Source organism: Pseudomonas sp. NY15181, from assembly GCF_048068055.1.
In the GTDB taxonomy this organism is placed as follows: Bacteria; Pseudomonadota; Gammaproteobacteria; order Pseudomonadales; family Pseudomonadaceae; genus Pseudomonas.
This window is the reverse complement of record NZ_JBLUPT010000001.1, coordinates 1-57,351: the sequence shown is the minus strand read 5'-3', so window position 1 is coordinate 57,351 and position 57,351 is coordinate 1. Positions and strand designations below refer to the sequence as shown.

45 protein-coding genes, 3 tRNA genes, 1 rRNA gene and 1 pseudogene are annotated in these 57,351 nt (G+C 66.2%); 26 read left to right on the top strand and 24 right to left on the bottom strand.

The features are described from left to right. Positions 1-273 precede the first annotated feature (273 nt). The 9 genes from sodB (at position 274) to ACNFBT_RS00210 (ending at position 15,017) form a co-directional block, all read left to right on the top strand. Positions 274-855: a superoxide dismutase [Fe] gene (gene sodB / locus ACNFBT_RS00250; RefSeq protein WP_152225940.1), complete on the top strand. Its 582-nt coding sequence runs from the start codon at positions 274-276 to the stop codon at positions 853-855. Positions 856-1,047: 192 nt separating this feature from the next. Continuing rightward, a complete protein-coding gene (locus ACNFBT_RS00245) occupies positions 1,048-3,129 on the top strand; it encodes a putative bifunctional diguanylate cyclase/phosphodiesterase (protein WP_416745378.1) in 2,082 nt (693 codons plus the stop codon). Between the two features lie 292 nt (positions 3,130-3,421). Then, positions 3,422-4,765 (top strand): imelysin family protein, encoded by a 1,344-nt coding sequence (locus ACNFBT_RS00240; RefSeq protein WP_416745376.1) that lies wholly within the window; start codon positions 3,422-3,424, stop codon positions 4,763-4,765. Between the two features lie 187 nt (positions 4,766-4,952). Beyond that, a complete protein-coding gene (locus ACNFBT_RS00235) occupies positions 4,953-6,374 on the top strand; it encodes a di-heme oxidoredictase family protein (protein WP_416745374.1) in 1,422 nt (473 codons plus the stop codon). 15 nt (positions 6,375-6,389) lie between these two features. Continuing rightward, on the top strand, positions 6,390-7,451 hold the full coding sequence (locus ACNFBT_RS00230) for an imelysin family protein (protein ID WP_416745372.1): 1,062 nt from the start codon (positions 6,390-6,392) through the stop codon (positions 7,449-7,451). Positions 7,452-7,531: 80 nt separating this feature from the next. Then, positions 7,532-8,626, top strand: a complete 1,095-nt coding sequence (locus ACNFBT_RS00225; RefSeq protein ID WP_416745371.1) for a DUF1513 domain-containing protein — start codon at positions 7,532-7,534, stop codon at positions 8,624-8,626. A gap of 120 nt (positions 8,627-8,746) precedes the next feature. After that, a complete protein-coding gene (locus tag ACNFBT_RS00220; RefSeq protein WP_416745369.1) occupies positions 8,747-10,372 on the top strand; it encodes a methyl-accepting chemotaxis protein in 1,626 nt (541 codons plus the stop codon). A gap of 289 nt (positions 10,373-10,661) precedes the next feature. Next, entirely contained in the window at positions 10,662-11,774 is a 1,113-nt protein-coding gene (locus tag ACNFBT_RS00215) for an efflux RND transporter periplasmic adaptor subunit (protein ID WP_416745367.1), read from the top strand. 183 nt (positions 11,775-11,957) lie between these two features. After that, positions 11,958-15,017, top strand: coding sequence for a multidrug efflux RND transporter permease subunit (locus tag ACNFBT_RS00210; RefSeq protein ID WP_416745365.1), 3,060 nt, complete (start codon positions 11,958-11,960; stop codon positions 15,015-15,017). Positions 15,018-15,242: 225 nt separating this feature from the next. Here the strand turns inward: ACNFBT_RS00210 and ACNFBT_RS00205 are convergent, their stop codons facing one another. The 3 genes from ACNFBT_RS00205 to ACNFBT_RS00195 all read right to left on the bottom strand — a co-directional run bounded on the left by ACNFBT_RS00205 (position 15,243) and on the right by ACNFBT_RS00195 (position 19,012). Then, a complete protein-coding gene (locus tag ACNFBT_RS00205) occupies positions 15,243-16,607 on the bottom strand; it encodes a spinster family MFS transporter (RefSeq protein ID WP_416745363.1) in 1,365 nt (454 codons plus the stop codon). Between the two features lie 362 nt (positions 16,608-16,969). After that, positions 16,970-17,992 carry a ferrochelatase gene (gene hemH / locus ACNFBT_RS00200; protein ID WP_416745361.1) on the bottom strand — a complete coding sequence of 341 codons (1,023 nt, stop codon included), beginning with the start codon at positions 17,990-17,992 and terminating at the stop codon, positions 16,970-16,972. Between the two features lie 114 nt (positions 17,993-18,106). Then, entirely contained in the window at positions 18,107-19,012 is a 906-nt protein-coding gene (locus tag ACNFBT_RS00195) for a TIGR01777 family oxidoreductase (protein WP_416745359.1), read from the bottom strand. A gap of 272 nt (positions 19,013-19,284) precedes the next feature. Between ACNFBT_RS00195 and ACNFBT_RS00190 the strand changes: the two genes are divergently transcribed. The 4 genes from ACNFBT_RS00190 (at position 19,285) to phrB (ending at position 23,774) form a co-directional block, all read left to right on the top strand. Then, positions 19,285-20,268 carry an NAD(P)/FAD-dependent oxidoreductase gene (locus ACNFBT_RS00190; RefSeq protein WP_416745357.1) on the top strand — a complete coding sequence of 328 codons (984 nt, stop codon included), beginning with the start codon at positions 19,285-19,287 and terminating at the stop codon, positions 20,266-20,268. 152 nt (positions 20,269-20,420) lie between these two features. Further along, positions 20,421-21,380 carry a YbgA family protein gene (locus ACNFBT_RS00185; protein WP_416745356.1) on the top strand — a complete coding sequence of 320 codons (960 nt, stop codon included), beginning with the start codon at positions 20,421-20,423 and terminating at the stop codon, positions 21,378-21,380. A 25-nt stretch (positions 21,381-21,405) separates the two neighbouring features. Further along, positions 21,406-22,347, top strand: a complete 942-nt coding sequence (locus ACNFBT_RS00180) for a MerR family transcriptional regulator (RefSeq protein ID WP_416745354.1) — start codon at positions 21,406-21,408, stop codon at positions 22,345-22,347. After that, on the top strand, positions 22,344-23,774 hold the full coding sequence (gene phrB / locus ACNFBT_RS00175; RefSeq protein ID WP_416745352.1) for a deoxyribodipyrimidine photo-lyase: 1,431 nt from the start codon (positions 22,344-22,346) through the stop codon (positions 23,772-23,774). Before ACNFBT_RS00180 ends, phrB begins: the two co-directional genes overlap by 4 nt. Positions 23,775-24,057: 283 nt before the next feature. Here phrB and ACNFBT_RS00170 read toward each other — a convergent pair whose 3' ends face one another. The 6 genes from ACNFBT_RS00170 to hemA all read right to left on the bottom strand — a co-directional run bounded on the left by ACNFBT_RS00170 (position 24,058) and on the right by hemA (position 29,439). After that, entirely contained in the window at positions 24,058-24,579 is a 522-nt protein-coding gene (locus ACNFBT_RS00170) for an acyloxyacyl hydrolase (protein ID WP_416745350.1), read from the bottom strand. A 115-nt stretch (positions 24,580-24,694) separates the two neighbouring features. After that, a complete protein-coding gene (murI, locus tag ACNFBT_RS00165; RefSeq protein WP_416745348.1) occupies positions 24,695-25,489 on the bottom strand; it encodes a glutamate racemase in 795 nt (264 codons plus the stop codon). Beyond that, positions 25,482-26,237 carry a molybdopterin-synthase adenylyltransferase MoeB gene (locus tag ACNFBT_RS00160; protein ID WP_416745346.1) on the bottom strand — a complete coding sequence of 252 codons (756 nt, stop codon included), beginning with the start codon at positions 26,235-26,237 and terminating at the stop codon, positions 25,482-25,484. Before ACNFBT_RS00160 ends, murI begins: the two co-directional genes overlap by 8 nt. After that, positions 26,231-27,061, bottom strand: coding sequence for a peptide chain release factor N(5)-glutamine methyltransferase (prmC, locus tag ACNFBT_RS00155; RefSeq protein ID WP_416745344.1), 831 nt, complete (start codon positions 27,059-27,061; stop codon positions 26,231-26,233). Before prmC ends, ACNFBT_RS00160 begins: the two co-directional genes overlap by 7 nt. Positions 27,062-27,091: 30 nt before the next feature. Further along, positions 27,092-28,174: a peptide chain release factor 1 gene (gene prfA / locus ACNFBT_RS00150; RefSeq protein ID WP_416745343.1), complete on the bottom strand. Its 1,083-nt coding sequence runs from the start codon at positions 28,172-28,174 to the stop codon at positions 27,092-27,094. Next, a complete protein-coding gene (gene hemA, locus ACNFBT_RS00145; protein WP_416745341.1) occupies positions 28,171-29,439 on the bottom strand; it encodes a glutamyl-tRNA reductase in 1,269 nt (422 codons plus the stop codon). Before hemA ends, prfA begins: the two co-directional genes overlap by 4 nt. Before the next feature lie 145 nt (positions 29,440-29,584). Between hemA and ACNFBT_RS00140 the strand changes: the two are divergent. The 10 genes and pseudogenes from ACNFBT_RS00140 to ACNFBT_RS00095 all read left to right on the top strand — a co-directional run bounded on the left by ACNFBT_RS00140 (position 29,585) and on the right by ACNFBT_RS00095 (position 36,869). After that, positions 29,585-31,352: pseudogene (locus tag ACNFBT_RS00140) on the top strand (tetratricopeptide repeat protein). 3 nt (positions 31,353-31,355) lie between these two features. Continuing rightward, positions 31,356-31,973, top strand: coding sequence for a lipoprotein insertase outer membrane protein LolB (lolB, locus tag ACNFBT_RS00135; RefSeq protein WP_416745339.1), 618 nt, complete (start codon positions 31,356-31,358; stop codon positions 31,971-31,973). 1 nt (position 31,974) lies between these two features. Further along, positions 31,975-32,823 (top strand): 4-(cytidine 5'-diphospho)-2-C-methyl-D-erythritol kinase, encoded by an 849-nt coding sequence (gene ispE / locus ACNFBT_RS00130; RefSeq protein WP_416745337.1) that lies wholly within the window; start codon positions 31,975-31,977, stop codon positions 32,821-32,823. A 31-nt stretch (positions 32,824-32,854) separates the two neighbouring features. Next, positions 32,855-32,929: transfer RNA gene (locus tag ACNFBT_RS00125), tRNA-Gln, on the top strand. A 62-nt stretch (positions 32,930-32,991) separates the two neighbouring features. After that, a tRNA-Gln gene (locus ACNFBT_RS00120) sits at positions 32,992-33,066 on the top strand. Positions 33,067-33,118: 52 nt separating this feature from the next. Further along, complete coding sequence (locus tag ACNFBT_RS00115; RefSeq protein ID WP_015478849.1) at positions 33,119-34,060, top strand: ribose-phosphate pyrophosphokinase; 942 nt, start codon at positions 33,119-33,121, stop codon at positions 34,058-34,060. A 112-nt stretch (positions 34,061-34,172) separates the two neighbouring features. Then, positions 34,173-34,781 (top strand): 50S ribosomal protein L25/general stress protein Ctc, encoded by a 609-nt coding sequence (locus ACNFBT_RS00110; RefSeq protein WP_416745334.1) that lies wholly within the window; start codon positions 34,173-34,175, stop codon positions 34,779-34,781. Positions 34,782-34,819: 38 nt separating this feature from the next. After that, positions 34,820-35,404 carry an aminoacyl-tRNA hydrolase gene (gene pth / locus ACNFBT_RS00105; protein WP_416745332.1) on the top strand — a complete coding sequence of 195 codons (585 nt, stop codon included), beginning with the start codon at positions 34,820-34,822 and terminating at the stop codon, positions 35,402-35,404. Positions 35,405-35,444: 40 nt separating this feature from the next. Next, positions 35,445-36,545, top strand: a complete 1,101-nt coding sequence (gene ychF / locus ACNFBT_RS00100; RefSeq protein WP_416745330.1) for a redox-regulated ATPase YchF — start codon at positions 35,445-35,447, stop codon at positions 36,543-36,545. A gap of 247 nt (positions 36,546-36,792) precedes the next feature. Then, positions 36,793-36,869: transfer RNA gene (locus ACNFBT_RS00095), tRNA-Met, on the top strand. 45 nt (positions 36,870-36,914) lie between these two features. Here the strand turns inward: ACNFBT_RS00095 and ACNFBT_RS00090 are convergent. The 11 genes from ACNFBT_RS00090 to ACNFBT_RS00040 form a co-directional block, all read right to left on the bottom strand. Further along, positions 36,915-37,619, bottom strand: coding sequence for an SOS response-associated peptidase (locus tag ACNFBT_RS00090; RefSeq protein ID WP_416745328.1), 705 nt, complete (start codon positions 37,617-37,619; stop codon positions 36,915-36,917). An 86-nt stretch (positions 37,620-37,705) separates the two neighbouring features. Then, on the bottom strand, positions 37,706-38,704 hold the full coding sequence (locus tag ACNFBT_RS00085; protein WP_416745326.1) for an isocitrate/isopropylmalate dehydrogenase family protein: 999 nt from the start codon (positions 38,702-38,704) through the stop codon (positions 37,706-37,708). A 77-nt stretch (positions 38,705-38,781) separates the two neighbouring features. After that, positions 38,782-39,426 carry a carbonate dehydratase gene (can, locus tag ACNFBT_RS00080; protein ID WP_416745324.1) on the bottom strand — a complete coding sequence of 215 codons (645 nt, stop codon included), beginning with the start codon at positions 39,424-39,426 and terminating at the stop codon, positions 38,782-38,784. 63 nt (positions 39,427-39,489) lie between these two features. Then, positions 39,490-40,734 (bottom strand): C69 family dipeptidase, encoded by a 1,245-nt coding sequence (locus ACNFBT_RS00075; protein WP_416745322.1) that lies wholly within the window; start codon positions 40,732-40,734, stop codon positions 39,490-39,492. Continuing rightward, positions 40,709-42,100, bottom strand: a complete 1,392-nt coding sequence (locus tag ACNFBT_RS00070) for a flavin monoamine oxidase family protein (RefSeq protein WP_416745320.1) — start codon at positions 42,098-42,100, stop codon at positions 40,709-40,711. Before ACNFBT_RS00070 ends, ACNFBT_RS00075 begins: the two co-directional genes overlap by 26 nt. A 490-nt stretch (positions 42,101-42,590) precedes the next feature. Further along, entirely contained in the window at positions 42,591-43,043 is a 453-nt protein-coding gene (rimI, locus tag ACNFBT_RS00065) for a ribosomal protein S18-alanine N-acetyltransferase (RefSeq protein ID WP_416745318.1), read from the bottom strand. Further along, positions 43,040-43,867: an energy transducer TonB gene (locus ACNFBT_RS00060; protein WP_416745317.1), complete on the bottom strand. Its 828-nt coding sequence runs from the start codon at positions 43,865-43,867 to the stop codon at positions 43,040-43,042. Before ACNFBT_RS00060 ends, rimI begins: the two co-directional genes overlap by 4 nt. Before the next feature lie 97 nt (positions 43,868-43,964). Then, entirely contained in the window at positions 43,965-44,489 is a 525-nt protein-coding gene (locus ACNFBT_RS00055; RefSeq protein ID WP_416745315.1) for a DUF6160 family protein, read from the bottom strand. Position 44,490: 1 nt separating this feature from the next. Further along, the gene (locus tag ACNFBT_RS00050; RefSeq protein ID WP_416745313.1) at positions 44,491-46,074 is read right to left on the bottom strand and encodes a hypothetical protein; all 1,584 of its coding nucleotides are present in this window, start codon (positions 46,072-46,074) and stop codon (positions 44,491-44,493) included. Position 46,075: 1 nt separating this feature from the next. Next, positions 46,076-47,158: a hypothetical protein gene (locus ACNFBT_RS00045; protein WP_416745311.1), complete on the bottom strand. Its 1,083-nt coding sequence runs from the start codon at positions 47,156-47,158 to the stop codon at positions 46,076-46,078. Positions 47,159-47,399: 241 nt separating this feature from the next. Continuing rightward, on the bottom strand, positions 47,400-48,005 hold the full coding sequence (locus tag ACNFBT_RS00040; protein WP_416745309.1) for a hypothetical protein: 606 nt from the start codon (positions 48,003-48,005) through the stop codon (positions 47,400-47,402). Between the two features lie 205 nt (positions 48,006-48,210). Here ACNFBT_RS00040 and mksB point away from each other — a divergent pair, with 205 nt between their 5' ends. From mksB to mksF, 3 genes are read left to right on the top strand one after another with little or no spacing between them, the layout of a single operon-like run. Beyond that, positions 48,211-49,488 (top strand): Mks condensin complex protein MksB, encoded by a 1,278-nt coding sequence (gene mksB / locus ACNFBT_RS00035; RefSeq protein WP_416745307.1) that lies wholly within the window; start codon positions 48,211-48,213, stop codon positions 49,486-49,488. Beyond that, complete coding sequence (mksE, locus tag ACNFBT_RS00030) at positions 49,478-50,230, top strand: Mks condensin complex protein MksE (protein WP_416745306.1); 753 nt, start codon at positions 49,478-49,480, stop codon at positions 50,228-50,230. The genes mksB and mksE overlap by 11 nt, the downstream gene beginning before the upstream one ends. Beyond that, positions 50,227-53,061, top strand: a complete 2,835-nt coding sequence (gene mksF / locus ACNFBT_RS00025) for an Mks condensin complex protein MksF (RefSeq protein ID WP_416745304.1) — start codon at positions 50,227-50,229, stop codon at positions 53,059-53,061. Before mksE ends, mksF begins: the two co-directional genes overlap by 4 nt. Before the next feature lie 212 nt (positions 53,062-53,273). Here the strand turns inward: mksF and ACNFBT_RS00020 are convergent, their stop codons facing one another. The 4 genes from ACNFBT_RS00020 to rrf all read right to left on the bottom strand — a co-directional run. After that, positions 53,274-55,574: an MlaD family protein gene (locus ACNFBT_RS00020; RefSeq protein ID WP_416745302.1), complete on the bottom strand. Its 2,301-nt coding sequence runs from the start codon at positions 55,572-55,574 to the stop codon at positions 53,274-53,276. After that, positions 55,567-56,187 (bottom strand): paraquat-inducible protein A, encoded by a 621-nt coding sequence (locus tag ACNFBT_RS00015; RefSeq protein ID WP_416745300.1) that lies wholly within the window; start codon positions 56,185-56,187, stop codon positions 55,567-55,569. Before ACNFBT_RS00015 ends, ACNFBT_RS00020 begins: the two co-directional genes overlap by 8 nt. Further along, positions 56,174-56,830 (bottom strand): paraquat-inducible protein A, encoded by a 657-nt coding sequence (locus ACNFBT_RS00010; protein WP_416745298.1) that lies wholly within the window; start codon positions 56,828-56,830, stop codon positions 56,174-56,176. Before ACNFBT_RS00010 ends, ACNFBT_RS00015 begins: the two co-directional genes overlap by 14 nt. Positions 56,831-57,240: 410 nt before the next feature. Then, positions 57,241-57,351 (bottom strand): 5S ribosomal RNA (rrf, locus tag ACNFBT_RS00005); the annotation flags it as partial.

Here is a 57,351-nt window from a genome sequence, read left to right as displayed (position 1 = left end):
GGAGCATAGTGAGGGGCGCGCGCAGGCGTAGCCCCTGCCGCACGGCCTTTGACCCTACAGATGCTGCGTGGATATGCCCAGGGTCGGGTGCTATGATCCGACCTTCGCGGCGCCGGAAGCCACGGCTTCCGGACGCAACTGGCGCGCTGCCCTGGTCCCTTGCGGACGCATTGCAGCTACGCCCGGATGCCGCGACAAATACTTCAACCGGCCCCGTGTACCGGTCGCGCGTTCGCCGCGCTAGCCCAGACTGAGTGAGATAGGAGAGAGAACATGGCTTTCGAATTGCCGCCGCTGCCTTACGCGAAGAATGCCCTTGAGCCGCACATTTCCGCGGAAACCCTGGAATACCACCACGACAAGCACCACAACACCTACGTCGTGAACCTGAACAACCTGGTTCCGGGCACCGAGTTCGAAGGCAAGAGCCTGGAAGACATCGTCAAGACCTCTTCCGGCGGCATCTTCAACAACGCCGCCCAGGTGTGGAACCACACCTTCTACTGGAACTGCCTGAGCCCCAACGGCGGTGGCCAGCCCACCGGCGCCCTGGCTGACGCCATCAACGCTGCCTTCGGTTCCTTCGACAAGTTCAAGGAAGAGTTCAGCAAGACCTCCATCGGCACCTTCGGCTCCGGCTGGGGCTGGCTGGTGAAGAAGGCCGACGGCTCCCTGGCCCTGGCCAGCACCATCGGCGCCGGCTGCCCGCTGACCAGCGGCGACACCCCGCTGCTGACCTGCGACGTCTGGGAACACGCCTACTACATCGACTACCGCAACCTGCGTCCGAAGTATGTAGAAGCGTTCTGGAACCTGGTGAACTGGGACTTCGTAGCGAAGAACTTCGCTGCCTGATTCCCCCCAGCGTGACCTTGGAAACCCGGCCTTGTGCCGGGTTTCTTCGTTCTGTACGCGCAAGAACCAGGGGTCGGCTAACCTGAAAGGCCTAGGCTGTCAAAAATGCAACGATGGCCCTTTGACGCCATAGCGCCAATTGCCAATACTCAGACCAGTCTTTCGCCCCCGGCGATGAACAAGGAAAGTCCCTTGAAACTGGACCCCCGGCACAGCCTCTCCCTCAAGCTGCTGCGAATGGTATTACTCGCGGCCCTCGTGGTCGGAGTGGTGCTCAGCTGTGCCCAGATCGTCTTCGACGCGCACAAGGCCCGGCAAGCCGTACACAGCGACGCCCAGCGCATCCTGGCGATGGTCCGCGACCCGTCCACCCAGGCGGTCTACAGCCTGGACCGCGACATGGCGATGCAGGTCCTCGAAGGGCTGTTCCAGCATGAAGCCGTGCGCTACGCAGCCATCGGCCATCCCGACGAACCCATGCTGGCGGAGAAATCCCGCCCGCTGCTGGAGTCCCCCACCCGTTGGCTGACCGACCCGATCCTCGGCGCCGAGCAGAACTACGCGATCCGCCTGGCCGGCCGCAACGGCTCCAACGAATACTACGGCGACCTGAAGATCACCCTGGACACCGCGCCCTACGGCGAGGACTTCGTCACCACCTCGGGGATCATCTTCCTCTCCGGCCTGCTCCGCGCCCTGGCCATGGGCCTGGTGCTGTTCATGGTCTACCACTGGATGCTGACCAAGCCGCTGTCGAAGATCATCGAGCACCTCGCCGCGATCAACCCCGACCGCCCCAGCCAGCACAAGCTGCCGATGCCCCAGGGCCACGAGAAGGACGAGCTGGGCCTGTGGGTCACCACGGCCAACCAGCTGCTCGCCTCCATCGAACGCAACGGCCACCTGCGCCGCGAGGCCGAAGACAGCCTGCTGCGCATCTCCCAGTACGACTTCCTCACAGGCCTGCCCAACCGCAAGCTGCTGCAGCAGCGCCTGGACCAGATCCTCGAAGGCGCGTCGCGCCAGCAGCGCCGCGTCGCCGTGCTGTGCCTGGGGCTGGATGACTTCAAGGGCATCAACGAGCAATACAGCTACCAGTTCGGCGACCAGTTGCTGATCGCCCTCTCCGACCGCCTGCGTACCCGCAGCGCGCACCTGGGCGCCCTGGCACGGCTGGGCGGCGACCAGTTCGCCCTGGTCCAGGCCGACATCGAGCAGCCCTACGAGGCCGCCGAACTGGCCCAGCAGATCCTCGACGACCTGGAAGCCCCCTTCGAGCTGGACCAGCACCTGGTGCACCTGCGCGCCACCATCGGCATCACCCTGTTCCCCGAGGACGGCGAGACCACCGAGAAGCTGCTGCAGAAAGCCGAGCAGACCATGACCCTGGCCAAGAGCCGCTCGCGCAATCGCTACCAGTTCTACATCGCCAGCGTCGACAGCGAGATGCGCCGCCGCCGCGAGCTGGAGAAGGACCTGCGCGAAGCCCTGGCGCGCAACGAGCTGCATCTCGTTTATCAACCGCAAGTGGATTACCGCGACCACCGTGTGGTCGGCGTCGAGGCGCTGCTGCGCTGGCAGCACCCGACCCAGGGCTGGGTAGCACCGGATCTGTTCATCCCGCTGGCGGAACAGAACGGCAGCATCTTCAGCATCGGCGAATGGGTGCTCGACCAATCCTGCCGCCAACTGCGCGAATGGCACGACCAGGGTTTCGACGACCTGCGCCTGGCGGTCAACCTCTCCACCGTGCAGCTGCGCCACAACGCCCTGCCGCGGGTGGTCAGCAACCTGTTGCAGATGCATCGCCTGCCGCCGCGCTCGCTGGAACTGGAAGTCACCGAGACCGGCCTGATGGAGGACATCTCCACCGCCGCCCAGCACCTGCTCAGCCTGCGTCGCGCCGGCGCCCTGATCGCCATCGACGACTTCGGCACCGGCTACTCGTCGCTGAGCTACCTGAAGAGCCTGCCGCTGGACAAGATCAAGATCGACAAGAGCTTCGTCCAGGACCTGCTGCTGGACGACGACGACGCCACCATCGTTCGCGCCATCATCCAACTGGGCAAGAGCCTGGGGATGCTGGTGATCGCCGAGGGCGTGGAGACGGTCGAGCAGGAGACCTACATCATCGCCCAGGGGTGCCACGAGGGGCAGGGCTACCTGTACAGCAAGCCGCTGCCGGCGCGCGAACTGACCCTCTACCTCAAGCAGGCCCGGCGCCTGGCCGAAGTGGCCGGCGGGGGTTCGAACGGGTCGGTCGAACGCCACTGACATGCCGTAGGGCGTACAACCTTCGCGGTTGTACGCCGTTGCACCTCATCCCACCGGCCAGCTACCGGGCCGAGTTCGGAGCGCACGGGAATAAAGGCCAAACGGCGTATAACGTCGAACGTTATACGCCCTACGTCATCAGTGCACGCCCGCCTACTGGCGACCTGCTGGCCACTCGCCGAGAACGCACGCTCGAACACCCTTTTCAAAAATGCAAATCTTTCGCATTATGTTGCCGTTTTTCTTGCGCAATTCGATCTCGTGCGCCTCCTACCTCTCAAAGGAACCCGTCATGACACGTATGCCCTGGGCCACTGCCAGCCTGCTCGCCATCGCCATTTCCCTCGCCGGCTGCGGCGATGACAAGAAAGCCGAAGCCCCGGCGAACCAGGCCGCCGCCCCGGCAGCCAGCGCCCAGAGCAACGCCCCGGCGGCAGCCAAGGTCGACGAGGCCGCGGTCAAGGCCGTGGTGAAGAACTACGCCGACATCGCCGAAGCCACCTTCGGCGACGCCCTGACCACCGCCAAGGCCCTGCAGGCCGCCGTCGACGCGCTGCTCGCCAAACCCAGCGAAGCAACCCTGAAGGCCGCCCGCGAAGCCTGGCTGGCCGCGCGCAAACCCTACTCGCAGAGCGAAGGCTTCCGCTTCGGCAACGCCGTGGTCGACGACTGGGAAGGCGCGGTCAACGCCTGGCCGCTGGACGAAGGCCTGATCGACTACGTCGCCAAGGACTACCAGCACGCCGAAGGCAACGCCGGCGCCACCGCCAACATCATCGCCAACACCGAGATCCAGGTCGGCGAAGACAAGATCGACGTGAAGGAAATCACCGGCGAGAAGCTGCTGAGCCTGAACGAACTGGGCGGTTCCGAAGCCAACGTCGCCACCGGCTACCACGCCATCGAATTCCTGCTCTGGGGCCAGGACCTGAACGGCACCAAGCCGGGCGCGGGCGACCGCAAGTACACCGACTATGCCCAGGGCAAGGACTGCAGCAACGGCCACTGCGACCGTCGCGCCGCCTACCTGAAGGCCGTCACCGACCTGCTGGTCGCCCAGATGGAAGAGATGGCCGGCAACTGGAAAGCTGGCGTGGCCGACAACTACCGCGCCAAGCTGGAAGCCGACAGCGCCGACAACAACCTGCGCAAGATGTTCTTCGGCCTGGGCAGCCTGTCCCTGGGCGAGTTGGCCGGCGAGCGCATGAAGGTCGCCCTGGAAGCCAACTCCACCGAAGACGAACACGACTGCTTCAGCGACGACACCCACCACACCCTGTTCTTCGACGCCAAGGGCATCCGCAACATCTACACCGGCGAGTACAAGCGTGTGGACGGCAGCATGGTGAAAGGCCCGAGCCTCTCCGACCTGGTGGCCAAGGCCAACGCCCAGGCCGACAGCGACCTGAAGGCCGACCTGGAAGCCACCGAAGCCAAGATGCAGGCCATCGTCGACCGTGCCGAGAAGGACGGTGTGCACTTCGACCAGATGATCGCCCCGGACGCCAAGGACGATCAGCAGAAGATCCGCGACGCCATCGCCTCGCTGGTGAAGCAGACCGGCGCCATCGAGAAGGCCGCCGCTGCGGTCGGCGTGCAGGACCTGAAGCCGGATACCGCCGATCACCAGTTCTGATCCAGCCAGCCCAGCGCTGCGGCTCCACGCCGCAGCGCCGGTCCGGCCCTGACAAAGCCCCGCCCCGCGGGGCTTTGTCTTTTTCACGGCTGGGCAAGGTCGATTCTTAAATACAAATTTTTCAGATTTGCATTTGGCTCCCCTGATAAGATGGCGCGCTGCTTTTCACGCCCTGGAACTGAAGTCAATGCTCCACCGCCGCGCCGCTCTGCTCGTACCGCTGCTCTCCGTCCTCGCCCTTGCCGCGTGCAAGCCGGAGACCTCCCGGCATGCCGTGACCGAGCCGGGCGAAGCGCTTTCCGGCGGCGCCGCCACGGTCGGCCAGAGCGACCGCAACGCCTACTCCATGCCCTCGGCCAACCTCACGCCGAGCCGCCGCCTGGACTTCAGCGTCGGCAACAGCTTCTTCCGCAATCCCTGGGTGATCGCCCCGTCCACCACCACCGCGCGTGACGGCCTGGGCCCGCTGTTCAACACCAACGCCTGCCAGAACTGCCACATCAAGGACGGCCGCGGCCACCCGCCGGAGCCCAATGACGTCAATGCCGTCTCCATGCTGGTGCGCCTGTCGATTCCGGCCGGCCCGGAAGACGCGCGCACGCTCAAGCGCCTGGGCGTGGTGCCCGAGCCGGTGTATGGCGGCCAGCTGCAGGACTCGGCCATCCCCGGCGTGACGCCCGAAGGCAAGGTGCGGGTGGACTACGAGCCGGTGCCGGTGACCTTCAAGGACGGCACCGTGGTCGAGCTGCGCAAGCCGACCCTGCGCATCAGCAACCTCGGCTACGGCCCGATGCAGGCCAACACCCTGTTCTCCGCACGCATCGCCCCGCCGATGATCGGTCTGGGCCTGCTGGAGTCCATCCGCGAGGAAGACATCCTCGCCAACGCCGATCCGGACGACCGCAACGGCGACGGCATCCGTGGCCGCGCCAACCAGGTCTGGGACGACGCGCGCCACGAGACCGCGCTCGGCCGCTTCGGCTGGAAGGCCGGGCAACCCGACGTCGCCCAGCAGAACGCCCACGCCTTCTCCGGCGACATGGGCCTGACCAGCGACCTGCTGCCCAGCGATGACTGCACGCAGGCCCAGGTCGACTGCCGCAACGCCATCGACGGCGGCAAGCCGGAAGTCAGCCAGCACATCTTCGACCAGGTCGCCTTCTACGCGCGCAACCTCGCGGTGCCGGCGCGGCGCAAGGTCGACGACCCGCAGGTGCTGACCGGCAAGGGCCTGTTCTTCGACAGCGGCTGCGCCAGCTGCCACAGCCCGAAATTCACCACCGGCCCCAATGCCGCCGAGCCGGAGCTGGCCAACCAGGTCATCCGCCCCTACAGCGACCTGCTGCTGCATGACATGGGCGACGGTCTCGCGGACAATCGCCCGGAATTTCTCGCCAGCGGCCGCGACTGGCGCACGCCGCCGCTGTGGGGCATCGGCCTGACCGAAACGGTCAACGGCCACACACAGTTCCTCCATGACGGACGCGCCCGCAACCTGCTCGAAGCGGTGCTCTGGCACGGCGGCGAAGCCGAAGCGGCCAAGCAGCGCGTACTGACTTTCGACGCCGAGCAGCGCAGTGCCCTGCTGGCGTTCCTGAATTCACTCTAAGGAGCCGAGCCGAACATGTTCCGCCCCCGCCTACTGATCACCAGCCTCGCCATCGCCCTGGGCGCCTGCTCGCCTACCGACCCGCAGGCCACCACCAGTGCCACGCTGGCTCAACAGGTGATCCTGCCGACCTACAGCCGCTGGGTGGACGCCGACCGCGCCCTGGCCGCCAGCGCCCTGGCCTACTGCCAGGGCAAGGAAGACCTGGCCAAGGCCCGCGCCGACTACATGGCCGCGCAGCAGGCCTGGGCCGAGCTGCAGCCGCTGCTGGTCGGCCCCCTGGCCGAGGGCAACCGCGCCTGGCAAGTGCAGTTCTGGCCGGACAAGAAGAACCTGGTTGCCCGTCAGGTCGAGCAACTGCTGGGCAGCGGCAACCCCATCACCCCGGCGACCCTGGATAAATCCAGCGTCGTGGTCCAGGGGCTGACCGCCTACGAATACGTCCTCTACGACGCCAGGATCGACCTGGCCAACGCCGAGACCAAGGCGCGCTACTGCCCGCTGCTGGAGGCCATCGGCGCGCACCAGCAGGCCCTGGCGGAAGGCATCCTGGCGCAGTGGAAGCAGGACGGCGGCATGCTCGCCCAGCTCTCCAAATTCCCCAACGACCGCTACGCCGATGCCCACGAGGCCATCGCCGAACTGCTGCGCGTGCAGGTCACCGCACTGGACATGCTGAAGAAGAAGCTCGGCACCCCGCTGGGCCGCCAGAGCAAGGGCATCCCGCAGCCGTTCCAGGCCGAAGGCTGGCGCAGCGACGCCTCCCTGGCGAGCCTGGACGCCAGCCTGACCGGCGCCCAGGCGCTGTGGAACGGCACCGACAACAAGGGCCTGCGCGCCCTGCTGCCGGCCGAACAGAAGGAGCTGGCGAGCAAGATCGACGCCGCCTACGCCGACACCCACGGCAAGCTGAAGGCGATCGACAAGCCTCTCAGCGACCTGCTCAAGGACGAAGCCGGCATCCAGCAGCTGAACGCGCTGTACGACAGCCTCAATGCCGTCCACCGTCTCCACGAGAGCGACCTGGCGAAAGCACTCGGGGTACAGCTCGGCTTCAACGCCAACGACGGCGATTGATCGGCTGCGCGTCGGCCATGCGTCGTTGGAGAGCCTGGCGCTAGCTCGCCAGATCAAGGTGAATGAAAGAGGTGAACGCCATGTTGCGACGTCACGTACTCGGCCTGGGCAGCCTGCTGCTCGGCGCCCTGACCTTCGGCGGCTGGACGCTGTCGCGCAAGGGCAAGGAGCCCCTGCTGCTGTCCGCCCGTGACGACGCGGATGGCAAACACTACGCGGTGGGCTATCGCCTGGATGGCAGCCGCGCCTTCGCCACCGAAGTGGGCCTGCGCTGCCACGACGTGGTGCAGCATCCCAGCCTGCCGCTGGCGCTGTTCGTCGCCCGCCGCCCGGGCCGGCAGAGCTACCTGATCCACCTGGACGACGGCCGCCTGCTGCAGACCCTCGATTCGCAAGCCGACCGCCACTTCTACGGCCACGGCGTGTGGCACAAGGACGGCGAGTGGCTCTACGCCACCGAGAACGACACCACCGATCCGGGGCGCGGCATGCTCGGCGTGTACCGCTTCGACGGCGACAAGCTCAGCCACACGGGCGAGATTTCCACCCACGGCCTCGGCCCGCACCAGGTGTCCTGGATGCCCGACGGCGAAACCCTGGTGGTGGCCAACGGCGGCATCCGCACCGAGGCCGAAAGCCGCGTGGAGATGAACCTCGACGCCATGGAGCCGAGCCTGGTGCTGATGCGCCGCGACGGCTCGCTGATCTCCAAGGAAACCCTGGCGCAGCAGATGAACAGCGTGCGTCACCTGGCCATCGCCGCCGACGGCACCATAGTCGCCGGCCAGCAGTACATGGGCGATGCCCACGACCGCGCCGACCTGCTCGCCATCAAGCGCCCCGGCGAGGCCTTCCAGCCCTTCCCCCTGGCTGACCAGCAGCGCCTGGCGATGACCCAGTACACCGCCAGCGTCGCCATCCACAGCGACCTGCGCCTGGTGGCGCTGACCGCCCCGCGCGGTAACCGCTTCTTCATCTGGGACCTGGATACTGGCGAAGTGCGACTGGATGCGCCGCTGCCGGATTGCGCCGGCGTCGGCGCCGTGAAGGGCGGTTTCGTCGTTACCTCCGGGCAGGGCCGCTGCCGCCTCTACGACTGTCGCGGCGAACGCATCGCCGGCACCCCACTGGAGTTGCCGCCAGCCTTCTGGGACAACCACCTGCACCTGGCCTGAACGCCCGTTCCAGAGCGCCTGCGACACCACCACTCGTCTGCCCGCACTAAGGAAGATGCGGGTGCGGCCGATGCAAGGGACTGACCGATTCCCACCCTGCGTCTTAGAGGCGTAACCACGATGTCCCCCAACACTTCCTTGCGTACCCAGATTCTTTCGCTGCTGGGCGGCAGCCTGCTGCTCGTCCTGCTGATCGCCCTCGCCTGCTTCCACTTCCTCTCCGGCAGCGTCAGCGCCTACCAGCGCCTGCTCGACGGGCCGCTGCAATCCTCGCAACTGGTCGACCAGGCCAACGTCGCCTTCAAGGTCCAGGTGCAGGAATGGAAGAACGTCCTGCTACGCGGGCAGCAACCGGCCGACCTGAACAAATACTGGGGCCAGTTCGAGGACCAGGAGCGCGCCGTGCAGGACATCCTGCAACGCCTGGAACAAAATGCTGCCGACGAACCCCAGCTCAAGACCCAGGTGAGTCGTCTGCGCGACGAACACCGCCAGCTCGGCCAGGCCTATCGCAAGGGGCGCGACGCCTACCTGGCTGCCGGCAGCGACCCGCGTGCCGGCGACGCCGCGGTGAAGGGCATCGACCGCGCCGCCAGCGAGCAGATGGCCGCCCTGGTGGACAGCCTGCACCGTGAAGCCCAGGAGCAGTCCAAGGCGATTTCCGACAGCGCCAGCAGCACGGTGGTCGGCGGCAGCCTGATCCTGCTGATCTCGGGCATCGTCCTGGGCCTGCTCAGCCTGTGGCTGGTCAACCGCAACCTGATCGGGCCCATCGCCCGGCTGATCGAACACATCGCCCAGCTCAGCGAAGGCAACTTCGAGGAGCGTGTCGACGCCAGCCGCCGCGACGAACTCGGCCGCCTGGCCCGCGCCGCCAACACCCTGCGCGACTTCCTCGCCGACACCTTCAACCGCCTCAAGCACAGCACCAGCGCACTGGACACCGCCAGCGGCGAGCTGAACGCCATCGCCACCCTGATGGCCGAAGGCACCCGCGAACAGTTCTCGCGCACCGACCAGGTGGCCACGGCGATGCACGAGATGTCCGCCACCGCCCAGGAAGTCGCCCGCCACGCCTCCGATGCCGCGCGCGCCGCCGACGATGCCGACCAGCACGCCCAGCAAGGCGGTGAAGTCATGCAGAGCACCATCGTCACCATCACCGAAATGAGCAGCGAAATCGCCAACACCGCCGAGGTCATCCGCCGCCTGGAAAGCGACAGCGGGCGCATCGGCAAGGTGCTGGAAGTGATCCGCGGCATCGCCGACCAGACCAACCTGCTGGCGCTCAACGCCGCCATCGAGGCCGCCCGCGCCGGCGAGGCCGGTCGTGGTTTCGCCGTGGTCGCCGACGAAGTGCGCACCCTGGCCCAGCGCACCGCCGAGTCAACCGCCGAGATCCACCAGATCATCGACACCGTGCAGACTGGCTCGGTGAACGCCCTGCGCGCCATCGAGAACGGCCAGGTCCGCAGCGAGCAGGGCGTGGAGCGCGTCACCCAGGCCGGCGAAGTGCTGCGCAGCATCACCCTGGCAGTGGAAGCGATCCGCGACATGAACCGCCAGATCGCCACCGCCGCCGAGGAGCAGACCTCGGTCGCCGAAGACATCTCGCGCAACCTCACCGAGATCACCGCCATCGGCGCCACCAACGAGGAAAACGTGGTGCGCACCCAGAGCGCCAGCCGCCACCTGCACGGCCTCTCCGGCGAGCTCGCCGAAGTGACCCACAAGCTCAGCGCCTGACCCGCTTCAGCCACAGGGACGTGGCACCCTCCCCCTGGCACCCCGCCGCACCGATTCGGCGCTATTTGCCCACGATCACATCATCTTCTTCGCGAAACGCCTTGTAATCGCAGGCCTTTGACTCGCCACGCGATCAGGCATAAGGTGCGCAATTCCGCCCCGCAATGGGGCGACCCCGTATCGGCTTCAAAGCCTGATCGACACCCCCGCGAACGGAAGGCCGTCCGGTAGTTTCCGAACGAGCGAATCGCGGCGGATTGCTGCCAGGCACGTACCAAGGAACAGGAAGATGTTGCGCCGCATGCTGCTCATGCTGGGCGTGGTCGCCGTTATCATTGCGGCGCTCGCCGGCTCGAAATACCTCTCCATCCAGAAACAGATCGCCATGTTCTCGGCGCCGCGTCCGCCGGTCAGCGTCACCGCCACCGACGCCGTGCAGCGAGACTGGCAAAGCCGCCTGCCGGCCATCGGCACCCTGCGCGCCGTGCAGGGCGTGACCGTGACCGCGGAAGTCTCGGGCATCGTGCGCAGCATCCTGTTCGTCTCCGGCGACAAGGTGAAGCAGAACCAGCCCATCCTGCAGATGGAAAACGACGTCGAGGAAGCCACCCTGCGCAGCGCCGAGGCGGACCTCGGCCTGGCCCAGGTGGAATTCGCGCGCGGCCGCAACCTGGTGGACCGCCAGGCCATCTCCAAGAGCGATTACGACCGCCTCGCCGCCCAGTTGAACCGTTCCACCGCCACCGTGGCGCAGCTGCGCGCGGCACTGGCGAAGAAGCGCATCCTCGCGCCCTTCGACGGCACCGTCGGCATCCGCCGGGTGGACGTGGGCGACTACGTCTCGCCGGGCACCGAAATCGTCACTCTGCAGGACCTCTCCACCCTGCTGGTCGACTTCTTCCTGCCGGAACAGGACTTCCCCCTGCTCAAGGCCGGCCAGGCCGTCAGCGTGCGGGTCGCGGCCTATCCCGGGCAGAGCTTCGCGGCCCGCATCGAGGCGATCAGCCCACGGGTGGACAACGAGACGCGCAACCTGCTGGTCCGCGCCAGCATGGCCAACCCCGACGGCAAGCTGCTGCCGGGCATGTTCGCCAACCTGGAAGTGCAATTGCCCGACAGCGCGCCGCGCATCGTGGTCCCGGAGACCGCCGTGGCCTTCACCCTCTACGGCAACTCGGTGTACGTGGTCGGCCCGCAGAAGGACAAGGACGGCAAGGCCATGACCGACGACAAGGGCCAGCCCGTCCTCGCCGTGGAGCGCCGCTTCGTCAAGACCGGCGAACGCCGCGAAGGCAGCGTGGTGATCGTCGAAGGCCTGAAGGCCGGCGAACAGGTCGTCACCTCCGGCCAGCTCAAGCTCGACAGCGGCACGTCGGTGGCGATCGTCCCGGACGCACAGTAAGAGACAGCAGTGTCCTCGCCCTCTGGCGGGGACAACGAGAGTCAACGGATTTCCCGAGCGAGAGAGCCAGGCAAGGCGGAGGGAACGGCGAAAGCGGAGTTGGCGTGAGCCAGAGCATTTCGACGTTTCCCTACGATACGGCATGGCCGAGCGGAGCAAATCCGAACACAAAGGATTGAGCTTATGGGCTTCACCGATCCCTTCATCCGTCGCCCGGTGCTGGCGACCGTGGTCAGCCTGCTGATCGTCCTGCTCGGCATGCAGGCCTTCAGCCGGCTGGTGATCCGCGAATATCCGCAGATGGAAAACGCGCTGATCACCGTCACCACCTTCTATGCCGGCGCCAACGCCGAAACCATCCAGGGCTACATCACCCAGCCGCTGCAGCAGAGCCTGGCCAGCGCCGAAGGCATCGACTACATGACCTCGGTGAGCCGGCAGAACTACTCGGTGATCTCGATCTACGCGCACATCGGCGCCAACACCGACCGTCTGGTAACGGAGCTGCTGTCGAAGATCGGCGAGGTGAAGACCCAGCTGCCGCCGGACGCCGAAGACCCGGTGCTGGACAAGGAAGCCGCTGACGCCTCGGCGCTGATGTACATCAGCTTCTTCAGCGAGCAGATGAGCAACCCGCAGATCACCGACTACCTCTCGAGGGTGATCCAGCCCAAGCTCGCCACCCTGCCGGGCATCTCCGAGGCCGAAATCCTCGGCAACCAGGTGTTCGCCATGCGCCTGTGGCTGGACCCGGTGAAGATGGCCGCCTACGGCATCACCGCAGGCGACATCGACAGCGCGGTGCGCCAGTACAACTTCCTCTCCGCCGCCGGCGAGGTGAAGGGCGAGATGGTGGTCACTTCGGTGAACGCCTCCACCGACCTGAAGTCCCCGGAGGCCTTCGCCGCCATCCCGCTGAAGACCGCCGGCGATCGCCGCGTGCTGATGGGCGATGTGGCGCGCATCGAACTGGGCGCGGCGAGCTACGACGCGGTCAGCTCGTTCAACGGCATCCCCTCGGTGTACATCGGCATCAAGGGCACGCCCAGCTCCAACCCGCTGGACGTGATCAGGGAAGTCCGCGCCAAGATGCCGGAGCTGGAGGAACAGCTGCCGCCAAGCCTCAAGGTGACCATCGCCTACGACGCCACGCGCTTCATCCAGGCCTCCATCGACGAGGTGGTGAAGACCCTGGGCGAGGCGATCCTGATCGTCATCGTGGTGGTGTTCCTGTTCCTCGGCGCGCTGCGCTCGGTGATCATCCCGGTGGTGACCATCCCGCTGTCGATGATCGGCGTGCTGTTCTTCATGCAGGTGATGGGCTACTCGATCAACCTGCTGACCCTGCTCGCCATGGTGCTCGCCATCGGCCTGGTGGTGGACGACGCCATCGTGGTGGTGGAGAACATCCACCGTCACATCGAAGAGGGCAAGACGCCCTTCCAGGGCGCCATCGAAGGCGCGCGGGAAATCGCCGTGCCGGTGGTGACCATGACCATCACCCTGGCCGCCGTGTACGCCCCCATCGGCTTCCTCAGCGGCCTGACCGGCGCGCTGTTCAAGGAGTTCGCCTTCACCCTGGCGGGCGCGGTGATCATCTCCGGCATCGTCGCCCTGACCCTGTCGCCGATGATGTGCTCGCGCCTGTTGCGTCACGACGAGAACCCCACGGGCCTCGCCCATCGCCTGGACCTGATCTTCGAGGCGCTCAAGCAGCGCTACCAGCGCACCCTGCACGGCACGCTGAACAGCCGGCCGGTGGTGCTGGTGTTCGCCGCGCTGGTGCTGGCGATCATCCCGCTGCTGATGATGTTCACCCACAAGGAACTGGCGCCGGAGGAAGACCAGGGCATCGTCTTCCTCATGTCCAGCGCGCCGCAGACCGCGAACCTGGACTACCTGTCCAAGTACACGGCCCAGTTCGAAAGCATCTTCCGCACCTTCCCCGAGTACTACTCCGCGTTCCAGATCAACGGCTACAACGGCGTGCAGACGGGCATCGGCGGCATGCTGCTCAAGCCCTGGGACGAGCGCAAGCGCAGCCAGATGGAACTGCTCCATGCGGTGCAGGGCGAGCTGGACAAGATCCCCGGCCTGCAGATCTTCGGCTTCAACCTGCCGTCGTTGCCGGGCACCGGCGAGGGCCTACCGTTCCAGTTCGTGATCAACACCGCCAGCGACTACCAATCGCTGCTGCAGGTGGCCGAGCGGGTGAAGAAGCGTGCGGAAGAGTCGGGCAAATTCGCCTTCCTCGACCTCGACCTGGCCTTCGACAAGCCCGAGCTTGCGGTCGACATCGACCGCGCCAAGGCCGCGCAGATGGGCGTCACCATGCAGGACCTGGGCGTCGCCCTGGGCGCGCTGCTGGGCGAGGGCGAGATCAACCGCTTCACCATCGACGGGCGCAGCTACAAGGTGATCGCCCAGGTCGAGCGCGCCTACCGCGACAACCCGGGCTGGCTGAGCAACTACTACGTGAAGAGCCAGAGCGGCCAGCTGATCTCGCTGTCGACCCTGGTGACCTTCCACGAGCGCGCGCGGCCGCGCCAGCTCAACCAGTTCCAGCAGCTCAACTCGGCGATCATCTCCGGCGTGCCGATGGTCAGCATGGGCGAAGCCATCGACACCGTGCGCGGCATCGCCGAGGAAGAGTCGCCGCGCGGCTTCTCCTTCGACTACGCCGGCGCCTCGCGGCAGTTCGTGCAGGAAGGCAGCGCGTTGATGGTGACCTTCGCCCTGGCGCTGGCGGTGATCTTCCTGGTGCTGGCGGCGCAGTTCGAGAGCTTCCGCGACCCGCTGGTGATCATGGTCACGGTGCCACTGTCGATCTGCGGTGCGCTGGTGCCGCTGTTCCTCGGCCTGTCGAGCCTGAACATCTACACCCAGGTGGGCCTGGTGACGCTGATCGGGCTGATCAGCAAGCACGGCATCCTCATCGTCGAGTTCGCCAACCAACTGCGCCACGAACGCGGGCTGTCGGTGCGCGAGGCGGTGGAGGAAGCCGCGGCGATCCGCCTGCGCCCGGTGCTGATGACCACCGCCGCGATGGTACTGGGCGTGATTCCGCTGCTGCTCGCCACCGGCGCCGGCGCGGTGAGCCGCTTCGACATCGGCGTGGTGATCGCCACCGGCATGAGCGTGGGCACCCTGTTCACCCTGTTCGTGCTGCCGTGCGTGTACACGCTGCTGGCCAAGCCGGACCCGGAGCCCGTCGGCGACGGCGCTACGGCGTCGGCGCACTGAACGAAAAAGCCCCGCATCAGCGGGACTTTTTTCTGGGGCACGTCGTAGGGCGTATAACGCTCCGCGTTATACGCCGATTAGCCTTGGTCTCAGGGCGCTCCGAGCATGCCTTGGCGTTGCCGATACACCACGGTGCCCCACCTGTAGGAGCGAGCTTGCTCGCGAACCGCTTGATGCCCTGGGTATCAGGCGGGGTTCGCGAGCAAGCTCGCTCCTACCAAGAGCTCAGGCCGGCTGCCGCTGCATCGCGCCCGCCTCGATCTCGCTTTTCAGGCTCCAGCTCTTGAGATGCTCAAGGCTCGCACGGTAGGGCTTGAGCCCCCGTGCCAGCAGGAAGGCGCCCGCCGTCAGCGCCAGCAGGCTGACGATCAGCAGCGAATAGCGTAGCGCCATGTCGTCGGCGAACACATAGTCGGTCACCAGGGCGATGGCGGTCGGGCCGACGCCCAGGCCGAGCAGCGTCACCACGAACAGGTAGATGGCCGACGCCTGGCCGCGCATCGAGTTGGGCATGATCTCCTGGATCGCCGCCGGTGCGACGCCGAACGGCATGCCGAGGAAGAACACGATGGGCGCCATCAGCACCGCCGCGGCGTTGCCGCTGTCCAGCAGCGGGTAGGCAAGGGTGAAGGGGATCGCCAGGACGGCGGCCAGCAGGCCCACGCGCATGTTCGCGTCGGTGCGCCCGCGCTTGGCCCAGTAGTCCGCCAGACGCCCGCCGCAGACGATGCCCAGGCAGCCGAACACCGCAACGATGCTGCCGTACACCACGCCCACGTGGCCGGCGTCCCAGCCGTAGGTGCGAACGAAGAAAGTCGGTATCCAGGCGCCGCTGCCGTAGCTGGCGAAGGAGATGCAGGCGAAGCCGAAGTTGTGGCAGAGCACCGTCTTGCGGTTGGCGCGCAGGTAGGCGCCCACCTCGCTCATCGGCACCACCACGCCGGCGCCCACGCCGCGCCGGGTCGGTTCCTTCACCGCCAGCATCAGCAGGGTAAAGAGCACGCCGGCAGCGCCGAGCAGCAGGAAGATCAGTTGCCACGGGCGCACTTCGCCGAGGATCGGCAGGTGCAGGTCGCCCTGGGCCGAGGCGAACTTGATCACCAGGCCGCCGAGCAGGAAGGCCAGGCCAGAGCCCAGGTAGATCCCCATGGAATACACGCTGATGGCCGTGGCGCGGCGGTGGGACGGGAAGCTGTCGGCGATCAGCGAATAGGCCGCTGGCGACAACGCCGCCTCGCCCACACCCACGCCGACGCGGAACAGCAGGAAGTGCCAGTACTGCCGGGCCAGGCCGCAGGCGGCGGTCATGGCGCTCCAGATCAACACGCCGACGGTGATCAGGCCGCGCCGGCTGCGGCTGTCGGCCATGCGCCCGAGCGGGATGCCGCAGAGGGTGTAGAACAGCGCGAAGGACAGGCCCATCAGCAGGCTCATCTGCGTGTCGCTGATCGCCAGGTCGCGGCGGATGGGGCCGACCAGCAGGTTGAGGATCTGCCGGTCGATGAAGGACAGCACGTAGGCGACCATGAGGATCGCGACCGTGGACCATGCCACGAGGCTGGAAGGGTAGCCGTTATTGTTGTTGTGCATGCGGGCTCCTGAACGCCGCCAACGCGGCGATGGCGATGGGGAGAACCCGCAGCGTAGGCACTGTGGACGCCCGGTGCGCCCACTATCAGGTCTCTGAATGCGTGCGGCGGCCGTTGGCTGATGGATGGGGGGGCAGGGTTTGGACGGAAGGTTTCGCGAGCTGGCTATTGGAGCTGGCTGCGCGCGAGGGTGTCAGCCTGACGTATCGGCGGCCCTCACCCTAACCCTCTCCCAGAGGGAGAGGGGACCGTTCGGCGCAGGATGGAACCATGGCGCCAGACGGCACGATCGACTCCCTCTCCCTCAGGAGCGGGGCGCGCAGCCAGGGCTGGGGTGAGGGAAGCCCACGCGCCAATACCCGCTCAGAGCGCCGTCGGCATCCGCTCGCACAGCTTCGCCAGCGCCGTGGCCCAGAGCTCCTGATCGTTCAGGCAGGGCACCAGCACCAGCTCTTCCCCACCCGCCGCGCGGAACTGCTCGCTGCCACGCTGGCCGATTTCCTCCAGCGTCTCGATGCAGTCGGCGACGAAGGCCGGGCACATCACCAGCAGACGCTTCACGCCCTGCTTGCCGAGCAGGTCCAGTTGCGCCTCGGTGTAGGGCTCGATCCACTTGTTGCGGCCCAGGCGCGACTGGAAGGACACCGACCAGCGCCCCTCCTCCAGCCCCGCCCCCGCGGCGAAATCCTCCGCCGTGCGCAGGCACTGGCTGCGGTAACAGACCGCCATCACCTCATCGCGCACGCCTCGGCTGGAGCTGGCGGCGAGGTCGTGGCTCTTGTCCTTCACCAGCTTGCGGATGTGCGACTCGGGCAGGCCGTGGAAGCTCAGCAGCAAGTGGTCGTAGGGTTGCGAAAGGTACGGTTTCACGCTGTCCACCAGCGCCTGGCGGTACTCCGCCTCGGCGTAGAACGGCGGCAGCACCTTCAATTCGAATTTCAGGCCGCGCTCGCGCATGACCCGGCGCGCTTCCTCGATGGCGGTCGTGGTGGTGCTGTCGGCGAACTGCGGGTAGAGCGGCGCGAAGGTCACCTGGGTGACGCCCTGCCCGCTCAGGCGCAGCAGGGCCGACTCGATGGACGGCTCGCCATAGCGCATGCCCAGCTCCACCGGCCCATGCGGCCAGTAGGGGCGGATCGCCTCCTGCAGGCGGCGGCTGAGCACGATCAGCGGCGAGCCCTCGTCCCACCAGATCGACGCATAGGCATGGGCCGACTCCTCGGGGCGTTTGCGCAGGACCAGCGAAACCAGCAGGCGACGGATCGGCCAGGGCAGGTCGATCACGTAGGGGTCCATGAGGAACTGATCGAGGTAGCGGCGCACGTCCTCGACCTGGGTGGAAGCCGGCGAACCCAGGTTGACCAGCAGGAGGGCGTTTTGGGTCATGCAATGTCCTTGGAATCGGTTCACGATCTCGCCGGGCAGGCCCGGCGGGGCTGCGCAGTTTACACGCAGCGAATAGACGCACGGCCTGTCGGCATTGCCGCAGGGCGCGATGGTTCAGCCTTGTCCGCGCAGCACGTCCGCGAGGGCGTCCTGCAACTCGGGGAAGCGGAAGGTGAAATCCGCATCGAGCAAACGGCGTGGCACCACCCGCTGTCCGCCCAGCAGCAGCACCGCCATCTCGCCGAGCATCAGGCGCAGGGCGAAACCGGGCACCCTCAGCACGGTCGGCCGGTGCAGCGCGCGCCCCAGCTCGCGGGTGAAGTCGCGGTTGCGCACCGGCTGCGGCGCGCAGGCATTATATGGACCCTCGGCATCGGCCCGCTGCAAAAGAAAATCGATGAGGGCGATCTGGTCTTCGATATGAATCCAGGACATCCACTGTCGACCGTCTCCCAGCTGGCCGCCCAGTCCCATGCGGAATGGCGGCAGCATGCGCTTGAGGAAGCCCCCCTCGGGCGCCAGTACCAGCCCGGTGCGCACCAGCACCACGCGAATGCCCAGCGCCTTGGCCTCCCTTGCGATCTGCTCCCAGGCCAGGCACAGCTCGCTGGCGAAATCCTCGCCAGCCGCCGCGCTGTTCTCCTCCAGCGGCCGCTCGCCGGCATCGCCGTACCAGCCCACCGCCGAACCGTTGATCAGCACACTGGGGCGCTGGCTGCGCGTCTCCAGCCAGGCCAGCAGACGCTCGGTCAGACCTACCCGGCTGTCCCACAGCAACGCCTTGCGTTTCGCGCTCCAGGGCTTGTCGGCGATGGGCTCGCCGGCCAGATTGACCACTGCGTCCAGCGGCGCGTCGCCGTACTCCTGGAAATCGGCGATCCCGCGCACCTGCTCACCGCACAACGCGGCGACCCGCTGCGGCTGGCGGCTGAGCACCGTCAGGCGATGCCCGGCGGCGCTCCACTGGCGGCAAAGCCGGCGACCAATCAATCCGGTACCACCGGTCAACAAAATATGCATGGCGAACTCCTTGTCAGTGTGTCCCACCTACCCTCAGTCTGGACGAGACGGCGGCGCTTGCACCTGCCCCTGACAGCGCGGAAGGTCTACGCTTTATTTGCCGGAACCGACCGCGCTCATTCATGAAGGAACCGATGACGCGCAGAAGGTTCCGATGATCGGACTCTTGCCGATCACGGGTGCGCTGGCAGCCGAACCATTGTACAGATCAAACCATTTGTACAAGCCTACCGCGCTCGTTACTCTGAAATAGACAACCAACGAGGCACGTCATGAGCGCCCCCATTGCCATCATTGGCACCGGTATCGCCGGACTCTCGGCCGCCCACGCCCTGCGGGACGCCGGACAGGAAGTCCAGCTCTTCGACAAGGGTCACGGCAGCGGCGGCCGCATGGCCAGCAAGCGCACCGAAGCCGGTGCCCTCGATCTCGGCGCGCAGTACTTCACCGCCCGCGATCGACGCTTCCTCGACGCCATCCAGAAATGGCGCGAACAGGGCTGGGTAGCCGAATGGGATCCGGCCCTGTACCAGTACCGCGACGGCGAACTGAGCCCGTCGCCGGACGAACAACCCCGCTGGGTCGGCACCCCGCGCATGAGCGCGATCACCCGCGCCCTGCTGCAGGACCAGACCGTCACCTTCTCCTGCCGCATCACCGAGGTCTATCGCGGTGAGGAGCACTGGCACCTGCAGGACGCCGAGGGTCAGACCCACGGCCCCTACAGCCGCGTGCTGATCGCCACTCCGGCGCCCCAGGCCGCCGCGCTGCTGGCCAGCGCGCCGAAGCTGGCGGCGGCGGCGGCGAGCATCCCTATGGAGCCGACCTGGGCCGTGGCCCTGGGCTTCGCCGAGCCTCTACAGACCCCGGTACAGGGCTGCTTCGTGCACGAAGGCCCGCTCTCCTGGCTGGCCTGCAACCGCTCCAAGCCCGGCCGCGACGGGCAGCTCGACACCTGGGTGCTGCATGCCAGCAGCAGCTGGAGCAAGCAGAACATCGACCTGCCCAAGGAGAGCGTGATCGAGCACCTGCGCGGCGCCTTCGCCGAGCTGATCGGCTGTGCCGTGCACGCCCCCGACTTCGCCCTCGCCCACCGCTGGCTCTACGCCCGGCCGATGGAGGCCCACCAGTTCGGTGCGCTGGCCGACGCCGACCTGGGGATCTACGCCTGCGGCGACTGGTGTCTCTCCGGGCGCGTCGAAGGTGCCTGGCTGAGCGGTCTGGAAGCGGCCCGCCGTCTTCTCGAGCATCTCTGAGCCCGCCACGGTCTTCTCTTGAGAGAAGGCCGTGGAATCCCCTCGCCCGCCCGGCAACCTTGTACAAGGTCTTTGCACCTGTACAAGACAGGGCCTATCCTTACCGATAGTTGTACAAAAAATCAAACCTGTACAAGAAATCGGTCGCCCTCATGCCCAACACCACGCCACGTCCCCAGCTCGGAATCAGCGCCTGCCTGCTGGGCGAGCCGGTGCGCTACAACGGCGGACACAAGGCCTCGCGCCTGTGCCTGGATGTGCTCAGCCGCCACTTCGATTTCGTCCCGGTATGCCCGGAGGTCGCCATCGGCCTCGGCGTGCCACGACCGACCCTGCGCCTGGTCGGTGACCACGACTCTCCGAGGGCGGTGATCCAGCGCGAAGGCGACCGCGACGTCAGCGAAGCCCTGCGCGACTTCGGCCGCGAGCAGGCCGGTCGGCTGGAGGACATCTGCGGCTACATCTTCATGCAGCAATCGCCCTCCTGCGGGCTGCAGCGGGTGAAGCTCTATCGTTCCGACGGCCATGCGTGTCCGCCGGGGGTTCGCGGGCTCTACGCGGAGGCCTTCTGCGCGGCGCGCCCGGAGTTGCCGGTGGAGGAGGAAGGCCGCTTGAACGACCCGGTGATCCGCGAGAACTTCCTCACCCGCGTGTTCGCCTACGCCGCCTGGCAGAAGCTCTGCACGCAGGGCCTGACTCGCCACGCGCTGATCGGCTTCCACTCGCGCTACAAGTACCAGCTGATGGCCCACAACCCTCGCCAGTACAGCGTCCTTGGCCAGCGTCTGGCGATGATCGGCAACCAGCCGCTGGACGATTTCGCCCCGGCCTACTTCCGCGACTTCATGCGCGCGCTGGGTACCTGCGCCACGCGCGGCACGCACAGCAACGTGCTACAGCACCTGGCCGGCTACCTCAAGCATGACCTGCCTCCTGCGGAGAAAGCCGAGATGCAGCGGCTGATCGGCCAGTACCGCGACGGGGTGATCCCGCTGGTGGTTCCGCTGACGCTGCTCAAGCACCACTTCCGCCGGCATCCACATCCCTACATCGATGCCCAGGCCTACCTTCAACCGCATCCCGAAGACCTGAGCCTGCGCAATGCCATCTGACACGCAGCGCCCCGGTAGGAACGCCATGAATCCCGACCACCTACACCGCGAAGCGGACAACGATTACCGCCAGGCCCTGGCCGAAGGCTGGCTGCCCATCCGCGAGGTCGCGCGGCGCACCGGGGTCAACCCGGTCACCCTGCGCGCCTGGGAACGGCGCTACGGGCTGGTGCTGCCCCAGCGCACGCCGAAAGGGCATCGCCTCTACTCCGAGGCGCAGATCACGCGCATCCAGGCCATCCTCACCTGGCTGGGGCGTGGCGTGGCGGTGAGCAAGGTTCGCGCGCTGCTGGACAACCCCGCCCCGCCCACCGCCGAGCCGGACGCCTCCCCCTGGGACGACCTGCTGCAACACTGCATCGATGCCATCGGCCGGATCAGTGAGCGCCAGCTCGACGAACTGTTCAACGGCGCGCTGGCGATCTACCCCGCGCACAACCTCTGCGAACACCTGATGCTGCCCCTGCTGGAACAGCTGGAGCGGCGCTGGCAGGGCCAGTTCGGCGCGCAACTGGAGCGGGTGTTCTTCCACGGCTGGCTGCGCAGCAAGTTCGGCACCCGCCTCTACCACCACAACCGCCAGCAGCGCGGCGCCCCTCTGCTGCTGGTAAACCACTCCGAACTGCCGCTGGAGCCGGGACTCTGGCTCAGCGCCTGGCTGGCCAGCAGCGCCGGCTGTCCGCTGGAGGTCTTCGACTGGCCGCTGCCGCCCGGCGAACTGGCCCTGGCGGTGGAACGCCTGAAGCCGCGCGCAGTGCTGCTCTACTCCAGCCAGACACTCAACCTCGCCCTGCTGCCGCGCCTGCTGGCCGGCGTCGAGTGCCCCCGGCTGCTGGCCGGAGCCGCCGCGCGCATACACCAGGAGCAACTGGCCGAGGTCGCGGCGCCGCTGCACCTGGCGCATGACCCGCTCGGCGCCCTGCACTGCCTGCGCGAACTCGGCCTGCTCAATGGGGAGCCGGCATGAGGCGGCAACTCGTCTGGCTGCGCACCGACCTGCGCCTGCGCGACAACACCGCCCTGGCAGCGGCGGCCGAACGTGGCCCGGTCATCGCCCTGTTCCTGCTCAGCCCCGGCCAATGGCGCGAGCACGACGATGCCGCCTGCAAGGTGGACTTCTGGCTGCGCAACCTGCGTGAGCTGCGCGCCGGGCTTGCCGAGCTGAACATCCCGCTGCTGGTGCGCACGGCCGATCGCTGGAGCGATGCGCCCCGAGTGCTCGCCGAGCTGTGTCGCCGCCACGAGATCGAGGCGGTACACGTCAACGAGGAATACGGACTGCATGAGGCCAGCCGGGACGCCGCCGTGAAGCGCGAGCTGGCCAGCCAGGGCGTCGACCTGCGCAGCTACCTCGACCAACTGCTCTTCGCCCCCGGCACCCTGCTCACCAAGGGCGGTAGCTACTTCCAGGTCTACAGCCAGTTCCGCAAGCTCTGCTACGAGCGTCTGAACCTGGGCGTTCCCACGTTGCAACCGGCACCGCGCGCTCAAGCGCCGCTGGAGCTGGCCAGCGATCCACTGCCTGAACGCATCGACGGCTTCGAATCGCCCACTGAGGATTTGCGCAGTCACTGGCCAGCCGGCGAAGCCGAAGCCCACGAACGCCTGGACGCCTTCGCCGACGAACGCCTGCGGGGCTACCAGGAGCGCCGCGACTTTCCCGCCGTCGATGGCACCAGCCAGCTCTCGCCCTATCTTGCTGCCGGTGCGCTCTCCCCACGCCAATGCCTGCACTCGGCACTGGCCAATAACCACGGTGAGTTCGAAACCGGCAACAGCGGCGCGGTCAGCTGGATCAACGAACTGCTCTGGCGTGAGTTCTACAAGCACATCCTGGTGGGCTTCCCGCGCGTGAGCCGGCACCGCGCGTTCCGCGAGGACACCGAGAAGCTGGACTGGCGCCACGACCGCCAGGATCTGGAAGCCTGGCAGCAGGGCCGCACCGGCTTCCCGCTCATCGACGCGGCGATGCGCCAGCTCCTCGCCAGCGGCTGGATGCACAACCGCCTGCGCATGGTGGTGGCGATGTTCCTCACCAAGAACCTGCTGATCGACTGGCGCGAAGGGGAGCGCTGGTTCATGCGCCACCTGATCGACGGCGACCTCGCGGCGAACAATGGCGGCTGGCAGTGGAGCGCCTCCACCGGCACCGATGCGGTGCCCTACTTCCGTCTCTTCAACCCGATCTCGCAATCCGAGCGGTTCGACCCGGACGGCCGCTTCATCCGCCGCTGGCTGCCGGAACTGGCCGGGCTGGAGGGTCGGGCGGTGCACGATCCGTCGAAACTGGGGCTGTTCGGCGTGGGCAGTTATCCACAACCGATGGTCGATCTCTCCGCCACGCGGGCGCGGGCGCTGGAGGCGTTCCGTAATCTGTCGGCCAAGTCCCCGTAGGAGCGGATTTATCCGCGATGTGTCCCGGGCTGGGATATCGCGGACGAAGTCCGCTCCTACAAGAGCCCCTCACCCTAACCCTCTCCCAGGGGGAGAGGGGACCGTTCGGAGCAGGAGGAAACCACAATTCCAGCCGGCACGGATTGCCCCCTCTCCCTGAGGGAGAGGGCTGGGGTGAGGGCAATGGGTTGGCACGGCCTTCCTGGGAGAAAGCATTGGTTTCTACGAAAGACACGCACAAAAAAGCCGGACCCAAGGTCCGGCTTTTTTCGTCAGCGCTCTGTTACAGAGGCTGCGTGAAATAGAGGCTGTAGGACTCGATGCCCTCGTTGGGCTGGCCGAGACCGGCGTTGGAGTAATGGATCGCCCGTACGCCGACAACATGGCCACTGTTGAACTTCACGCCGGTGCCGATGCGGTCCTCGAAGGTCACCGCGCCGCCCAGGTCCTGGTCGCCCACTTCGGAACCGGTGAAGGCGGCGATGCCGATACCCGCCTCGAGGAAGGGTTTGGCCGACTCACCGGAGAACTCGTAACGGAACACCGGGGAGAAAGACAGCGAGTGGCGGCCGCCGGCACGCTCACCGGCCGACCAGTAGGTGTAGCCGGCATCCCAGTAGCCGGTCAGATGCCCCGCGGAGGTTTCCCACCAGCTCTTGTCCCAATCGAAGCTCATGCCCAGGCGATAGGTCATGTCGCTCTGACCGGTCACACCGACGGCGCCGGTAACGCTGGCAGCCTGCGCACTCACAACTTGCCCCAGGGACAGCGCGGCCAAAACGGCCAGCGAAAGTAATTTCTTCATTGAAACATCCTTAATGAGAAAGCCGAATGAAAAATCCCCGCGAATAGCCAAGTATTATAAGACCACTTATCGAACTTGGCCGACAGAGCATGGTCGCTGGCAGGTAATTTTTCTGTCATCCACTGAACGAATTGACCGGTTCGTCACTACCCCACAGCACCGGCATGACCTTCTCCAGCCCCTCGACCGGGCCGCTGGTCCAGAACTCCGTCCGCACCGCCGGCCCCTCCCCCAGCAGCCCGCGTGCCTGCAGCAAACGCTCCAGCTGACGCGCCACCGCCGCGCCGGTATCGATCAGCGAGATATCCTCGGGGATCAGCTCACGCAGCAACGGGCGAAGGAACGGGTAGTGGGTGCAGCCGAGGATCAGCGTGTCGCAGCCTTCGGCCAGCAACGGCTCGACATAGCGCCCCAGCAGCGCGCGCGTCTGCGGGCCGTTCAGGTCGCCGGCCTCGATGCGCTCCACCAGCCCCGGACAGGGCTGGGTGATCACCCGCACATCACCGGCGAAGCGATCGAGCAATGCGGCGAAGCGCGCGCTCTTGAGCGTCCCGGTCGTCGCCAGGACACCGACCACCCCGCTGCGGGTCGCCTCGGCGGCCGGCTTCACCGCCGGCTCCATGGCCACGATCGGCACCTGCGGGTACAGCTCGCGCAGGTCGGCGGCAGCGGCGGCGGTGGCGGTGTTGCAGGCCAGCACCAGCGCCTTGGCGCCACGGACCAGGAGGAAGTCCGCGATGGCGCGGCAGCGCTCGCGGATGTAGTCGGGGGTCTTTTCGCCGTAGGGGATGTGGCCGCAGTCGGCGAGGTAGATCAGCGACTCGTTGGGCAGCTGGGCGCGAATCTCGCGAAGGACACTGAGCCCGCCGACGCCGGAGTCGAAGACACCGATGGGCGCTACATCAGCCATGCGCCACTCCGCACACGGCGCACTGCGGGTCACGCTTGACGCGCAGCTCGCGGAAGCGCGTGCCCAGCGCATCGATCAGCAGCAGGCGCCCCACCAGCGGCTCGCCGAACCCGGCCAGCAGCTTGAGCGCTTCCAGGGCCTGCAGACTGCCCACTAACCCCACCAGCGGACCGACCACGCCGGCCTCGCTGCAGGTCAGCTCGGCCTCGCTGCCGTGGCCGTAGAGGCAGTGGTAGCAGGGGCTTTCCTCGCGGCGCGGGTCGAACACCGAGAGCTGCCCTTCCAGGCGGATCGCCGCACCGCTCACCAGCGGTTTCTTCGCGGCGACGCACGCGGCGTTGACCGCCTCGCGGGTCCCGAAGTTGTCGCAGCAGTCCAACACCAGGTCCACCGCCGCCACCGCGGCGTCGAGGGAATCGGCGTCCAGCGCCTGGCGGTGGGCGACCAGCTTCACGTCCGGGTTGATCGCGGTCAGGCGGGCGATGGCGGAATCCACCTTGCTCGTGCCAACGCTGCCGGTGTCGTGGATGATCTGCCGCTGCAGGTTGGTCAGGTCGACGCTGTCGAAATCAGCCAGGTGCAGCTCGCCGATGCCGGCGGCGGCGAGATACAGCGCCACCGGGGCGCCCAGGCCGCCGAGGCCGACGATCAGCACGCGGCTGTCCTTCAGACGCAGCTGGCCATCGACGTCGATCTGCGGCAGCAGGATCTGCCGGCTGTAACGCAGCAGTTCGTTATCGCTCAGCATGTCCAGTTCCCCAGGCTGATTCGTTCATGGCCACCGAGGTCGCGGCGACTTTCCACGCGGCCAAAGCCACGGGTCAGCAGCAGGTCGCGCACGGCGTCGGCCTGGTCGAAGCCATGTTCGAGCATCAGCCAGCCGCCGTTTTCAAGGTGCGCGGGCGCCTGCTCGACGATCAGGCGGATGTCGTCCAGGCCGTCGGCGCCGGAGACCAGCGCGCTCGATGGCTCGAAGCGCACGTCGCCCTGCGCGAGGTGCGGGTCGGCACTGGGAATGTAAGGCGGGTTGCTGACGATCAGCGAGAAACGCTCGCCGGCCAGCGCGGAGAACCAGTGGCTGGCACGGAAGGCGGCATTGGCCAGGTCCAGGCGTTCGCGGTTGCGCTCGGCCAGGGCCACGGCCTCGGCCACGCGGTCCACGCCCTGCACTTGCCAGGCCGGGCGTTCGCAGGCCAGGGCCAGGGCGATGGCGCCGGTGCCGGTGCCCAGGTCGAGCACGCGGGCCGGTGTCGCCGGCAACAGCCCAAGGGCAGTCTCCACCAGCAGTTCGGTGTCAGGGCGCGGGATCAGGGTGTGCGGCGCCACTTCCAGGTCCAGGCTCCAGAAGCCCTGGCGGCCGAGGATGTAGGCCACCGGCTCGCCGGCCCGACGGCGGGCGAGGAAGCCGTCGAAGAGGTCGTGTGCTTCGCGGCTGACCACACGCTCCGGCCAGGTGCGCAGGAAGCTGCGCGGCTTGCCCAGCGCGGCGGCGAGCAACAGCTCGGCGTCCAGACGCGCGCTGGGCGAGTCCGGCAGTTGCGCCTGGTTGAGCAAGGTCATGATGGTTGCCATGGTCTGTCGCTCTCTCAGTCGCCCGTTCTCTCAATCACCGAGCGCGGCCAACTGGTCGGCCTGGAATTCCTGCAGCAGGGGCTCGATCACCTGTTCCACCGAGCCTTCCATCACTTCCCCCAGGGAATAGAGGGTGAGGTTGATGCGGTGGTCGGTCACCCGGCCCTGCGGGAAATTGTAGGTGCGGATACGCTCGGAGCGGTCACCCGAACCGACCAGCAGCTTGCGCGTGCTGGCGATCGCCTGCTGGGCGGCGGCCTGCTGCTGGTCGTTGAGCTTGGCCGCGAGCCAGGCCATGGCCTTGGCGCGGTTCTTGTGCTGCGAGCGTTCTTCCTGGCACTCGACCACGATGCCCGACGGGATGTGCGTGATGCGCACCGCCGAGTCGGTCTTGTTCACGTGCTGGCCGCCGGCGCCGGAGGAACGGTAGGTGTCCACCCGCAGGTCGGCCGGGTTGATCTCGATGGCCGCCTGCTCGTCCGGCTCGGGCAGCACCGCCACGGTGCAGGCCGAGGTGTGGATGCGGCCCTGGGATTCGGTGGCCGGAACGCGCTGCACGCGGTGGGCGCCGGATTCGAACTTGAGCTTGGCGTAGACGTTGTCGCCCTCGACGCGGGCAATCACCTCTTTATAGCCACCGTGCTCGCCCTCGTTCTCGGACATGATTTCCACACGCCAGCCCTGCTTCTCGGCGTAGCGCGAATACATGCGGAACAGGTCGCCGGAGAAGATCGCGGCTTCGTCGCCGCCGGTGCCGGCACGGATTTCCAGGAAGACGTTGCGGCCGTCGTTGGGGTCCTTGGGCAGCAGCATGCGCTGCAGGCGATCTTCCAGGCCGACCAGCGCGGTCTTGGCCTCGGCCACCTCTTCCTCGGCCATCTCGCGCAGGTCCGGGTCGCTGTCCTTGAGCAGCGCCTGGGCGCCCTCCAGGTCCGACTGCACCTTGCGGAACTCGCGGAAAGCGAGGATGACCGGCTCCACTTCCGCATATTCACGGGAGTAGGCGCGGAACTTGGTCTGGTCGCTGATCACCTCGGCGTCGCCCAGGAGAGCGGTGAGCTCTTCGTAGCGGTCGCTGAGGATGTCCAGCTTTTTCAGGAGGGACGCTTTCATCGCTTGTCAGTGCCCTCCTCGAGGGCGAACAGTTCCTGCGCGACGGCCAGCGCATCGATGCGGCCCTCGGCGGAGAGTTTCTTCATCTGCACGCTGGGCGCGTGCAGCAACTTGTTGGTCAGGCCACGGGCAAGCTGCGCCATGACGTCCATCGGATCGGCACCGTTGGCCAGCAGGCGCTGGGCCTTCTGGATTTCCTCGTCGCGCAGGCGCTCGGCCTGCTGGCGGTAGGCGCGCAGCACGTCGACGGCGGCCAGTTCGCGCAGGCGCGCCATGAAATCGAGCACGCCATCGCCGACCAGCTCCTCGGCGGCCTGGGCGGCGCCCTGGCGGCTCTTGAGGTTCTCGGCGACCACTTCGTGGAGGTCGTCGACGCTATAGAGGTAGACGTCTTCCAGTTCGCCGACTTCCGGCTCGATGTCGCGCGGCACGGCAATGTCGACCATGAACATCGGCTTGTGCCGGCGCTGCTTCAGCGCGCGCTCCACCGCGCCCTTGCCGAGGATCGGCAGCTGGCTGGCGGTGGAACTGATGACGATGTCGCTGTTGACCAGCTCGTCGGGCATGTCCGCCAGTAGGATGGCGCGGGCGCCGAACTGCTCGGCCAGCTGGCTGGCGCGTTCCAGGGTGCGGTTGGCGACCACGATGCGCTTCACGCCCTGCTCGTGCAGGTGGCGGGCGACCAGGGTGATGGTCTCGCCGGCGCCGATCAGCAGCGCCTGGCTACGGCTCAGGTCGCTGAATATCTGCCGGGCCAGACTCACCGCGGCAAACGCCACGGACACCGGGTTCTCGCCGATGGCTGTGTCGGTGCGGACGGTCTTGGCGGTGCTGAAGGTGGCCTGGAACAGGCGGCCGAGCATCGGGCCGATGGTGCCGGCCTCGCGGGCCACGGCGTAGGCGGACTTCATCTGGCCGAGAATCTGCGGCTCGCCCAGCACCATGGAATCCAGGCCGGCGGCGACGCGCATCATGTGGCGCACCGCATCGTCGTCCTGATGCACATAGGCGCAGGCGCGCAGGTCGTCGATGTTCAGATGGTGGTAATCGGCGAGCCAGGCCAGCACGTCACCGGCGTCCGGGTGCTCGATCTCCAGGTAGAGTTCGCTGCGGTTGCAGGTGGACAGAATCGCAGCCTCGCGGCTGGACGTCAGACGGCAGAGCAGTTGCAAGGCCTCGACCATCTGCTCGGGAGTAAAAGCCACGCGCTCGCGGACGGCCACGGACGCGGTCTTGTGGTTGATACCGAGGGCAATGAAGGCCATGCAGGGTCGCTGAGCTGATCGGAAAGCCCGCAATTGTCCTACGTCGCCCAGTGAAGGACAACCACCCGCGACGTATCGCACATTGCAAAGCGTATACAACCCCCGATGCCGCGCTTGCCCATGGGATTGCCACATTCCTTATGTCATGATGGGCGCTATTTCGCAGGTTAGGCCATCATCCTTCCTCTATGAACAAGTCTCTTGCGCTGCTGACTGCTCTGCTGCTGCTCGGCGGCTGCCAGTCCCTTTCCCATAAAACCCCGGAGGGTTCTTCCGCCGAGAAGGACAAGGCCGCCGCTGCCCAGAAGGAACAGAAGTACGGTTCCTTCAGCGAAGAGACCCTGTATTCGCTGCTGACCGCGGAACTCGCCGGCCAGCGCAACCGCTTCGACATCGCCCTCACCAACTACGTCGAGCAGGCCCGCGCCACCCAGGACCCGGGCGTCGCCGAGCGTGCCTTCCGCATCGCCGAGTACCTGGGCGCCGACCAGGAAGCCCTGGACACCTCGCTGATCTGGGCCAAGGCCGCGCCGGACAACCTCGACGCCCAGCGCGCCGCCGCCATCCAGCTGGCGCGCACCGGGCAGTACGACGAATCCATGGTGTACATGGAAAAAGTCCTCAACGGCCAGGGCGACACCCACTTTGATTTCCTTGCGCTGTCCGCCGCCGAGACCGACCCGGATACCCGCGCCGGCCTCCTGCAGAGCTTCGACCGCCTGCTGAAGAAGTACCCGGACAACGGCCAGCTGCTGTTCGGCAAGGCCCTGCTGCTGCAGCAGGACGGCCGCCCGCAGGAAGCCCTGCACCTGCTGGAAGACAACTCGGCGAGCAAGCACGACGTCGCCCCGCTGCTTCTGCGCGCGCGCCTGCTGCAAAGCATGAAGCGCAGCGACGAAGCGCTGCCGCTGCTGAAGAACGGCATGAAGGAGCACCCGGACGACAAGCGCGTGCACCTGGCCTACGCCCGCCTGCTGGTGGAGCAGAACCGCCTGGACGAAGCCAAGGCCGAATTCTCCGCGCTGGTCGAGCAGTTCCCCGATGACGACGACCTGCGCTTCTCCCTGGCGCTGGTCTGCCTCGAAGCCCAGGCCTGGGACGAAGCCAAGGTCTACCTGCAGGAGCTGGTCGAGCGCGACAGCCACGTCGACGCCGCCCACTTCAACCTGGGCCGCCTGGCCGAGGAACAGAAACAGCCGGACACCGCCCTGAAGGAATACGCCCTGGTCGGCCCGGGCAACGACTTCCTCCCGGCGCAGCTGCGCCAGACCGAGATCCTGCTCGACCAGAAGCGTGTCGACGAAGCCTCCCGCCGCCTCGCCGAGGCCCGCGAGCGCCAGCCGGACTACGCCATTCAGCTGTACCTGATCGAGGCCGAAGGCCTGTCCAACCGCGACCAGGTGGACCGCGCCTGGAACGTCATCCAGCAGGGCCTCAAGCAGTTCCCGGACGACCTCAACCTGCTCTACACCCGCTCCATGCTGGCCGAGAAGCGCAACGACCTGTCGCAGATGGAGCAGGACCTGCGCCTGATCATCCAGCGCGAGCCGGACAACGCCATGGCGCTCAACGCGCTGGGTTACACCCTGGCCGACCGCACCACCCGCTACAGCGAAGCCCGCGACCTGATCCAGAAGGCCCATTCGCTGAACCCGGACGACCCCGCGATCCTCGACAGCCTGGGTTGGGTCAACTACCGCCTGGGCAACCTCAGCGAAGCCGAAGGCTACCTGCGCAAGGCGCTGGAACGCTTCCCCGACCACGAAGTCGCCGCCCACCTGGGCGAAGTGCTCTGGGCCCAGGGCAAGCAGAGCGAAGCCCGCAAGGTGTGGGCCGCCGCCCTGCAAAACCAGCCCGACAGCACCGTCCTGCGCGACACCATGAAGCGCCTGACCGGTTCCGGAACCCTCTGATTTATGCGTCTACGTCACCTCCTCGGCGCCGCCGCACTTGCCCTGCTCGCCGGCTGCGCAGGCTTCGGCAGCCACGAATCCCTGGAAGGCCAGGGCAACGCCACCGCCTGGAACGCCCACAAGACTCAGATCGCCGCCCTCGACGGCTGGCAGATCGACGGCAAGGTCGGCATCCGCGCGCCCAAGGATTCCGGCAGCGGCACCCTGTTCTGGCTGCAACGCCAGGGCTATTACGACATTCGCCTGTCCGGCCCGCTGGGCCGTGGCGCGGCGCGCCTGACCGGGCGCGAAGGCGCGGTGACCCTGGAAGTCGCAGGCCAGGGACGCTATGAAGCCGCCACGCCGGAAGAACTGCTGGAACAACAGATGGGCTGGCGCCTGCCGGTGTCCCACCTGCTCTGGTGGATTCGCGGCCTGCCCGCGCCGGACAGCAAGAGCCGCCTGACCCTCGACGGCGACAGCCGCCTGGCCAAGCTCGAACAGGACGGCTGGGAAGTGGAATACACCCGCTACAGTGAGCAGGACGGCTACTGGCTGCCCGAGCGCCTGAAGCTGCACGGCCAGGACCTCGACGTGACCCTGGTGGTGAAGACCTGGCAGCCGCGCCAACTGGGCCACTGACATGCAGGACCGCCTGATCCTGCCGGCCCCGGCCAAACTCAACCTGTTCCTGCACATCAACGGTCGCCGTCCCGACGGCTACCACGAACTGCAGACTCTCTTCCAATTCCTCGACCACGGCGACGAGCTGCATTTCGCCCTGCGCGAGGACGGCCAGATCCGCCTGAACACCGAGATCGAAGGCGTTCCCCACGACAGCAACCTGATCGTCAAGGCCGCCCGCCGGCTGCAGGAACAATCGGGCTGCAAGCTGGGCGCCGACATCTGGCTGGACAAGCGCCTGCCCATGGGCGGCGGCATCGGTGGCGGCAGTTCCGACGCCGCCACCACCCTGCTCGGCCTCAAGCAACTGTGGAACCTCGACTGGGACGAAGACCGCCTCGCCGCGCTGGGCCTGACCCTGGGCGCCGACGTGCCGGTGTTCGTGCGCGGCCGCGCGGCCTTCGCCGAAGGCGTCGGCGAGAAGCTCACGCCTGTTGAGCTGGAGGAGCCCTGGTTCCTCGTCGTCGTGCCGCAAGTCTTTGTCAGCACAGCAGAAGTTTTCTCCGATCCCGAGTTGACACGGGATACTCCGCCCATTAAAGTTCGCAGCCTTCTCGGGGTGGACGGTCATAACGACTGCCAGCCGGTCGTCGAGAAGCGTTACCCGGATGTACGTAACGCACTGATCCAGCTAGGTAAATTTACCGAAGCGAGATTGACCGGCACCGGAGCTTGTGTGTTTGGGAGCTTCCCAAACAAGGGCGATGCTGATAAAGTTCGCCGCCAACTTCCGGCCACTCTGCCAAGTTTTGTTGCCCAGGGGCGTAACATCTCGATGTTGCACCGCAAGCTGCAAGGCCTGGTCTGAGAAGAAAGCAATGTAATCGGTTGTACGATACAGGGGCGTCGCCAAGCGGTAAGGCAGCAGGTTTTGATCCTGCCATGCGTTGGTTCGAATCCAGCCGCCCCTGCCATTAACCCACAGGGTTACACGTACAGCGTCAACGAACACATTGCTCCGCAAGTTGTAAGCTACAGGGGCGTCGCCAAGCGGTAAGGCAGCAGGTTTTGATCCTGCCATGCGTTGGTTCGAATCCAGCCGCCCCTGCCATTTTCTTCTGGCTCAACCGGGCCTACCCTCAAGCCGACACAGGTACCGCAGCGTGTCCAAAATGATGGTTTTCACGGGGAACGCCAACCCCGATCTGGCACGCCGTGTCGTACGGCAGCTGCACATCCCCCTCGGTGACGTTTCTGTCGGTAAATTCTCCGACGGCGAGATCAGCGTTGAAATCAACGAAAACGTTCGTGGTAAGGACGTCTTCCTGATCCAGCCGACCTGCGCACCGACCAACGACAACCTGATGGAACTGGTAGTGATGGCCGATGCCTTCCGCCGCTCCTCGGCGACTCGTATCACGGCCGTTATCCCCTACTTCGGTTATGCCCGCCAGGATCGCCGTCCGCGTTCCGCCCGCGTGGCCATCAGCGCCAAAGTCGTTGCCGACATGCTGACCGTCGTAGGCGTCAACCGCGTCCTCACCGTTGACCTGCACGCCGACCAGATCCAGGGCTTCTTCGATATCCCCGTCGACAACATCTACGGTTCGCCCGTACTGGTCGACGACATCGAAGACCAGCGCTTCGAGAACCTGATGATCGTCTCCCCGGACATCGGTGGCGTAGTGCGTGCTCGCGCCGTCGCCAAGTCCCTGGGCGTGGACCTCGCCATCATCGACAAGCGTCGTCCGAAGGCCAACCAGTCCGAAGTCATGCACATCATCGGTGATGTCGAAGGCCGTACCTGCGTACTGGTCGACGACATGGTCGATACCGCCGGCACCCTCGGCCACGCCGCCAAGGCTCTGAAAGAGCACGGCGCCGCCAAGGTCATCGCCTACTGCACCCACCCGGTGCTGTCCGGCCGTGCCATCGAGAACATCGAAAATTCCGTACTGGACGAGCTGGTGGTGACCAACACCATCCCGCTGTCCGCTGCTGCACAAGCCTGTGGCCGCATCCGCCAGCTGGACATCGCTCCGGTTGTCGCTGAAGCCATGCGCCGCATCAGCAATGAAGAATCGATCAGCGCCATGTTCCGCTAAGGCGGGACAGAGCTGACGTAAAGCGCCCCGTCACGTCGATGGGGCATAAGCAAAATCGCCCGAACGCTGGTCGCAAGCGTCCGGGCGATCTTGTCATTCTGGAGATAGTCAAATGGTTGATTTTGTACTCAATGCTCAAGAGCGTTCCGACCTGGGGAAAGGTGCGAGCCGCCGCCTGCGTCGTAACGACGGCCTGATCCCGGCTGTGGTCTACGGTGGCGAGAAAGCCCCGCAATCCCTGACCCTGGAACTGCGTGAAGTTGCCAAACTGCTGGAAAACGAGGCTGCCTTTAGCCACGTGATCACCCTGAACGTCGGTGCCGCCAAGGAAACCGTACTGATCAAGGCCCTGCAGCGTCACCCGTCCAAAGGCTTCGTCATGCACGCTGACTTCCAGCGCGTCGTTGCCGGCCAGAAGCTGACCGCTCACGTTCCGCTGCACTTCATCAACGAAGCCACCGCTGTTGGCGTCAAGGTTGGTGGCGGCGAGATCTCCCACGTGATCGCCGAAGTCGAAGTTTCCTGCCTGCCGAAAGACCTGCCGGAATTCATCGAAGTCGACCTGGCCAAGGTAGAACTGGGTCAGATCGTTCACCTGTCCGACCTGAAACTGCCGAAAGGCGTAGAGCTGGTGCAACTGGCCCACGGTAACGACCTGGCCGTCGCCAACATCCACGCTTCCCGCGTAGTGAAAGAAGAAGGCGAAGGCGCTGCCGAGTAATCGCGCGCACCATTGCCTTTAAGGAAGGGGCCCCCGTCGTGACTGCCGTACAACTGATCGTTGGCCTGGGAAATCCAGGCCCTGAATACGACCAGACCCGGCATAACGCGGGGGCCCTTTTCGTTGAGCGACTGGCGGACGCGCAACGCGCGAACCTGTCGCTGGACAAGAAGTACTTCGGCCGGGTTGGCAAGTTCAACCACAAAGGCCGCGACGTTCGTCTGCTCATCCCCACCACCTACATGAACCGCAGCGGCCAGGCCGTGGCGGCGCTCGCCGGATTCTTCCGCATTCCGGTCGAAGCCATCCTGGTGGCCCACGACGAACTCGACATGCCTCCCGGCGTCGCCAAGCTCAAGAAGGGCGGCGGACACGGCGGGCACAACGGGCTGCGCGACATCATCGCCCAACTCGGCAACCAGAACGGTTTCCATCGCCTGCGGCTTGGCATCGGCCATCCGGGGCACAGCAGCCTGGTCTCCGGTTTCGTTCTTGGCCGCGCCCCGCGCGCCGAACAGGAACTGCTCGACACCAGCATCGACTCCGCCCTCGGCGTGCTGCCGGAAATGCTCGACGGGGACTGGACCCGCGCGATGCAGAAGCTGCACAGCCAGAAGGCCTGATTACACCTCTATTTCCGCCACCTGGCGCGAGGGACCTAACATGGGATTCAACTGCGGCATCGTCGGCCTGCCCAACGTCGGCAAGTCCACCCTGTTCAACGCCCTGACCAAATCCGGCATCGCGGCGGAAAACTTCCCCTTCTGCACCATCGAGCCGAACAGCGGCATCGTACCGATGCCCGACGCCCGCCTCGATGCGCTGGCTGCGATCGTCAACCCCGAGCGCGTGCTGCCGACCACCATGGAATTCGTCGACATCGCCGGCCTGGTGGCGGGCGCCTCCAAGGGTGAAGGCCTGGGCAACAAGTTCCTCGCCAACATCCGCGAGACCGACGCCATCGCCCACGTGGTGCGCTGCTTCGAAGACGAGAACGTCATCCACGTCTCCAACAGCGTCGACCCCAAGCGCGACATCGAGATCATCGACCTCGAACTGATCTTCGCCGACCTCGACAGCTGCGAGAAACAACTGCAGAAGGTCGCTCGCAACGCCAAGGGCGGCGACAAGGACGCCCTGGCGCAGAAAGCCCTGCTGGAAAAGCTCATCCCCCACTTCAGCGAAGGCAAACCCGCCCGCTCGCTGATGAAGAACATGAGCGATGACGAGAAGCGCGCCGTGCGCGGCTTCCACCTGCTCACCAGCAAGCCGGTCATGTACATCGCCAACGTCGCCGAAGACGGCTTCGAGAACAACCCGCACCTGGACATCGTCCGCGCCATCGCCGAAGAAGAAGGCGCCATGGTGGTGCCGGTGTGCAACAAGATCGAAGCCGAAATCGCCGAACTGGACGACGGTGAAGAGAAGGACATGTTCCTCGAGTCCCTCGGCCTCGAAGAGCCGGGCCTGAACCGCGTGATCCGCGCCGGCTACGAACTGCTGCACCTGCAGACCTACTTCACCGCCGGCGTGAAGGAAGTCCGCGCCTGGACCGTCCGCGTCGGCGCCACCGCCCCGCAGGCAGCCGGCGTGATCCACACCGACTTCGAAAAAGGCTTCATCCGCGCCGAAGTCGTCGCCTACGACGACTTCATCCAGTTCAAGGGCGAACAGGGCGCGAAGGAAGCCGGCAAATGGCGCCTGGAAGGCAAGGACTACATCGTCAAGGATGGCGACGTGATGCACTTCCGCTTCAACGTCTAAGCGCCCGCCAGACCCGAAAAGCCCCGGCCACCCGCCGGGGCTTTTTTATGCCCTCGTTCTTCGTAGGAGCGAGCTTGCTCGCGAACATCCCAGCCCCCACATTCCCCGTCCGCGCCCAGGAAGCCGCCCTCCCCGCCCGGCAATCCCCGAAATCAGGCCTTTCCGCCTAAACGATTGATAGATCAGAAAAATATTCAAGAAAAGGGGTTGACACCCCCCCTCGATCTGCGGAAAATGCGCGCCACTCGGCTACATAGCTCAGTCGGTTAGAGCGCAGCATTCATAATGCTGATGTCCCAGGTTCAAGTCCCGGTGTAGCCACCATATCTCGAAAGGGGTTTAGCGAAAGCTAAACCCCTTTTCTTTTGCCTACGAGAAATCTGCTTCCCGCCCCTCAATCAACTCCACCGAATCATTCCTCGTGTCATTCACCCGCAACGACACCCGGTGCCCTACAAAATCCTCCCGCGCATGGTGAATCAGGTCGCCCAGCGCTTCTCCGCGTGTGGCAGTGGATAACCATTCCTCGAAGTTCTCCGGCGCCAGCACCACGGGCATGCGATTGTGGATGTGCTCGATGCTCGGGGCTGCGGATCGGGTCAGCAGGGCGCAGGAAAGGACGGGGTCGCCATTGGGGTTTATCCACAGGGACCAGAGGCCGGCGAAGGCGATGATGGGGTCGGCGGGGCTGTGGATGAAGTACGGCTGGTGGACCTGGCGGCCAGCGGGGTTGCGTACAGCTTCCTTCTCGTTCCATTCGTACCAGCCCAGTGCGGGCATCAGGCAGCGGGTGGCACGCAGGGCGTGGCGCCAGAGAGGCTTGCCGGCGGCTTCCTCGCTGCGGGCGTTGAAGGAGAAGCGCGGCGGGGTGGACTCCTTCCACCAGGTGGGGATCAGGCCCCAGCGGGCGGGCAGCAGTTCGAGTTGGCCGCCCTCGTCCTGGCGCAGGATGGGGACGGTCATGGTCGGGGCGACGTTGTAGCAGGCTTCCAGCCAGCGCGGCGGCGTGCGGGCGCCGATGTGCCAGTAGCGTTCGATGGCGGCCTCTTCGAGGCTGACGTAGCGTCCGCACATGCCGGGCACCTTGGGGAGGATGGTGCTTTCAGCGTAGTTCCCGGCGGTGGTCAGCGGACATCGTGGTGACCGGCGAGATCGGTCAATCAGTCCAGGCGCTGCAACACGCCCTGCCCAATCACCTTGGTGGTCTCCCCGCCGAAGTCCACACTCCCCTCCTCCCGCAGGAAGCCATCCACCGCCGCATCGATGCGGTCGGCCAGCTCGGGGAGTTGCCAGTGATGCCGCAGCAACATGCCGGCGCTAAGGATGGCAGCCAGCGGATTGGCGCGGCCGCTGCCGGCGATGTCGGGGGCGCTGCCGTGGACGGGCTCGGCCAGCGCGATGCCGTGGCCGAGGTTGAGCGACGGGGCCATGCCGAGGCCGCCGCCCCAGTGGCTGGCGAGGTCGGAGAGGATGTCGCCGAAGAGGTTGGTGGTGACGATCAGGTCGAAGGCTTCGGGGCGTTCCACCAGTTGCAGGGCGGCGACGTCGACCAGGCGTTCGTCGAGCACGTTGCTCCAGCCGTCTTCCACCAGTCGGTCCCGGCAGGTATCGCGGAACAGGCCGCAGGTGAGCGGGAGGACGTTGGCCTTGTGGACCAGGGTGATGCGCCGGGCGCCGCGCTGGCGGGCGATGCGCGAGGCGTCGGCGGCCAGGCGGTCGCAGGCGGCGCGGGTGATGACCCGTTCGGCGATGGCGACGCCTTCGGATTCCCAGTGTTCGCGGCCACTGTAGAGGCCTTCGCTGTTCTCGCGCAGGATCAGCAGGTCGACGCCGGGGTGGGACGAGACGTGCGGGCGGCTGCGCACCGGGCGCAGGTTGAGGCTGAGAGCGAGTTCCTGGCGCAGGGTAAGGATGGCGCTGCGGTAGCCTTCGACGCGGTGGCTGGGCGAGGAGACGGCGCCGAACAGGCCGGCACCGCAGGCGCGCAGGCGGGCCAGGGTGGCGTCGGGCACCGAGACGCCGTGCCGCTCGAAGCAGTCCCAGCCGGCTTCGGCCTCTTCCACCCGCAGGTCGGGCAGCAGTCGCAGCAGGACCTTGACCGCCACCGGTACCACTTCGCGGCCGATGCCGTCGCCGGGAATCACGCACAACCGATGCATCGCTGACCTCCGCTCGCTGTCTGTCCTTTCATGATCCGCCCGCGCCTCTCGCGGGAGGGCGCAGGCGGACAGCCGGCTCAGAGTTGCCCGAGCGGGCGCAGGCGGTATTGCGGCGGCAGTTGGTCGAGGCCGCTGACGGTGACGTTGAGGTTCTTCCAGCGACCGTCGTTGATGCCGTAGATGCAGCCATGTACGGAGAGCGGCTGGCCGCGGTGCCAGGCGTTCTGGACGATGCTGGTGTGGCTGACGTTGGCCACCTGCTGGATGACGTTGAGTTCGCAGAGGCGGTCAACGCGCTCGTCTTCCTTCTCGAACTGGCCGAGGTGCTCGCGGTATTCGTAGGCGAGGTCGCGGATGGTGCGCAGCCAGCCGTCGATCAGGCCGAACTGGCGATCCTGCAGGGCGGCGCGCACACCGCCGCAGCCGTAGTGGCCGGTGACCAGGATGTGCTTCACCTTGAGCACGTCGACGGCGTACTGGATGACCGACAGGCAGTTGAGGTCGGTGTGCAGCACGACGTTGGCGACGTTGCGGTGGACGAACAGGTCGCCGGGCAGCATGCCGACGATCTCGTTGGCCGGCACGCGGGCGTCGGAGCAGCCGATCCACAGGTATTCCGGGGTCTGCTGCCGCGCCAGTTTGGCGAAGAAGTCCGGGTCTTCCCGCTTGATCGCTTCGGCCCAGCGTTCGTTGTTGTCGAACAGTTCCTGCAGATCGCTCATGGTCGGCTCCTCATCGTTGGCTGCCGCACCTTACGCAGCGCGGACGCGCCTGACAAGGCGCTTTCAGCGGGCGGCGTTCAGACGCCACCAGCGCGGCGGTCGCAGGGTCTCCTGCAGCGCCAGCTGGTGCCAGGCGTCGTGCCAGGCCTGGGCTTCGGCGGCCAGGCGGGGCCAATCCAGCGTGCGCCTGTCCAGCGCGGCCAGCAACTCGGTTTCCAGCCAGCCGTGGCCGGCGCGCAGGGCGTCGGCGAAGCCGGGGTCGGCCAGGGCGCGCTGGTGTACGGTTTCGAAGCGCCACCAGAGGGACTCTTCCACGGCCGCCTCCTCGCGGCTGAGCAGACCCGCGCCAGCGCCGGGCTCGAAGCCCAGCGGCTGGAACATCGACAGGCACGGCGCCGAGGTGCCGGTGGCAGCCATGCGCGGTGAGCCGCCGTCCAGCCGGGCGATGAGGCTGGCGGTGGTCTGCGAGGGTCGCCAGAAGCTGCCGGCGTGCAGGCAGACCTGGCGGTTGTCGTGGCGCGAGAGGCGATGCCCCCGGTGGCCGTGGCTGCGCAGGGCAACCACCAGCGCCAGCCAGTCGACCTTGGCCGGGCAGTGGGCGAGGAACTCCTGGTTGAGTTGCCGCCGCTGCCGCGCCCCGGCGATCCAGGGCAGCACGCGGCCGTCGAAGGCGCGGGCGAAGTGGAAGTCGCCACGGCCGCTCCAGCAGCCCAGCCGGCGGGCGTGGTCCTCCAGGTTGGGGCTGGCGAGGTCGTAGTCGTGGCCGAGGGTCAGGGCGTTGGAGATGGCCCAGCGCTCGACCTTCTTCGCCGCCCACAGCCGGCCGGCGGTTTCCAGTACCCAGGCTTCGTCGCGGTCGGCGATGAGGTAGCTGTTGTCGTAGCGCATGCGCTTGTTGCGGTAGCCGGCCGGCCCGCCCTGGCCGTGGCGCTCCAGCAGTTCGGTGATGACGGCCAGCGCCTCGCGGGCACTCGCCGCGCGTTCCAGGGCCAGGCGCAGCAGGTCCATGCCCAGCAGCGCTTCGCCTTCACGCAGGGTCAGGCGGGTGAATACGGCTTCGTTGCCGATGGCCACGCCGCGCTCGTTGACGCCCATCTCGGCGCCCCACAGCCAGGCCGGCTGGCTGAGGATGACGGCATGACGCTCGGCGGTCTGGGGAATCTCCAGGTAGGTGGTGCGCACCGCCGCCGCGCGGTCGCCGTGCACGGCCGGTAGGCGGATCAGGCGTTGCGGTTCGGCGGGCTCGCGGTCGCTGTTCTTGGCGAACCAGGTGGCCCCGTCGCTACGCAATACCAAGGTGTCGCACATAATCCTCCTCCCCGTGATCGTCTCTCGCGCCGAGCACTTCGCTCGCCGCGCGTTCCCCGGCCTCCACGGCCCCGTCGAAATAACCCATCCAGCGCGTCGCCGTTTCCGTGCCGGCAAAGTGCAGGCGGCCGTAAGGCTCGCGCAGCCGCGCGGCGCCGCTGGTCCACAGCCCCGGCGGGAACAGCGCGGCATAGCAGCCACGGGCGAAGGGTTCCTCGGCCCAGGACTTGTCCACGTAATCCACCGGTTTGAGCGCCGCCTCGCCGAAGTAGCGGGCGAAGCAGTCGAGCACCTGACCGCGCCGGTCGCCCGCCAGCCGTGCGTTCCATTGCCGCGCTTCGTCGCCTTCGATGAAGCCGAGCAGTACGCCGCGCGGCGAATCGGGGACGCTGTTGTCGAAGGTCAGGCGCACCGGGCCGGCTTCGCTGGTGGCCTGGCCGGAGAAGCCCTGCTCGCGCCAGAAGGGTTTGTCGTAGAGCGCCATGCACTTGATCACTGCGCCTTGCGGCAGGCGTTGCAGGAGCTGGTCGCGCCAACTGGGCAGCAGCGGTTCCTGGGTGATGCGCAGCAGTTGGGTCGGCGGGATGGCGAAGATGACCCGCGAGGCGTGGTGCACGCCACGGTCGCTGACCAGTTCGACGCCAAGGTCGTTCTGCCGCACGGCGCGGACCGGCTCGCCGGTGAGCACCGCGTCGCTCAGGCGCTCGGCGAGGGTCTGGCAGATGCGCTGGGAGCCGCCGAGGATGCGCTCCTGCTGGGCGCCACCTTCGACGCCCAGCAGGGTGTCGAGGCTGGTGCCGCTGCGGATGTAGAAGAGCACGTGGAGGAACGACAGGTCGTGGGGGCTGGCGGCGAACACGGCGCCGCTCATCAGTTCGAAGACCTTGCGCCCGGTGGAGGTGCGCACGTTGCGGCGCAGCCACTCGGCGAAGGTCAGGCGGTCCCACTGGCCGGCCTTGGGGTGCAGGCTGGGGTCGCTCAGGGGGACTTCCCGCGCCATGCGGTCCAGGCGCACATGGGCCTGCATCACGTCGAGCAGGACGTGAGGAGGAAACTTGGGAATGGTGCCGCGATAGGGCTTGAGACGGCCGCCGAACAGGGTGAGGTTGTCGCCCTGGTTCCATTGCGGAAAGGTCGAAAGGTTCAGTTCGGCGAGCAGGGAAAGGATGCGCTCCTGGGTCGGGCCGACCCACTGGCCGCCCACCTCGACCACTTCGCCGCTGGCGAAGCGATGGTTGAGGGTTCGTCCTCCGACGCGCTTGTTGGCCTCCAGCACTTTCACCCGGAGTCCGGCCGATGCCAGACGCCAGGCCGCGGTCAGCCCCGAAATACCGGCGCCCACCACGATCACATCGCTGCGATTCATGTTTGCGACCTTATGTTCTTGTTGTTATTGGTCCTAAGGGTAAGTCAGGAATGGCCCTCGGAAAAACCCGCCTGGCAGGAAATTTCCTGGTTTTTGTGGGGGAGTCGAGGCGGCGGGTGGGGTGGCGCGTGTGGGGTAGGTTCAGTCGCGATTTCGGCGTGCCGGAGAGATATCGCGGACGGAGTCCGCTCCTACGAGGGCGAGATGCAGCGGTAGCTCACTGTGAGAGCGGATTCAGCCGGGGGCCGGACGAATCGCGGATAAATCCGCTCCTACGAGATCAAGAGCCCCTCACCCTAACCCTCTCCCAGAGGGAGAGGGGACCGTTCGGTGCAGGAGGAAATCTCGGCCTAAGCCGGCACGGACGGCTCCCTCTCCCTGGGGAGCGGGGCGCGCAGCCAGGGCTGGGGTGAGGGGGAAAGCGCAGGCACAAGCTGTCCGGATGAAAACAGTTGCTCCTACGGGAAGTGCGGGATATGCGCCAGCCGGCTCACTCGACCAGCGTGCAGGCCATCACCAGGGCGTCTTCGCGACCGCCGACCGCCGGGTAGTAGCCACGGCGCCGGCCGACCTCGTTGAAGCCGTAGCGCTCGTACAGGCGGTAGGCCGGCTGGTTGGACTCGCGCACTTCGAGGAAGCATTCCACCGCGCCCCGTTCGTGGGCGCGCTTCATCAGGTGTTCCAGCAGGGTCAGGCCCAGGCCGCGGCCCTGGCTCTCCGGCTTGACGGTGATGTTGAGCAGGTGCGCTTCGTCGAGGATCAGCTGGATCACGCCGTGCCCGACCTGCTGGGTGCCTTCGAACATCACCCAGCATTCGTAGCTCTTCAGGCCATCGGCGAAGATGCCGCGCGTCCAGGGGTGGCTGAAGGCGGCGTACTCGATCTTGAGAACGGCATCGAGGTCCGCCTCGGTCATCGGGCGGAAGGAAACGGCATCGCTCATGCGTTGGTCTGACTCGTCCAGCGTTGCCGAACACGGCGCATGGCGCGCCAGAGGTCGGCTTTCAAAGAGGGTTCTTCGGCCAGGCGTTCGAGGCCCGGCAGGGCCCAGGCGACGCCCAGGCCGTCGACTTGCAGCTCGCGCAGCAGGGATTCCTCGTCCGCCTCGCCGGCGTAGCGCACGGCCGGCATACCGACCAGCCACAGCAGGCGGCAGGGCGCGCCGTCTTCCAGGCGGGCGGCGACGAAGCCCTGGACGAACTCGCGGGCGGCCTGCGGGCCCTGGTCCAGGTTGCCGCCGGCGAACAGCGGCCAGCGCACCGGCTCGCCCAGCAGTTGCGGGCTTTCCGGCAGACCGGCGGCACGCAGCAGGTCCTTCAGCAGCAGGTAGGCCGGGTCGCGGCTGGCCAGGGGCTCGCCGGTGGGCAGTTCCACCAGCAGGGCACACTCGCCGGCACGCAGCAGTTGCAGGGCGAAGCGCGGCGGCGGCGCGACCGGGGTACGCACCACGGGTTCGGCTTCCGGCTCGGCCTGCTCGTCGGATTTCACAGGGGCCGCCACTTTGGCCGGCGCCGCGGGCTTGGGCATCAGGCGGGCGGCGATCGAACCCGGCTCGCCCGCGGGCACGGCCGCCGGAGCAGCAACCGGGGCGGCTTCGCGCGCGACTTCGGCGACGGGCGCCGGCGGCGCTTTCTCGACGACGATGGGCGCGGGCGTTTCCAGCAGTTCCGGGCGCGACGGGGCGGCAAACGGCAACGCCACGCGCGGCAGCCAGGTGGCGACCTGCATGGCGCCGAGGTAGGCGCGGCGGCGGGCTTCTTCGATCAAGGGGCGGTTACCTGTAAGTGGAGCCTGCACGGGCAGGCCGGCACATCGAGGCGGGATTGTCGCGTGAAACGCGCCGGGGGGAAAGGCCGGTCGGCGGTTATGGCGTGCCGAACACGTACACGTTGCCGGTCAGCTTTATCGCGCCAGTGGCCTGGTAGGTGAGCAGGTTGGTCTGCTGCAGGCCGCTGGCGGCGACCTTGCCCTGGTTGGCGCCGCCGAGGGTGAACTGCAGGTTGGTGGCGCTGGCGTTGGTCAGGCCGATCTTCATGGCCTGCCGGTTGAACAGCGCGCCGTCGCCGTTGAAGCCGCTGTCGATGGTCACCATGTCCAGGCTCATGCCATCGAAGCTGAAGGTGCCCTTGATGTTGTCGAGCACGATGAAGCCGGTGCTGTTCAGCGGCTGGATCGCCAGGCGCGCGCCGCAACCACCGGTGCAGCGGTTATCGCCGGCCACCGGGGCGAGGTTGAAGTTGATGCTCAGGCTGACGCCGTCCTGCCCGCTGACGTCGGACATCTCGCTGTCGTCCAGGTTGCGCATCTCGGCCTGGGCGCCCGCGGCGGCGAGCAGCAACAGGGCACTCAGGAGTCGGCGGGGCAGTCGGTTCACGGCGATGCTCCTCATCTCATTGGCGCGGCAGGTTGACGGTACGCACGTTCATGTAGTCGATCCGCATGCCCCGCACAGCCTGGGAGCCGAGGTCGGTACCGCCGATGTTCAGGTTGCCAATGCTGATATTGCTCTTCTGCACGTTCTGGTAGAAGGCGGTGTGGTTGGCCCAGGTGACGCCCGGGGCGTTGAGGATCAGGTCGCCGTTGCTGGCGACGGTGAGGGTCGCCGGCTGGTAGTTGGCGTCGCCCAGGTTGAGGTCGAAGTAGACGTTCTTGGCCACCACCCGGTCGCTGTCGGAGCAGACTTCGCAGCCGCTGATGATCAGCTTGTCAGCGTACATCTGCAGGCTCATGGAGGCCTTCAGGCCGACCGAGTCGCCCCACAGGTTGAGGTAGGAGCCGTTGAGGGTGAAATTTTCCAGGGCAATGGAGAAGTAGTCCTGCCGCTGGCTGGTGGCGCCGCGGCTGCCGTCGCTGTTGTAGGCGACGCTGGGCAGGGTGAAGCGGGTCTTGATGCCGATGTCCAGGCCCTGGATGCGGGTGCCGGCGGAGCCGGGCATGGCGTCGGCCACCAATTTCACCGTGGCGACGTTGTTCCCCGTGCGGGTGATGGTGCCGCCCACGCAGGTGGTGGCTCCGCTGCTTTGCGCCCCGCAGAGCTGGACGAACTTGTCGTAGTCGCTGGCGCGCTGGCTGAGGGTGACGCCATTGCGGGTGACGTTCCAGGAGGCGCTGAGGTTCTGCTGCGCGGTGGTCAGGTTGGAGGCGCTGCTGTTGTAGCTGTCCACCGAGTCGTTGTAGGCCTTCACCCCGGTGTTGCTGCTGCACCCGGCGATCAGGGAACAGTCGTACTTGGAGCCGAAGTCCGGCTTGTTGGTACAGGCGATGCCCAGCACGTTGTCGCACACCCGCGCCGGCGCGACGGCGAACTTGCTCTGCATGGTGCTGTAGTTGTTCTTCACCACGACCTGCGCGGCATCCACCTGGGCCTCGCGCTGGTTGACCACGATCATGTCGGCGTCGATGCCCGTCTTCAGCGTGACCATGTCGTTGGAATAGGCGCTCAGTAGGGTGTTGCGCTGGGTGGTCAGGGCACTGAGTTCGCTGTTGATCTTGCTCGTCGCCTTGGTCGGGTCGGTGCAACCGGCATCGCCGTACAGGCAACCCTGGTAGTAGGACCAGAGGCCGAACTTGTGGGTGTCGTTGATGGGGTCGGTCCAGGTCGGCGTCATCAGTTGCAGCGCCTGCTGTCCGACCGGGATGTTGGCGCCGGCCTTGTACTTGATCGGGCCGAAGGTGAACGCATGCATGGGCGTGCCCATATAGGCCTTGGTGTCCAGCGTGCCGCGCTGGCTGCCGGCGCCCTTGATGTAGGCGCCGGTGATGTCCACCTGGACATCCTGGTTGGCACTGTTCTTCACCCCGGTGATCTTCGCCGAGGCGCTGGCCTGGTCGTAGCTGAAGCCGTCGATGAAGAAGCCCAGGCCCGCGCCGCTGACCTCGCCCAGCTGGTCATCGTCCAGGGCCTTCATGGCCTGGGCCGGCAGGCAGAGCAGACTGGCGAGCAGGCCGGCGATCAGAGTGGCACGTGCGCTCATGTCAGCACCCCGCCGCCTGGGAGCCCATGCAGGTCGACTGGCGAGGCAGGCCGCGCAGGGCATCGTAGAGGTTGATCAGGATCGGGTAGACCGCATCCGCGCCGTTGCCCACCTTGGGGAAGTTGGCGAAGGCGCCGGACTGGGTGCTCACGAATTTGCCGGCGTTGGCCAGGTCCTGCCAGGGCACGTTCTGGTTCTGCAGGGAGAAGAAGATGCCCTGGGCGCCGGTGTTGATGTCGGTGGAGCCCGGCTTGCCGATGTAGATGGTCTTGTAGTTGGTCAGGTCGAAGCAGGTGGTCAGGCCCAGCGCCTGGCAGTTGTTGGTGGTCGACAGGGTCGGGATCAGCGAGGCGACCAGGCCGCCGGCATCCGAATGCAGCGAATCGCCCTTGGCGATGCCGATCTGGGTGGCGCGGTTGATCGGCTGGCCGTTGATGGTGGCCTCGCCGGTGCCGGCCTTGAGCAGCACCACGTCGGCGTAGACCGGCGTATCGCCGGCGATCGACAGCGCCAGGCAGTTGATCAGGTTCGGGCAGCCGTTGCGGGTGTAGTAGTCGTAGGCGATGGATGCCGGGCCGTAGATCTGGCCCTGCAGGTTGCCGGTGATCGACAGGATATCGCCGGACAGGTCGCCCTGCGCCTTGCCGAAGCCGACCCGCGCGCCCACCAACTGGCGCACGCCGTTGTTGGTCTGGAAGGCGAATTCGACGTATGGGTCCTGGATCTGGAACGGCACCACCTTGGCGTCGGGCGAGTTGGCGTTGTCCACCCGGCCGAGGGCGAAGTTGTTGATCAGGATGTCGGCCGGCTGGTTGGAGACGGTGTTGGCGCCGGTGCGGGTGTAGTTGCCCAGGCTGAGCTGGTCGATGTTGGTCAGCAGGCTGATGTCGGCGCCGAAGTTGAGCCGGGTGTACTGGTAGTTCTGGTAGGTGGAGGCGTCGACGGTGAGCATCGCGCCCTGCCCCGAGATCTTCGACAGCTCGTCGTCGTCCATCGATTGCATGCGTGCCTGGGCGGAACAGGCCAGCAGGCCCCCGCAGAGCAAGGCAAGGGCACGCATGAGCGGACCGGAGGACTGACGCATGGCACTCTCCTCTGATGGGGAGCTGTTGTTATAGGAAGGGGACGCGCAACCGACGCATGGCCGGTCCTTAGCAGCGACCGGAGGCTCGACCCCGTGATGCCACTATAGGAATTCTCCCCGCCACGGCGGCCCGACCCATAGTCGAGAAAACGTGCCTTCGGGAGTGGAAAGCCTGCCCGGGTGGAGGGAGTGGTGGGCTGGAGTTGTTACCCATCGTCACACCGGCGTTACAGGTGCCGGATCAGCGCTGGCGAAACAGACCGATCAGGTGCTCGGCGATGGCGCCCTTGATGGAGTCCAGGTTCAGGCGCGAATGGGACTGGAGCTTGGCGATGTTCAGGCGGTGCAGGTGCAGCGAGGGCATACGCGCCTCGTACTCGCGCAGATCGCCCTTGACCAGCACCGGCAGGAAGGAGTCCTCGCGCATCCGGTAGCGGTTGATCAGCACCTTCAGCCCGTCCTGGAACGGCAGCTCGCGGGACGCCACCAGGCGATGCTCACCGGGGATTTTCAGGTACAGGCCGCTGTAGCCCATGGTCTCGCCCGGCAGGATGTGGATACCGGTGGGCTCGACCGCGTCGGCGGGGATGTCGTGGAAGGTGTCGAACCAGGCCTGCTCATCCGGGAGGATGGTGATGCCGCCTTCCTGGTTCTCCGGAATCACGAAGCTGTAGTTGCTGTAGAGCTTCTCGACATACGACGAATAGATGCACAGGCGATTCTCGAAGCGCTGCAGGAAAGCGATGGCTTCGTTGCGGTCGGTGATGGCGTCCAGGTCCCAGTCGAGGTCGTTCTGGCGCTCCAGTTCGGCCCACCGGGCTTTGGCAAGTGCGGCGTCGTAGGTCATGGTGGTAAATCAGTCTTCGTCTATCTGACTCTGGCAGAAAACATGCCAGAAAATTCAGCCATTTAGCGGCGAATTTCCGTGATCCATTTCACGCATGGATCGATGGAGCCCGTCGCAATCTGACGCGTTTCGTCACTCTGTCGGTCAGGGCAGACCCTTTGCAGTACAATCGCCCCCTTTGTTCATTCCGGGCCCAACCAAGCCGATGATCGACCCACGACGCGTACTACGCGCCCTCGCCGAACACTGGGTGCTGCTCGAACCGCTGTGCGAGCGCTTCGACGCCGGCACCCTGAGCCTGGTGGAGCTGCGCAACCAGCTCACCAGCCAGTTGCCCGACAGCACCCCGGTGGACATCACCGCCCTGCTCGACCAGTGGATCCGCCTGGACATCCTCGTCCCGGTGGCCAAGAGCCCCAACCGCTTCGAGCTGAACGCGCAGATCCATGACTTCCTCGCCTACCTGCGCCAGGAGCACCGCCTGGGCCTGTGCCTGGAGATCGAAGCCTACCTGCGCCACCTGGAACGCCTGGCCGGCTACATCCGCGATGCCTTCGAAGTGCGCGACGGCAACGACCTGGCGCGCCAGCTGCGTTTGCTCGACATGCGCGTGCGCGATGTGCTGAAGAAGCTAGCCAACGACGAACAGGCACTGGTCGCGGTAGCCGAACGGGCGAAGACCCAGGACCGACAGATTCCGCTGCGCCAGCGCTACGCGGAAGTCCTGGCCACCTGGGACGAGTACGTCGAGCCGATGATCCAGCTGGTCTCCGCCGACGGCGCCTTCGAACAGGGCGTGCGCCGCGTGGAACAGGTGCTGCTGCGCCTGCTCGGCGAACAGGCGCGCCTCGGCCAACTGGTGGACGACGACCAGCTGCTGCGCACCCACGCGCGCATCCTGGAAATGCAGACCACCGCCCAGCTCACCCTGCGCCGCGCCCGCGAACTGCTGCTGCCGCTGCGCGAGGAAGCCCGCCGGCACAACGCGATCACCCGTGGCGCCGCCCTGGCCCTGTCGGTCATCCGCCGCAAGGGCATCGACGCCGTGCCCCAGGCCGCCATGCCGATGTTCACCCGGCCGCAGAGCAACTTCCTGGGCACCGCCTCCCAGGTCGAGAGCTACGTCTTCGCCCTCGCCAACTTCCAGCCCAAGCCGGCGCACTTCCCCAAGGCCAGCGGCAATCGCAAGAGCGACGGCCCGCAGCGCTCGCCGCGCACCGCCCGGGAAATGCTCGACCGCTGCCAGGCCGCGCTGCCGCTGCCGGACCTGATGCAGTGGCTGCTGGAGCAGGAGCCCGAAGGCGCCACCGACGAGCTGCTCTACTGGTTCTCGCGCCTCTCGCGTGATGCCCGCTTCCAGCGCGACCGCCTCGAGCGCCGCCAATACGACACTCTCCAGCACAGCGTCAGCCTGTGCTCCTTCGCCCTGATCGCCGGCTCGACCGCTGGCAAGGACAGCAAGAGCGAACAGCATGCAGATTAATCTCACCGAAATGACCCAGCTCGCGCCGATCTTCCGCGAGCTGTTCAAGGGCTTCCACATCAGCCGCCGCGATCCGGAGCTGTACAGCCAGCTGTCCAACCAGCAGGACGCCTACCGCGCGCTGTTCCGCAGCCTGGGCTATGAGCTGGTCTGCGATACCCGTGGCTTCTACTACTTCGTGCCCGAGCAGATCGGCGCCCAGGTGAACAAGACCGCCCAGCGCCTGGCGCTGTTCACCTTCATCCTCGTCGAGCACCTGGCCGACCAGGGCCGCGACCCGCTGGCCGTACTCGACGGTGGCAGCATCGGCCGCGACGAGCTGCCGCCGGTGCTGGAGAAGTACCGCGACCTGTTCCTGCAGGCCGAGGTGACCACCCAGGAAGAGCTGGAAGAGAAGGTCATGCGCCGCCTCACCCAGCTCGGCTTCGCCGCCGAGGACAACGGCGTGTACCGCTTCCTGCCGCCGATCCACCGTTTCCTCGACGTATGCCTGTCGGTCCAGCAGGACCGCGACCTGGCCAGCAACCTGCACGCCAGCGAAATGCAGTTCACCGCGCCCGCGCTGATGGACGAGGACGACGAGCCGGTGGTGATCCTCGAGTCGTATGCGGACGAGCCGGTTGAAGACGCCATCGTCACCCTTGAAGAAGCCGCTGCCGTGGCCGTGGAAGAAGAGAGCGAAGAAGACGCCCTCGCCCGCGCCATCGCCGAAGAACAAGCCGACATGGAGGCCCAGGCATGACCCAGGAACGCTACGGCATCCGCCGCTTCGCCCTGCTCAACACCGCCGGCTACAGCCTCGGCATCTTCCCGCTGGAACAGCCGCTGTCGGTGTACGGCGCGAACAACCTCGGCAAGTCGGCGTCGATCAACGCGCTGCAGTTCCCGATTCTCGCGCGCATGTCCGACATGAGCTTCGGCAAGTACAGCCTGGAAGCCTCGCGCAAGTTCTACTTCGCCACCGACACCAGCTACATCCTCATCGAACTGGACCTGCCCCACGGCCGCCATGTGATCGGCGTCGGCGGGCGCGGTCCCGGCGGCGGCTTCGGCCACCAGTTCTTCGCCTACCAGGGCGAGCTGGACCTGGAGCACTACCAGAAGAACGGCACCTGCCTGCGCCTGCGCGAGCTGTACGCCAACCTGGAACGCGAGGGCATCAAGTCCTACGAGCTCAAGCCCGACGAGCTGCGCCGCCTGCTGGTCGGCGGCCACACCTCGATCCCGCTGGACCTGACCCTGATCCCGCTGCGCTCCACCAGCGAACAGAGCCTGAAGACCTTCCGCTCGCTGTTCATCAACCTGCTGCACATGCGCGAGATCACTGCCGCCAAGCTCAAGCAGCTGTTCCTCGATGCCTTCGAGCACAGCCTGCGTTCGGGCAGCGTCGACTACATCGCCGCCTGCGAGGAAGCCTTCCGCGACGTGCGCCGCATGGAGGGTGATTACCAGGCCCTGGTCGCCGCCGGCCCGCTGGTCGAGGCCCTGGCCAACGGCGTGGCGCAGCGCGAGATCCTGCGCGGCAAGATGCACCGCCTCTCGCCGCTGCTGGATAACCTGCTGGGCACCTGGGAAGACTATTCCGGCGCGCGCAAGGAAGAGCTGGTCATCCAGGCCGAGCACTACCGCCGCGAGCAGGATGGCCTGCAGAACGAGCAGCGCGGCAGCACCGCCGAGCTGATGCGCCTGGAGCGCGAGATCAGCGAGATCCAGCGCTGGATGGGCGAACTGGCGGTGCTGAAGAACCGCTTCGCGCTGGTCGAGGACGCCAAGGTGCTGGAGCAGCAGCTGCTCGCCGCCAAGGACGCCCACGACGAACTGGCCGGCGCCCTGGCGCACTCCCGGCAGTTCTCCAGCGAAGACCTGGAAGAGCGCATGCGCGACCTGGAGAAGCGCCTGAAAGGCGTTCGCCAGCAGCTCGAACATGCCGACAACAACAGCTACGCCCGTCTGCGCGAGGAGTTCTCCCAGCAGGACGTGGAACGCCTGATGCGCCTGTTCAACGGCGCGCTGTTCAGCCTGCCGCTGGGCGAGAAGGGCGTGAACCTGGACGAGGACGGCCAGTGGGTCGGCAGCGTCGAGAAGATCCTCGATGCCTTCAAGGGCGAGCGCTTCGAAGTGCCCGGCCTGACCATCGATCTCTCCACCATCGAGCCTCCGGCCCTGCAGGCCCTGGCTGACCGCGCCGCGCTGCGCGACCAGAAGGAGCGCCTGGAGAAGGAGCTCAAGCAGCTCAAGACCCAGCAGGCGGTGGCCGCCGACCGCAACGCCAGCAAGGCGCAGGCGGACAAGCTCTATCAGGACGTGCTGGATGCGCAGAAGGCGCTGGAAGACTTCCGCCGCAGCCAGACGCTGAACGCCGAGGAGCCGGCCAAGCTGGAGCAACTCGCCCAGCTGGAAGCCACCCAGGACGAACTCAAGCGCTCCGCCGACGCCTTCACCGAACGCGTCCAGCAACTGTCCGCCAAGCTGCAGCTGATCGGCCGCCAGCTGGCCGACCTGGAAGCCAAGCAGCGCACCCTCGACGACGCCCTGCGCCGCCGCCAATTGCTGCCGGCCAACCTCCCCTTCGGCATCCCGTTCATGGACCCGGTCGACGACTCCATGGACAACCTGCTGCCGCTGCTCAACGACTACCAGGACACCTGGCAGTCGCTGCAGCGCGTGGACGGCCAGATCGAGGCGCTGTACGCCCAGGTGCGCCTGAAGGGCGTGGCCAAGTTCGACAGCGAGGATGATCCCGAGCGTCGCCTGCAACTGCTGATCAACGCCTACGCGCACCGCACCGACGAAGCCCTCACCCTGGCCAAGGCGCGCCGCGCGGCGGTCACCGACATCGCCCGTACCCTGCGCAACATCCGCAGCGACTACGACAACCTGGAACACCAGCTGGCGCTGTTCAACCGCGAGATCAACAAGCGCCAGGTGTCGAACCTGCAGAGCTTCCGCATCGTGCTCGCGCCGAACAAGGACGCGCTCAAGCACATCGACCAGATCATCCACAGCGCCGGCCAGTACGAAGAAGGCGAAAACCTCTCGGTCTTCGACCTGACCCAGAGCGCCGAGCAGGATGCGAAGAACGAGGAAGCCAAGGACTACCTGTCGCGCCTGGTGGCGGCGAACAACAACCAGCTGGGTCTGAAGGACCTGTTCGAGCTGGCGTTCGAGATCACCAAGCTGGGCGGCCAGCCGATCATGCACACCGACATCGACGGCGCTGCATCCAACGGCACCACCATGACCATCAAGGCGCTGACCAACATGTACCTGTTGCTGCACCTGATGGACCGCGAACAGGCCGGCCGCGTGCGCCTGCCCTACTACCTCGACGAGGCGGCGGACATCGACGAACGCAACCAGTCGGCGCTGCTGGAGACCAGCCTGCAGCTGGGCTTCGTGCCGATCCTGGCGAGCGTGAAGCCGCAGGTCTCGGCCCAGGTGGCCATCGACCTGGAAGGCGGCAGCGGTCCCAGCGGCATCTATATCGACGAGGCGGACTGGAAGTTCATCCGCCGGCGCGATACCGAGCAGGCCGCGCACAACGACGTGGAGGCCAGCGCCGAGCCGGCGTGACCTTCCCCGCGTTGAAGCAAGAGCCCCGCAATGCGGGGCTTTTGCTTTTCCGGCTCCGCGCAGACCTGCTTTTGTAGGAGCGAGCTTGCTCGCGAACTCCTTGGCACCGCGCTAGCCCGTTTCGCGAGCAAGCTCGCTCCTACAGGGGGCCGTCCGTACCGCTGAAATGAAAAAGGGCCGCTGATGCGGCCCTTTTCCTGTACTGCTGAAACTCAGTTCGCCTTGCCCAGCGGGATCTTCGGCGCCCAGTCCAGCCACTCCTCGTTGGACTCGTCGAACAGTGCGAAGGTCTGCCCCGGCTTGGCCGGCGCCCCCATTTCGGCGTTGTTCGGCGTGGCGAAAGCGACACCGCCGGCGAGGATGGTCTCGAAGGACTCGGTACGCACCTTCACCCCCTTGAACAGCCCCGCATCCACACCTACCCCGCTGGTATTCCAGAAGCGGCTGCCGGTACGTACCAGCGGCGCATAGCGCGGTTCGATCAGGATGTGGACCAGCACCCGGTCGGCCGTCTCACCCAGTTCGAAGGAGGTCACCTTGCCTACCTGTACCTCGCGGTAGGTCACCGGCACGCCCACCTTCAGCGAGCCACGACGGGGGGCACTCAGCGTCAGACGCAGGCCTTCGCCCTCCAGCAGGCGGTTCGGCTGGCTGGCCAGCACGCTGAAGGCGGTCTGTGCCTGTCCCGGCTTGTCGGCCGGCAGCACTTCGATGTACTGGCCGCTGACGATGGTGCCGAGGTTGGACACGCCGTTAAGCCCGACTTCCGGCCCGACCACCCAGAAGCGCGTGCCCTGGCGCGCAATGCTGTCTTCCGCGCGAGTCAGGCGCGCCTTCATCACCACGCCGCTCAAGTCCTTGCTCAAATCGACCTGTTCGACGCGCCCCACTTCCAGGCCCTTGTAGCGCAATACGGTGCCTTCCTTCAGACCGTCGGCGGTGTCGGCGCGCAGTTCGATCATACGGCCCTTGGCATGTGCCACTTCCTCGCTGTCGAACAGCGCGAAGCGACGCACCTTGGTTATCGGAGGCGCTTTCGCGTCGGGCGTATCGAAGGCGATGCCACCGGCAATCAGGGTTTGCAGAGACTCGCTCTTGAGCTTGATGCCATCGAGCCCGCCACTGACGGTAACGCCGCTGACGTTCCAGAAGCGCGTCGAGGTGTTCACCAGCTTGGCGTACTCCGGCTCGATATGGACGCCGATGACCAGCCGCGAAGGATCACGGCGAGACAGCTGGTAGCTCTGCACGCTGCCCACCTTCAGCTGCCGATAGAGGATCGGCGTGCCGACCTCCAGCGAGCCCAGCTTGTCGGTCGTCAGCACCAGGTGCAGGCCCGGCGAATCCAGGTTAAGCGGCGGAGCCTTGGGGCGAATGGCGAACTCACGGGACGGCTCCCCAGTCTTGGAGAAGCGCACGCTGATGTAGTTGCCCTTCACCAGCGCTTCCAGGCCGGTGATACCCGCCAGGGAAATGCTCGGCTTGACCAGCCAGAACTCGGTGCCGCTATTGAGGAAGTCCTCGGTGCGCGGGTCCATGGACAGCTGCGCGGTGGCGCCATTGAAGTCCTGGTCCATGTCGATGCTCTTCACGGTACCGACCTGCACGCCGTTGTACATCACCGGCGTGCTGCCGGCGCTGAGTCCGCTGACGTCGGTGACCTTCAACTTGACGCTCAGGCCGGCCTGGGCGGCATCGTAGTCCTCATAGAGACGGAACGGCTTGGTCGAATCCGTCGGCGGGCTGTCCGGATAGTTCTCCGGCGTAGCGAAGGCGATACCACCCGCGGCGATGGAAGCCAGAGACTCGGTACGCAGCTTGAGGCCGCTCAGGTCACCGGACAGGGTGATACCACTGGCGTTCCAGAAGCGCGTATGTTTGCGCACGAGGTTGGCGTAGGCCGGTTCGATGTGGATTTTCACCTCGATGGTTTTCTGGTCCTCCGCCAGGTGATAGCTCTTCACCTGGCCGACCTGGATCTGCCGGTAATAGATCGGGCTGCCCTGCTCCAGCGAGCCCAGTCGCTCGGCCTTCAGCGTCAGGTGCAGGCCGGGCAGGCTGTCGGAAAGCGGCGGCGGCTCCTTCAGCGCGGTGAACTCCTTCTGCGGGTCCCCCTTCACCGGGTCGATGGCGATGTAGTTGCCGGACACCAGAGTCTCCAGACCGGTAACCCCGGCCAGCGACACGCGCGGCTTCACCAGCCAGAAGCGGGTGCCCTTGCTCAGGTACTCGCCGGCTTCCTTGCGCATCTCGACGACCGCAGTGACGCCCAGGTCAGGCTTGTTCACATGCAGGTCGGTCACCTTGCCGACACCGATGCCCTTGAAGATCACCTCGGTCTTGTTGATCTGGATCCCGTCACCGCTTTCGAAGCGGATATTGATCATGATCCCCGCCTGGTCGTAGGCCCTCCAGGCCAACCAGGCACCGATCGCCAGGGCGATCAGCGGCAGGATCCAGATTGCCGACCAGTTGGAGGTCTTGCGCATCTTCGGGGTGGGAAGATCACTCATTGTCGTTTTCCGCGTCCGTGTTATCCCAGATCAACCGGGGATCGAAGGTCACTGCAGCCAGCATGGTCAGTACGACCACACTGGCGAAAGCGGCCGCACCGAGATCCGCCTCGATAGTGGCCAAATTGCCGAAATTCACCAAAGCCACCAGGATCGCGATGACGAAGATGTCGAGCATCGACCAGCGTCCGATCCACTCGATGAACCGGTACATCATGATCCGCTGCCTGGCGGACATGGGCTGGTGGCGCTGCACCGAATACAGCAGCAGGGTGATGCCGACCAGCTTGAAGGTAGGCACCAGGATACTGGCGACGAAGACCACCGCGGCGATAGGCACCATGTCCGCGTTGATCAGCTCGATCACCCCTTCCATGATGGTCGCCGGCATGCCATTGCCCAGGAAGTTGACCGTCATGATCGGCAACAGGTTGGCAGGTATATAGAGCACGGCGGCCGTGATCAGCAGCGCCCAGGTCCGCGCCAGGCTGTTTGGCTTGCGCTCGTGCACCACCGAGCCACAGCGGCTGCATAAGGTTTCGTCGCCCTCGACGCGCCGATTGAGCTGGTGGCACTCGCCGCAGATCAGTACACCGGCATCAATGGCTCGCATCGTCGAACTCCCCGGACAACTCGCCCCAGACCTGGTGGTGGGACATGGTCACCTCCAGCCAGACCTGGGTGAACAACAAAGCCACGAAGCAGGCCAGTCCCAGCCCGATATGCAGTTCGGCCATGCCGATCAGCTTCACGATAGATACCAGGATGCCCATGAAATAGACCTCGAGCATCCCCCATTCGCGCAGGTGCTGGTATCCACGCAACAACACCATGCCCTGGTCGCGCATCCTCTTGAAACGCAGGGTCAGCAGCACGAACAGCTGGCAGAGCAACTTGGCCAGCGGAATGATCATGCTGCACAGGAACACCACGACGGCGACGCCTTTCATGCTCGACCCGTAAAGGCCCAGCACCCCGCTCCAGACCGTATCGGTACTGGTCTGGCCGAGAATAGTGATGTGCATGATCGGCATGAAATTGGCCGGTATGTAGAGCAGCAACGCCGTCAGCACCAGGGCCAATGCGCGCTTCACCATGTGAGGACGGTGTATTTCAAGCTCATAGCCGCATCGCGGACAAACAGATTTCTGCCCCAGCGGCACGGGTTCGCGCCGCATCAACAGATCGCACTCATGGCACGCGGTCAGTTGATCCAGCGGCAGGTGCTCTAGCGCATCACCTTGGATTTCGGACATGAAAGAACTCAGGAAAAAGATGACGCTATTGTAGACGAGGGCGAGCGCTCAACGTTGCACAGCATAGGCATCGAGTCATTGCGAATTTTTGTAGCGAAGAGCGGAGTCTGCTGCGCCCTTGCGCTATTCGGCAACGCTCCAGCAAGCCCCCGCAATCTGCGAGAAAGTCATCCTATCCACACGCCAGTTCGTTGGCTACAGAGCGAGCACACAGAACTGCCACTGCGCCGTCCCCGCGCAAACTCCGGCTCCGGGCGTTGCACCGCATAGGAGCGAACTCTGTCCTCGATAGCCGCCGTCTCAGCGCACACCACAATGCCCGGTTGCGACCGGCCTGCGCCACTGGCTTTTCCCGCGCGCAAAAGCAAAGCCCCCGACCAGCAGTGCTGATCAGGGGCTTTGGGATAGGAGCTTGACGATGACCTACTCTCACATGGGGAAACCCCACACTACCATCGGCGATGCGTCGTTTCACTGCTGAGTTCGGGATGGGATCAGGTGGTTCCAACGCTCTATGGTCG

Bases quoted from the DNA above. Each gene is read 5' to 3' on its own strand.
- ACNFBT_RS00010 (WP_416745298.1), bottom strand. From the start codon at position 56,830: ATGTCCGAAATCCAAGGTGATGCGCTAGAGCACCTGCCGCTGGATCAA.
- ACNFBT_RS00170 (WP_416745350.1), bottom strand. From the start codon at position 24,579: ATGAAGAAATTACTTTCGCTGGCCGTTTTGGCCGCGCTGTCCCTGGGG.
- mksF (WP_416745304.1), top strand. From the start codon at position 50,227: ATGACCCAGGAACGCTACGGCATCCGCCGCTTCGCCCTGCTCAACACC.
- ACNFBT_RS00185 (WP_416745356.1), top strand. From the start codon at position 20,421: ATGCCCAACACCACGCCACGTCCCCAGCTCGGAATCAGCGCCTGCCTG.
- hemA (WP_416745341.1), bottom strand. From the start codon at position 29,439: ATGGCCTTCATTGCCCTCGGTATCAACCACAAGACCGCGTCCGTGGCC.
- ACNFBT_RS00070 (WP_416745320.1), bottom strand. From the start codon at position 42,100: ATGAATCGCAGCGATGTGATCGTGGTGGGCGCCGGTATTTCGGGGCTG.
- ACNFBT_RS00075 (WP_416745322.1), bottom strand. From the start codon at position 40,734: ATGTGCGACACCTTGGTATTGCGTAGCGACGGGGCCACCTGGTTCGCC.
- ispE (WP_416745337.1), top strand. From the start codon at position 31,975: ATGCAGGACCGCCTGATCCTGCCGGCCCCGGCCAAACTCAACCTGTTC.
- ACNFBT_RS00020 (WP_416745302.1), bottom strand. From the start codon at position 55,574: ATGAGTGATCTTCCCACCCCGAAGATGCGCAAGACCTCCAACTGGTCG.
- ACNFBT_RS00190 (WP_416745357.1), top strand. From the start codon at position 19,285: ATGAGCGCCCCCATTGCCATCATTGGCACCGGTATCGCCGGACTCTCG.
- can (WP_416745324.1), bottom strand. From the start codon at position 39,426: ATGAGCGATCTGCAGGAACTGTTCGACAACAACGAACGCTGGGCCGAA.
- ACNFBT_RS00215 (WP_416745367.1), top strand. From the start codon at position 10,662: ATGTTGCGCCGCATGCTGCTCATGCTGGGCGTGGTCGCCGTTATCATT.
- ACNFBT_RS00240 (WP_416745376.1), top strand. From the start codon at position 3,422: ATGACACGTATGCCCTGGGCCACTGCCAGCCTGCTCGCCATCGCCATT.
- ACNFBT_RS00220 (WP_416745369.1), top strand. From the start codon at position 8,747: ATGTCCCCCAACACTTCCTTGCGTACCCAGATTCTTTCGCTGCTGGGC.
- ACNFBT_RS00045 (WP_416745311.1), bottom strand. From the start codon at position 47,158: ATGCGTCAGTCCTCCGGTCCGCTCATGCGTGCCCTTGCCTTGCTCTGC.
- ACNFBT_RS00090 (WP_416745328.1), bottom strand. From the start codon at position 37,619: ATGTGCGGACGCTACGTCAGCCTCGAAGAGGCCGCCATCGAACGCTAC.
- ACNFBT_RS00180 (WP_416745354.1), top strand. From the start codon at position 21,406: ATGAATCCCGACCACCTACACCGCGAAGCGGACAACGATTACCGCCAG.
- ACNFBT_RS00235 (WP_416745374.1), top strand. From the start codon at position 4,953: ATGCTCCACCGCCGCGCCGCTCTGCTCGTACCGCTGCTCTCCGTCCTC.
- ACNFBT_RS00160 (WP_416745346.1), bottom strand. From the start codon at position 26,237: ATGCTGAGCGATAACGAACTGCTGCGTTACAGCCGGCAGATCCTGCTG.
- ACNFBT_RS00050 (WP_416745313.1), bottom strand. From the start codon at position 46,074: ATGAGCGCACGTGCCACTCTGATCGCCGGCCTGCTCGCCAGTCTGCTC.
- ACNFBT_RS00040 (WP_416745309.1), bottom strand. From the start codon at position 48,005: ATGACCTACGACGCCGCACTTGCCAAAGCCCGGTGGGCCGAACTGGAG.
- prfA (WP_416745343.1), bottom strand. From the start codon at position 28,174: ATGAAAGCGTCCCTCCTGAAAAAGCTGGACATCCTCAGCGACCGCTAC.
- ychF (WP_416745330.1), top strand. From the start codon at position 35,445: ATGGGATTCAACTGCGGCATCGTCGGCCTGCCCAACGTCGGCAAGTCC.
- ACNFBT_RS00055 (WP_416745315.1), bottom strand. From the start codon at position 44,489: ATGAGGAGCATCGCCGTGAACCGACTGCCCCGCCGACTCCTGAGTGCC.
- rimI (WP_416745318.1), bottom strand. From the start codon at position 43,043: ATGAGCGATGCCGTTTCCTTCCGCCCGATGACCGAGGCGGACCTCGAT.
- mksB (WP_416745307.1), top strand. From the start codon at position 48,211: ATGATCGACCCACGACGCGTACTACGCGCCCTCGCCGAACACTGGGTG.
- hemH (WP_416745361.1), bottom strand. From the start codon at position 17,992: ATGACCCAAAACGCCCTCCTGCTGGTCAACCTGGGTTCGCCGGCTTCC.
- ACNFBT_RS00210 (WP_416745365.1), top strand. From the start codon at position 11,958: ATGGGCTTCACCGATCCCTTCATCCGTCGCCCGGTGCTGGCGACCGTG.
- ACNFBT_RS00085 (WP_416745326.1), bottom strand. From the start codon at position 38,704: ATGCATCGGTTGTGCGTGATTCCCGGCGACGGCATCGGCCGCGAAGTG.
- ACNFBT_RS00195 (WP_416745359.1), bottom strand. From the start codon at position 19,012: ATGCATATTTTGTTGACCGGTGGTACCGGATTGATTGGTCGCCGGCTT.
- prmC (WP_416745344.1), bottom strand. From the start codon at position 27,061: ATGGCAACCATCATGACCTTGCTCAACCAGGCGCAACTGCCGGACTCG.
- murI (WP_416745348.1), bottom strand. From the start codon at position 25,489: ATGGCTGATGTAGCGCCCATCGGTGTCTTCGACTCCGGCGTCGGCGGG.
- ACNFBT_RS00205 (WP_416745363.1), bottom strand. From the start codon at position 16,607: ATGCACAACAACAATAACGGCTACCCTTCCAGCCTCGTGGCATGGTCC.
- ACNFBT_RS00015 (WP_416745300.1), bottom strand. From the start codon at position 56,187: ATGCGAGCCATTGATGCCGGTGTACTGATCTGCGGCGAGTGCCACCAG.
- mksE (WP_416745306.1), top strand. From the start codon at position 49,478: ATGCAGATTAATCTCACCGAAATGACCCAGCTCGCGCCGATCTTCCGC.
- ACNFBT_RS00225 (WP_416745371.1), top strand. From the start codon at position 7,532: ATGTTGCGACGTCACGTACTCGGCCTGGGCAGCCTGCTGCTCGGCGCC.
- ACNFBT_RS00230 (WP_416745372.1), top strand. From the start codon at position 6,390: ATGTTCCGCCCCCGCCTACTGATCACCAGCCTCGCCATCGCCCTGGGC.
- phrB (WP_416745352.1), top strand. From the start codon at position 22,344: ATGAGGCGGCAACTCGTCTGGCTGCGCACCGACCTGCGCCTGCGCGAC.
- sodB (WP_152225940.1), top strand. From the start codon at position 274: ATGGCTTTCGAATTGCCGCCGCTGCCTTACGCGAAGAATGCCCTTGAG.
- ACNFBT_RS00110 (WP_416745334.1), top strand. From the start codon at position 34,173: ATGGTTGATTTTGTACTCAATGCTCAAGAGCGTTCCGACCTGGGGAAA.
- lolB (WP_416745339.1), top strand. From the start codon at position 31,356: ATGCGTCTACGTCACCTCCTCGGCGCCGCCGCACTTGCCCTGCTCGCC.